We start from the raw sequence: 56689 nt of genomic DNA on the forward strand, positions 1-56689 counted from the left end.
CGCCTTGTACTCCAGCTCCCAGCGGAAGATGATGTCGTTGGGCGAGCGGGCGCAGTGGATGAAGGCAATATCGGTATCGGGATCGCGGTCGCCGAGATCGCGCGTCATCGACATCATCGGCGTGATCCCCGAGCCCGCCGAGATGAACAGGTATTTCTCCGCCGGCTTGGTGACATAGGAGAAGTCCCCAAGCGGGCCGATCGCCTTCAGCTTCATGCCCGGATGCAGGTTCTCGAACATCCAGCGCGTGCCGATGCTGTCCTTCTGCGCCTTCACCGTCACGGCGATGGTAAAGGGACGGGTCGGGCTGGAGGAGATCGTGTAGGTCCTGAGGATCGGCTCGGGACCAACAGGAAGTTCCAGCGTGATATACTGGCCCGGCATATAGCGGAACCAGATATTCTCCTGCTCCGCCTTGAAGGTGAAGGTCATCACGTCGGGCGCTTCCGGCGTCCAGGCCACGCATTCGAGCATATGCTCGCGGCCATTCCACGGCACCATCTCGTCGATATGCTTGAAGGGCTGCGGCTTGATCATGTCAGGCAACGATCGACAGCGGCGCGGCGGTGTCGGAAAGCCGCGAAATCGAAGTGTTCGCGTACCATTCGACGAACTGCATCACGCCGCCCTCATCCTCTTCGCAATAGGGGCCGGGCTCATAGGCGGGCGAGCGGATGCCGCGCGCGTTCTCTTCCACGATCTGGCGGTCCTGGTCGTTGGTGAAGGTCCAGACATGGGTGAGTTCCTCGAGATCGTAATCGATGCCCTCGACCGCGTCCTTCGGCACCATCCAGGTGGTGGTGACCTCGGTTTCCTCCGGCCCGAGCGGCAGCACGCGGAAGGAAATCGCGTGATCGCCCAGGAAATGGTTCCAGGTGGTGGGGTAATGAAACAGAAGCAGCGTGCCGATGCTGGCTGCAGCCGTTTTTGGCCCCATCGGCTTCCTGACCGCGCGCTGGCCCGACATGGTGTAGCTTTCCGCGCCGGCGATCAACGGCATGCGGGCAATGCGAAACTGGCCATCGGGATTGAGGAAGAACCTTGCCTCCAGCCCCGCCGCCTCGCAATGCGCCCAATGCGCCTGGATTTCCGGATCATCCATCATCCCCTGCACGCCGGAGACGGAGGCGGCCTCGGGATAGGTGCGGCAAAGCTCCGGGTGATTGGCGGCGCAGTGATAGCACTCGCGATTGTTTTCCCAGACGAGCTTCCAGTTGCCCTTCTCGACGATCGAGCTCTTGAAGGCGACCTTGGTCTCGCGGATGTTATGCGGCGCGATATAGGGCGTGATCTTCTCCCTCAGCGGCGCGATATCGGGCGCGTCATCGGCGAGGCAGATGAAGATATAGCCCTCGATGCTCTCGCAATGCACCGGCTTCAGCCCGAATTGCGCCTTGTCGAAATCCTCGCCCATGTGGCGGACATATTGCAGCGAGCCGTCGAGATCATAGGTCCACTGGTGATAGGGACAGACGAGCTTGGCGGTAGTGCCCTTTTCCGCGGAGCAGACGCGCGAGCCGCGATGGCGGCAGGAATTGTGCAGCGCCCGGATTTGCTTGTCGCGCCCGCGCGTGAGGATCACCGAATAATCGCCGATCTGGATCGTCAGGTAATTGCCCGGACGCGGCAGTTCGCAATCATGGGCGACGAACAGCCAGTCGCGATAATAGAAATTCTCCATGTCGACGCGGAAATAATCCGGGTCGGTATAAAACGGCCGGGCGAGCGTGAAACCGTCGCGGCGGTTCTTCAGCTCTTCCAGCATCTTCTGGCGTATCGTCATGGCGGCCTCCGGGGCGAAGACGGGCAATAATTTTCATTTAATCACCCGCGCCCTTCGGCATGCATTCCATTCACGACATGACTTTCGGAAAAGACGACACGCGTCTTTTGCCCGTCACCCGCGCGCCAGCGCCGTGACTTCGATCTCGATCCGGTATTTCGGGTCGATCAGGCCGCATTCGATCATGGTCGCCGCCGGCGGGTTGTCGCCGAAGGTTTTCGCCAGCAGCGGCCAGCAGACCTCGAAATCCGGCGCATGCGGCAGGTAGTAGGTGACCCGCACGACATCGGCAAAGCTCGAGCCGGCCTCTACGAGCGCCTTTTCGATCGCCGCCAATGCCGAGCGGCACTGGCCCTCCACATCGGCCGGAATATCGGCGCCCTGTGCAGTGGTGCCCGCCACATGCACGAAGCCGCCCGCGACCACGGCGCGGCAATAGCCGATCTTCTTCTCGTAAATTCCGCCCGAGAAAATCCGTCGCATTAGAAAATCCTTTGTTCCGCGTTTGGGTTGTTTTAAACGATGATGGAACAGGAAGGGCGGGAATACCATGGCGCGGATCATCGACATCAGCCGGGAAGAAGAGCTTGCGCTGACGGAGGGCCGACAGTTGCTGGTCGCGGGCGAGCTGGTCGCGATCCCGACCGAAACCGTCTACGGCCTTGCCGGCGACGCCACCGACGCCCAAGCGATCGCGAAAATCTACGCCGCCAAGAACCGGCCATCCTTCAATCCGCTGATCTGCCATATGGCCGACCTTGCGATGGCGGAGCGCTTTGCCGCGTTCTCGCCGCTTGCGCGCGAACTTGCCGAGGCCTTCTGGCCGGGTCCGCTGACGCTGGTGCTGCCGCTGAAGCCGGATGCGGGCATCGCAACCGCAGCCACCGCCGGGCTTTCCACGGTCGCCGTCCGGGTGCCGCGCGGCTTCGCCGGCCGGCTGATCGCCGAAACCGGCCGCCCACTTGCCGCCCCGAGCGCCAACCGCTCCGGCCGGCTGAGCCCGACCACGGCGCATCATGTGGAGGCCGATCTCGGCGACCGGTTGCAACTGATCATCGATGCCGGGCCCGCGATCGTCGGGGTCGAATCAACGATCCTCAAGGTCGATGGCGAGACCATCACCCTTCTGAGGCCGGGCGGCATCCCTGCCGAGGCGGTCGAACGGCTGACGGGACTTTCGGTGACGCGGCCCGCCAGCCCCGGTGCGATCGAAGCTCCCGGCATGATGACCTCGCATTACGCGCCGAACGCCGCCGTCCGCCTCAATGCCACCCATGTCGAACCCGGCGAGGCGCTGATCATGTTCGGCGCGCCCGAGATCGACAATGCCGCGGCCGCCCATGTCACGCTGCAGCTCTCCAAGACCGCAGACACCGCGGAGGCTGCAAGCCGGCTCTATGACGTGATGAAACAGGCCGATCTGAGCGGCGCCAGCGCGATCGCCGTGACGCCCATTCCCCATGATGGCATCGGCGAGGCGATCAACGACCGGCTCGCCCGCGCCGCGGCCCCCCGCCCCAAGGACTACGACTGAATGCCCGGCCCTGAGAAAGACCTGATCGCTCGCTTTACCGATATCGTCGGCGCAAGCCACGCCCTGACCGAGCTCGACGACATCGCGCCCTATCTCACCGAAACCCGCGGGCTCTACCACGGCGCGACGGCGCTTGTGCTGAAGCCGGGCTCGACCGCCGAGGTCGCCGCGATCATGAAGCTTGCGAGCGAAACGAAAACCCCGGTGGTGCCCGCCTCCGGGCGCACCGGCCATGTCGGCGGCGCGGTTCCGCGCGAAGAGGGCTGCGACATCGTGCTCTCACTGGAGCGCATGACCACAATCCGCAAGATCGATGCAGCCGGCAACTTCATGGTGGTCGATGGCGGCGTGATCCTTGCCGAGGCGCAAAAGGCGGCGGCCGACAACGACCGGCTGTTTCCGCTGTCGCTCGGCTCCGAAGGCTCGGCGCGCATCGGCGGCAATCTTGCGACCAATGCCGGCGGCACGGCCGTGCTTGCCTATGGCAATATGCGCAATCTCTGCCTCGGCCTTGAAGTCGTGCTGCCCACCGGCGAGATCTGGAACGGCCTGCGCTCGCTGAAGAAGGACAACACCGGCTACGATTTGCGCGACCTGTTCATCGGCGCGGAAGGCACGCTCGGCATCATCACCGGCGCGGTGCTGAAGCTGTTCCCCCGCCCGAAAGGCCATCAGGTGGCCTTTGCCGGGGTCGCCTCCCCGGAAAAGGCGCTGGCGCTGTTCAATCTCGCCGCAGATCGTTGCGCCTCCGCGCTGACCGGCTTCGAGCTCATGGCCGAGATGGCCTTCGCCTTCACGGTCAAGCATACCGAGGGCGCGCGTAACCCGCTGTCGGCGACTTATCCCTGGTACACGCTGATCGATGTTTCGACCTCTGACAGCCAGGAATCTGCCGACGCCATGATTACGGCATTGCTGGAAGAGGCGTTCGAGCAGGGGCTGATGGAAGACGCCGTGATCGCCAAGTCCGAGGCCGAAATGGCCGAACTCTGGCATATGCGCGAAACCATGTCGGAGGCGCAGAAGCCGGAGGGCGGCTCGATCAAGCACGATGTCTCGGTGCCCGTCTCCGCCGTACCCGCCTTCCTGCACGAGGCGGATGCGGCAGTGATGGCGGCCGTGCCGGGCGCGCGCATCTGCGCCTTCGGTCATCTCGGCGACGGCAATATCCACTACAACATCTCGCAGCCGGAAGGCGCCGACAAGGCCGCCTTCCTAGCTCGCTGGGGCGAGGTCAACGCAATCGTCCACGCGATCGTGCTCGCCCATGGCGGCTCGATTTCCGCCGAGCACGGCATCGGCCGCCTGAAGCGCGACGAACTGGCGCGCATTCGCGAGCCGATCGAGATCGAGCTGATGCAGCGGATCAAGAAGGCCTTCGATCCCGCCGGCATCATGAACCCGGACAAGGTCTTGAAGGCCTGATACGCGCCCGCAGCTTCGAGGCGGCTCAGGCCGCTTCTGCCGCGATCGTAGTTTCCCGGTTTCCGTAAAACAGGCCGAGCCGCGCCCTGCGCCGGTTCAGCCACAGCACCGTGATCGCGATCGCCAACATGCCGAGATCGCTTGTCGGCGCCGCCATCCACAAGCCCGTCTCGCCGAAGATGAACGGCAGGATGAAGATCAGCGGCAGAGTGAACACATAGGTCCGCCCGAGCGTGATCGCCGCCGCCCTGGTGGCCATGCCGAGCGCCTGGAAATAGCCGGCAAGCACCATCAGCGGCGCGACGAGGACGTAAGCCGCCGTCACGATCCGCACGATGTGGACTGCCTCGGCGATCACCGCCGGGTCGGTGACGAACAGCGCGGCGATCGGCCTTGCCCCGACGATAAAGGCAAGCTCGACGGCAAACCCGTAGCCAAGCCCCGTGGCGAGGCCCACCAGAAGCGTCCGGTCCGAGCGGCCGAACAGATGCGCGCCGAAATTATTGCCGACGATCGACTGGCAGGCGAAGTTCAGCCCCAGGAGCGGCAGAAAGGCAAAGGTCAGAAGCCGCGAGGCGATGCCATAGGCGGCGATCGCGATATCGTGGTTGTCGCCGCTCCAGATGCCGATGCCGATAATGTAGCAGCCGGCCGAAAGACTGGTGCCGGCAAGCCCGAGAGAGGGCGGCAGGCCGAGCGCGAGAATGCGCGGCCATGCCTCCATCAGCCGGTGACCGGTGCGGCGCGCGAGCGCAAGCGGGGTGCGGCCGGAAAGCCTGAGCCAGATGACGACGCCCATGGCGACGGTCTGCGCCGCCAGCGTGCCGATCGCCGATCCGGCAACGCCCCAGCCAAGGCCGGCGATCAAGACATAGTTGAAGCCGATATTGGCGAGCGTGACCAGAACGCCGATCCCGGCCATCACCCCCGGCTTGCCCTCGGAGCGCAGGGCATCGCCCTGAATCGAGATCACGAATTGCAGCGGACTGCCGAAAATCACGAATGCCAGATAGGTCTTCGCCATCGAAGCAAGCCCGGCATCACCCTCCGAAAACCAGTCGACGAGCCTGACGCCGAGCGTGAGATAGAATGCCATCAGCAGCACGGCCACAACCAGCGACAGCATCATCGCGGATTGCAGCACCGCCTGCGCGCCGTCATCATCGCCGGCGCCGAGCCGTCGCGCCAGAATGGAGGCCATGCCGGAGGACACCAGCGTCGACAGCGCCGCCACCGCCATGAAGATCGGAAAGACCAGCGTGACGGCCGCGAGCGCGCGGGGACCGACGAGCAGGCCGAGAAAAATCGCGTCGACGATGGTGTAGAGCCCGCTGACAAGCATCAGCAGAACGATGGGCGCGGCGGTTCTCAGAAACAGCGGCCCGACCGGGCCCAGAAGATAAGGATTCGCGCGGGGCGAAGCGACATCAGACATTTTCGTTGCCCTTCAAGGACACTCATGCCGCCGGAACGGCCACGCACGGTACCCGCATTGCCTTATGCTTCGAGTGTCGCTGGAGAAACGAAAAACCGAAGATCGGACTGACTTCACCATCGCCGTTTCGGCGCGCGGGCGGCAGGCGTCAGCAGCCGCGCGCAATTAGCCCGCGTGATGGCCGCAAGTCAAGCGGGCGGACACGCAGACCGGGTTGCCTTTCGTCTCACGCGTCTGCGGGCCGCTACGGTTTGTACGATTTCAGTGAACTTCCGGGAGTCGTTATTCTCAAAACCTCTCAGCCAACAATCTCCCCCCTTGAGGGGGAGATGTCGCGAACGCGACAGAGAGGGGTAAAGGGCGTAAGCCCTAAAAGCCGCAAACACCGTGCTCTCGGAGAGGGTTCACCCCTCTCTGCCCCTGTCGGGGCATCTCCCCCTCAAGGGGGGAGATTGTTTGCCGGGGGGGCGAGGCTTTGGCAGGAACTACGAGTTCCGAGCACCATCGCAGCGTCTGAAATACGTGTCCTGCGAGTCCAGAAAGCCAACAAACCCCTTCCTCACGGCCGGTTGCGGAGCGCCTCGGCCTCGGCGTAGAACTTCTTTTCCCAGTCCTTGTGGTTATCCAGCCCCTCGCGGATGAAGGGCGTGAACACGGCGAGGTTCATCAGCATCCAGTTGACCATTTTGGCCGGGAAACGGGTCGGCTTGACGAAATCGACGAACAGCACCACGCGGGTCTTGTCGGTGTGGTTCCAGGCCTCGTGCTCATAGGCATCGTCGAAGATCAGCACCTTGCCCTCTTCCCAGTGGCAGATCTGGTCCTTGACGCGGATGGCGAGCTGATCGGGCTCGGCCTCGGGCACGATCATGCCGAGATGGAGGCGCAGCACGCCGTTATAGGGGCCGCGATGGGCCGGCAGGTGCTTGCCGGGCTCGAAGATCGAGAACATCACCGTGGTGAGGCCGGGGATCTTCTGCATCGCCTCCCAGGTCTTCGGGCAGGCCTTGATGTTCTGCTCCGATTTCAGCCCGTAGCCGAGCAGGAAGAAGGTCTTCCAGTGATTGTCGTCGGAGATCGTCTTCACATCGGTCGAGATGTCCTGAAAGCTTGGCAGCTCCGACTGGCGCAGCAATATCTTGTCGAGTTCGGCGCGAATTGCGGGCGCTGCCGCCTCGACCTCCTTCGACCACGGGAAGGTGGCATTGTCATAGACCGGCGGATTGCCGTGGATGGCATATTTCAGATTGAGCTTTTCGGCGCAGTTGACGATGCCCATGAAGAAACGGGTCACCGCGCTCGGCCGATCCATTGGCGTGATGCCCTCGGTGCCGAAGGTCTGGCCGTGACCGGCGGTTTCACTCTCTGCTTTTGCCATGATGCCCCTCTTTGATGCTGCGCGTTGGACCTTCCTGCACGCGTTCAGCATAACATTGTAACGAAAAAGGAAAAAGTGCGGCGGCAAGGGCGGATATCCACGCGTTTTTGCTTGCCAAGCGCCCGGTATGCCGAAACATTTGTCTCACCTCTCCTTGCGAGCGATTGATGACACCACGCCAACGCATCATACCGGTCCGGCGCGAATATAACCGCTGGGTCGCCAACCAGACGCTGGAAGACTACGCGCTGCGCTTCACCGCCAAGAGCGCGCGGCGGTTTTCATCGAGCCGGATTTCGCAGACCGCGATCGGCGCGATCTCGTTTCTGGCGCTGGAGGCGATCGGCGGCACGATCACGCTCTCCTACGGCACCACCAACGCGTTTTATGCCGCGATCGTCGCCTCGGTCGTGATGCTGCTCGCCGGCCTGCCGATCGCGCGCTACGCGATCCGCCACGGCGTCGATATCGACCTTCTGACGCGCGGCGCATCCTTTGGCTATATCGGCTCCACGGTCACCTCGCTGATCTACGCCAGCTTCACCTTCATCCTGTTTGCAATCGAAGCCTCGATCATGTCGGGCGCGCTGAAGCTTGCCTTCGGCATACCGCTCTGGATCAGCTACGTCATCTCCGCCGTGGTGGTGATCCCGCTCGTCACCTATGGCGTGCAGATGATCTCGCGGTTCCAGTTGATCACCCAGCCATTCTGGATCGTGCTCAACATCGCGCCGTTCATCTTCATCGCCTTCATGGACTTCGAGAAATTCGAGCTGTGGCGGGCCTTTGGCGGGCTGAACGCGGACGCGTCGGAGCCGGGCATGGCCGCGCCGTTCACGCTTGCCGGCTTTGCGGCGGCGGCCGGCGTGATCTTCGCGCTGATGCCGCAGATCGGCGAGCAGGTCGACTTCCTGCGCTTTCTGCCCGCGACCGGCAAGCCCAGGCTCCACCACCGCATTGCGATCTTCCTCGCCGGTCCCGGCTGGGTGGTGGTCGGCGTGCCGAAGCTGATGGCGGGGTCGTTCCTGGCGGTGCTCGCGCTTTCCACCGGCATGCCGGCGAGCGAGGCCGCCGATCCGGCCCATATGTACCTCACCGCCTTCGGCTACATGATCCCGAACCAGACGGCGGCGCTGATGCTGATGGCCGCCTTCGTGGTTGTCTCCCAGCTCAAGATCAACGTGATGAACGCCTATGCCGGATCGCTTGCCTGGTCGAACTTCTTCTCGCGGCTGACCCACAGCCATCCGGGCCGGGTGGTGTGGCTGGTGTTCAACGTCGCGATCGCGCTTCTACTCATGCAGCTCGGCATCTACCGGCTGCTGGAGGCCGCACTCAGCGTGTTCTCGATCGTCGCCATGGCATGGCTGTCGACGATTTCGGCGGATCTGTTCATCAACAAGCCGCTCGGCCTTTCGCCGCCCGGCATCGAGTTCAAGCGCGCCCACCTCTATGACATCAATCCGGTCGGCCTGGGCGCGATGTTCCTCTCAGGCGCGATCGCCCTTGCCGCCCATTTCGGCCTGTTCGGCACGCTCGCGGTTTCCTTCGCGCCGTTCATCGCGCTTGCCGTCGCGCTGATCGCCTCTCCCGTACTCGCCTATGCCACTGGCGGTCGTTATTATCTCGCCCGCCGCCAGCGCAAGGGCTGGCAGGAAAAGACGGCGATCACCTGCTCGATCTGCGAACACGCCTTCGAGCCGGAGGACATGGCGTGGTGCCCCGCCTATGCCGGGCCGATCTGTTCGCTGTGCTGCTCGCTCGACAGCCGCTGCCACGATCTTTGCAAGCCGAACGCCAAGTTCGAGGCCCAGCTTGGTACCGTCGCCCACAAGCTGCTGCCGGCGCGGATCGTCGCCCAGCTTGCCACACGGCTCGGGCGCTACGGCATCACGCTCGCGCTTTCGACCACCGCCATCGGCGCGATCCTGGCGATGATCGCCTATCAGACCGCGCGGGCGGCGCCGGAAACGCAGGTGGTGGTATACAACACCGCGCTGATCGTATTCTTCGTCTTCGCCCTGATTGCCGGCGTGGTCGCCTGGTTTTTCGTGCTGGCCCAGGACAGCCGCAAGGTGGCCGAGGAAGAATCCTCGCGCCAGACCACACTGCTGCTCAAGGAAATCGCGGCGCACGAGAAAACCGATGCGGCGCTGCAGGCCGCCAAGGAGGCCGCCGAATCCGCCAACCGCGCCAAAAGCCGCTATGTGGTGGGCCTCTCCCACGAGCTCAGAACGCCGCTCAACGCCGTCTCGGGCTATGCCCAGTTGCTGGAGCGCGACCCCGCGATCCCCGAAGCGCGCCAGCCGGCGATCCAGTCGATCCGGAGGTCGGCCGATTATCTCTCCGGCCTGATCGACGGGCTGCTCGATATTTCCCGGATCGAATCCGGTCGGCTTCAGGTCTATTCGAACGAGATCAATCTTGGCGAGTTCCTCGACCAGATCGTCGATATCTTCGAGACCCAGGCCCGCGCCAAGGGCCTCGCCTTCCGTCACGGGCGCGACCGGAATCTGCCCGCCTATGTTCGCACCGACGAAAAGCGCCTGCGCCAGATCCTGGTCAACCTGCTGTCGAACGCGGTGAAGTTCACCGACGCGGGCACGGTGACCTTCGATGCCCGCTATCGCAGCCAGGTTGCCACCTTCACCGTGACCGATACCGGTAGCGGCATCGACGAAAAGCATCTTGGCCGGATCTACGAGCCATTCGAGCGCGGTGGGACGCGCGACAAGCCGGGCCTCGGTCTCGGCCTCACGATCACCAAGCTGCTGGTCAACACGCTTGGCGGCGATATCGATGTCAAAAGCCGCCCCGGCGAGGGCGCGACCTTCTCGGTGCGGCTGATGCTCGCCTCCGTCGACCGTCCGACGCCGCCGCAAGCCGGCGCGGACACCGGCGTCTACGACGGTCCGCGCCGCACGATCATGGTTGTCGACGACAATGAAGATCACCGCGCCATGATGGCCGACATCCTGAACCCGCTCGGCTTCAATGTGATGCTTGCCGAAGACGGCGCGGCCTGTCTCGAACAGACCGCAATCGAACCGCCGGACCTGTTCCTGCTCGATATCCGCATGCCCGGCATGAATGGCTGGCAACTGGCAACGGCGCTGCGCGAACGCGGCTTGACGCGGCCGATCATCATGCTCTCCGCCAATATCGGCGACGACGCGGAGATCGGCCACGGCGATGACAGCCACAACGACACGCTGTCCAAACCCGTTAATCTGAAGCGGCTGAAAGACGTGCTCGGCATTCACCTCGGTCTGACATGGCGGCAGGCAGCGGACGCTGCGCCAGTCAAGGCGGCAAAAACGCCGGAACGGGTCGTCCCGCCGCCGAAAACCGAGCGCGAAGAATTGATCCGTCTGGCGGAGATCGGCTATCACCGGGGCATCAAGGACAGACTCGCAGCACTTGCCGCCACGCACAAGCCGTTTGTCGCGGCGGCGACGGGTTTCGTCGATCGTTTTGATCTCGACGGCTTCCTGCGTTTCATGAGATTGCTGCCGACCGAGGAGGACGGGAATGGCTGAGCCACAGGAAATCGTTCTGCTGGTCGATGACAGCCCGGATGCGCTGAGCTTCCTCACCGAGGCGCTGGAGGCTTCCGGCTACTCGGTGCTGATCGCGACCTCTGGCGCGAGCGCGCTTTCGATCGTCGAGCGGATTTCGCCGGATATCGTACTGATGGATGCGGTCATGCCGGGCATGGACGGGTTCGAGGCCTGCCGGCGGCTGAAGGCCGGACCGGCGGCGGCCACGCCGGTGATCTTCATGACCGGTCTTTCGGAGACCGAGCATATCGTCCATGCGCTGGAATCCGGCGGGGTCGACTACCTCACCAAGCCGATCAATATCGACGAGTTGCGCGCGCGCATCCGCGTCCATCTCGCCAATGCCCGCTCGACCCAGAGCGCGCGGGTGGCGCTGGATGCGACCGGCCGCCACCTGCTGGCCTGCGATGCTGACGGGCTGCTCCGCTGGATGACCCCGCAGGCAAGCCGGCTGATCCATGACGCGGTCGGCGCCGGCGCCGATCTCGGCTTCGTTTCGCGCCAGCTTGCGGGCTGGCTTGCAGGCGGCGAACCGTCCGCCAGCCCCGACGCCATCCTGCCGATCACCGAAAACGGCAAAAAGCTGTTCCAGCTCGCCTTTCTGGAGAAGACCGGGGCCAGCGAATACCTGTTCCGCGTCACCCCTGCAAACCCCGTCAGCGACGACGAGGCGCTGCGCAAGGAATTCCCGCTGACCGCGCGCGAGGCCGAAGTGCTGGCCTGGATCGCCAAGGGCAAGACCAACCGCGATATCGGCGATATCCTCGGCCTTTCCACCCGCACGGTGAACAAGCATCTGGAAACCATCTATGTGAAGCTCGGCGTGGAAAACCGGGCGTCTGCCGCCGTGAAGGCCGCCTATGTGCTGCACGGGATGTGAGCGGTGCTGGCTCGACCGAGATACCGGCACGCCTCTACCGTCCTTACGCAGCCCCTATCGCATCCGCCGCATAGCCCCCAAATCTTCTCGCCCCGGAGGGGAGAGATGTCGCGAAAGCGACAGTGAGGGGGGAGCCTATCACCGCGAACGCCTTTACAGTTTGAAACGCCGCCCCACCCTCACTGCCCCTTCGGGGCATCTCTCCCGCCAGCGGGAGAGAGTACTGGGAGCAAGACCAGCCGCCATCGATTTCACTCAGGCGGGCGAAACGGGCGAACAGCGAGCAATACAGCCCCTATGCATACAAAAAAGGCGCGCAGCTTTCACCGCGCGCCTTCCACCAAAACCGGAAGGTCGTTACTGCCCGAGACCCTCGAACAGCGCCGTCGACAGGTAGCGTTCGGCGAAGGACGGGATGATGGCCACGATGGTCTTGCCCTCGTTTTCCGGACGCGAGCCGACCTCGATCGCCGCCTTCAGCGCAGCGCCCGAGGAAATGCCGACCGGCACGCCCTCGAGACGGGCCACTTCGCGGGCGAGCGCGAAGGCGTCGTCATTTTCGACCTGCACGATCTCGTCATAGACCGAGGTGTCGAGCACGCCCGGCACGAAACCGGCGCCGATGCCCTGGATTTTGTGCGGCGCGGGCGAGCCGCCGGACAGGACCGGCGAGGCTGTAGGTTCGACGGCAACCACATGCACGTCCTTCTTCTTCTGCTTCAGCACCTGGCCGACGCCGGTGATCGTGCCGCCCGTGCCGATGCCGGAGACGAAGATATCGACATCGCCATTGGTGTCGTTCCAGATTTCCTCGGCCGTGGTGTTGCGATGGATTTCCGGATTGGCCGGGTTTTCGAACTGCTGCGGAATCACCGCGTTCTCGGTTTCCGCGGCAATCTCCTCGGCCTTGGCGACAGCGCCCTTCATGCCCTTCGGCGGCTCGGTCAGCACCAGTTCCGCGCCGAGCAGCGCCAGCATCTTGCGACGCTCGATCGACATCGATTCCGGCATGGTGAGGATCAGGCGGTAGCCCTTGGCGGCGGCCGCAAACGCCAGCGCGATGCCGGTATTGCCGGAGGTCGGCTCCACCAGCACGGACTTGCCGGGCGTGATCTTGCCGGCTTTTTCCAGCGCATCGATCATGGCGAAGCCGATACGGTCCTTCACCGAGGCGATTGGATTGAAGAATTCGAGTTTGGCGAGAAGGTTGGCCTTGACGCCATGTTCCTTCGCCAGTTTGTCGAGACGCACGAGCGGCGTGTCGCCGATCGTCTCGAGGATGGATCCGTATACCTTCCCGCGTCCGGGCTTGCCGTTCTGTTCCATGACTGTGCTCCCTTGAATTCGTTACAATCTAGGTAGGGTCGCGGGCGAGGAAATTCGAGGCAAGAACAGGTCACGCTCCGCATCCCCGGGGAATGCGATTCCAATTACCGCCCAACTGCCGCAAATTCATTCCACATCGCGCAACCAACCGGCCCGTCTTCACTGAAAGAACGCACTGTACCACCAGAAACACGCGCCGCCCACGACGATCACCGCCAGCGTGACCAGGGCGAGAAGCCCGCCATAGGTCCTCGTGCCGCTGCCATAGGCCAGCACCACCTTGGTGACGAGGTTGGAGACCGTCGCCGTGAGCACCGCGATCGCGGCGGTATGAACGGGCACGGCGTTGCCGGCGAGATGCGCAGTGGAAAGCGTGATGGCGTCAAGATCGGGAATGCCGGAGACGAGCGCGATGAACACGATGCTGGCCGGCCCCAGGACTTTGACCAGAACCTTCGCGAGAAAACTGATGACGCCCAGCAACGCGCCGAACCGCAGCACCGACTTCAATTCGAACGGGTTGGAAAGCTCGAGATCGGTCCCTTTTTCCGCGTTTCCCCGGCTGCGGCTCAGAAGGAAGCCGGCGACGAGGAAGGCGCATAGCCCCGGCGCAAGCGCCACGGCCAGCGGCTTCATCAGCACCGGCGCCACCACAGAGGCAATCACGAAGCAGCGCACCAACGACAGCCCGCCGGCAATCGACGCCGCGCCCGCGAGCCTTTGCGCCAGCGCCGGCTGGCCAACGGAAATGCGCGCGAAGGACAGCGTCGTCGCCGTGGAGGACACGATACCGCCGGTGGCCCCGGCAAACAGGATGCCGCGTTCCGGCCCGCCAATGCGCATCGCCACATAGCCGGCATAGGAAAGTGCCGCGATCATCACCGTCATCAGCCAGACGGAGAACGGGTTGAACCCGCCCCATGGGTCGATCGCGCGGTTGGGCAGAAGCGGCAGCGCCACGAAGCTCATCGTCAAAAGCACGAGCGCGGAACGCAGCTCCACCCATGTCATGGACTTGAGAAAACCGTGCAACGCATGGCGGGCGGCCAGTAGCACGGTGGTGACGACCCCGCCGGCGGCCGCCAGCCGCATATCGCCGGTGGCAGAAACAATGCCGAGCGCAAACACCACGAGTGCGGCGATCACGCCGGTGACGCTGAAATCATGCCGCGGGGTCGCGGCCAGATATTCGAACACGACAAAGGCAACGGTCAGCCCGGCGGCCAGCATCGCCGGCACCGCCGTGCCGGTCACAACGCCGAGATAACCGGCCAGCCCGCCCAGAAGCCCGACAAGCGCAAAGGTGCGGATGCCGGCGACGCGCTGCCCGTCGGCCAGATCGCGCTCCTGCCAGCCGCGCTCGATCCCGGCCAGGAGCCCGATCGCCAACGCCAGACCGACCCGCTGAAACGCTTCCATCATGTCCATGGACGAACCTCCGTGAGGCGCTGCGCCTGCTTTTCAGGAAAACTACAACACCAGGAGAGATGCGGAAATACGCCTATCTAGGGATGCCCAGAAACCGCGTCTCAAACACCCGTCGACCCAAAACCGCCCGCGCCGCGCTTGGTCTCGGTCAACGCGTCCACGACGGTCACCGGCATCTGCGTGACCGGGGCGATGATGACCTGGGCGATGCGCATGCCGCGTTCGATTGTGAAGGCTTCCTCGCCGAGATTGACGAGCAGCACTTTCACTTCGCCGCGATAATCGCTGTCGATCGTGCCGGGGGTGTTGAGGCAGGTGATGCCGTGCTTGAAGGCAAGGCCGGAGCGCGGGCGGATCTGGGCCTCGTAGCCTTCCGGGATTTCGAAGATGAAGCCGGTGGGCACCAGCGCGCGTTTTCCGGGCTCAAGCGTCATCGGCGCGTCGATGGCGGCGCGGATATCCATGCCGGCGGAACCGGAGGTTTCGTAGGCAGGCGGCTCTATGCCCTCGGCGTGTTCCAGGCGTTTCAGCTTCAGCGTCATTTTCGTTTCCATGTTCATTGCAGCTTCACAGGACCCGTCAGGTTGAACGACCACGTCACCTCTGGCCGATCTCCCCCCTTGAGGGGGAGATGCCCGGCAGGGCAGAGAGGGGTGCAGCGAAAGCCGCTTATTCTGTGTTTGTTGAAAGGGTTCACCCCTCTCTGTCGCTTTCGCGACATCTCCCCCTCAAGGGGGGAGATTGTGGGTTGCGAGGCCCCCATCAATCTCGCCTGCATCCTTCGCCATCGGCGCGCGACAGGTCAATTGCATCTTGTAGCCCAAATCGCTACATAGGCCGCCATCAACAGGATATTCGACCGATGCCCGAAACGCTTGCCGAGGCGGTTGCCCGCCGCCGCACCTTCGCGATCATCTCGCATCCCGACGCCGGGAAGACCACGCTGACCGAAAAGCTCTTGCTGTTCGGTGGCGCGATCCAGCTTGCCGGCGAGGTGAAGGCGAAGAAGGACCGCATCCAGACCCGCTCGGACTGGATGAAGATCGAGCGCGAACGCGGCATTTCGGTGGTCACCTCGGTGATGACCTTCGAATATGACAATACCGTCTTCAACCTGCTCGACACCCCCGGCCACGAGGACTTCGCTGACGACACCTATCGCACGCTGACGGCGGTGGATGCCGCGATCATGGTGATCGACGCCGCCAAGGGCATCGAGCCCCGGACGCTGAAACTGTTCGAGGTCTGCCGGCTGCGCGACATCCCGATCATCACCTTCGTCAACAAGATGGACCGCGAGGCCCGCGACACGTTCGAGATTCTCGAGGAAGTGCAGGAAAAGCTGGCGCTCGACACCGTGCCGATGACATGGCCGATCGGCCAGGGCAAGAGCTTCGCCGGCACCTATCACCTGAAAGACAGCGCCGTGCGCTATGGCGACAGCCAGACAGAGCTGATCAAGGTGAACGGCCCGGAAGTGGTGTCCGAAAAGCTGCCCGAACACGAGCGCCAGGACTGGGCGGAAATGGCCGAGCTCGCCATCGACGGCTATCCGGCCTTCGACCGGCAGGCGTTTCTGGAAGGCCACATGACGCCGGTCTATTTCGGCTCGGCGCTTCGGAACAACGGCGTGCGCGACCTGATCCACGCGCTTTCCGATTTCGCGCCCGCGCCGCGCGCGCAGGTGGCTGATGTGCGCACCGTGGAAGCGACCGACCCGAAGATGAGCGCCTTCGTGTTCAAGATCCAGGCCAATATGGACCCGAACCACCGCGACCGCATCGCCTTCGTGCGCGTGTGCTCCGGCACGCTGACGCGCGGCATGAAGGCGCGGCTTGCCCGCACCGGCAAGCAGATGGGGCTGACCGCGCCGCAATTCTTCTTCGCCTCGCAGCGCCAGCTCGCCGATACCGCCTATGCCGGCGATGTCGTCGGCATTCCGAACCACGGCGCGCTGAGAATCGGCGACACGCTGACCGATGGCGAGGCGCTGGTGTTCCAGGGTGTGCCCAACTTCGCTCCGGAAATTCTCCGCCGTGTCCGCCTTGAGGACGCGATGAAGGCGAAGAAGCTGAAGGAAGCGCTGCAGCAGATGGCCGAGGAAGGCGTAGTGCAGCTTTTCACGCCCGAGGACGGCTCACCGGCGATCGTCGGCGTTGTCGGCGCGCTGCAGCTCGACGTCTTGAAGGAGCGGCTGAAGGCGGAATACGGCCTGCCGGTGTCGTTCGAGATGGCGCGTTTTTCCGTCTGCCGCTGGATTTCGGCCGAGAAGAACGCCGATCTGGAAAAATTCATATCCGGCCATCGCGGCGATATCGCCCGCGACCTCGATGGCGATCCGGTGTTCATGGCGCAGGACGGTTTCTCGCTGAATTACGAGAGCGAGCGGGCGCCGGAAATCCGGATGATCGCGATCAAGGAATATCATCAGGCGAAGGCGGCCTGACATGGCGGACAAGGAGACGATCGGGATTTGCGGCATGGGCCGCATGGGCACCGCCATGGCGCGCCGGCTTTCCGCCTACGGTTTTCCGCTGGTGGTGTGGTCGCGCGGCGGTGTTTCGATGGAGCTTGCCTCCGAGACCCATGCGGAAGTTGCGCTGAACCCGGCCACGCTTGCTCGCAAGGCCGATATCATTCTCACCTCGCTGATCGACGATGCGGCGGTGGAAGCGGTGCTCGATGCGCTGCTGACCACCTCGCTGCCCGGCAAGCTGGTGGTCGAAACCTCGACAGTCAGCCCCGCCTTGCTGAAGCGCTATTCGGCGGGCATCAAGGCCAAGGGCGGCAGCGCCATCGACGCGCCGATCTCCGGCGGCCCGGAACTGGTAATTTCCGGCAAGGCCGGGCTTTATGTCGGCGGCGCGGATGCCGATTTCGAACGCTTCATGCCGGTTGCCGACACGCTGTCCGACCGCATTCACCACACCGGCCCCTTGGGCACCGGGGCTGCCGCCAAGATCGTCAACAACATGGTGCTGTGCGGCTATTGGGAAGTGCTGCGCGAGGCGCTGATGACCGGCAAGCGCGCCGGCCTCAGCCTCGACAAGATGCTCGATATCCTGATGACCAGTCCCGGCGGAACGCCTGCACTGAAGGCCCGCGCGCCGCGCATTCGCGGCCATGACAGGAGCGTGGGCTTTCCCGTGCGCGGCGCGGTGAAGGACGCCACGCTTTTCGCCAGCGTCGCCGACAGCTACGATGTCGATACGCCGGCGATTGATGCCGCTCTTGCCAGCTACGAGGCCTGTCTTGAAAAAGGTAGCGGCGATGAAGACCTCTCGGCCATGCTGCGCATGGCGCTGTCGCAGGATTGAAGCCTATTCCGTTGCTTCGCCCGGCAGCGCGGTGACCTCGTCAAGCCAGGGAACCGCCGAGCGACACCAGATCTGCCGTTTCGGCGGCAGCGATTCACGCTGGTCGATCATGCCCCAGCGGATCCCCCAGTCGTCCTCATCGGCGCCTTCGCCGCCGGTAAACAGCGGCGAGCCGCAGTCTTCGCAGAAAAACTGCTCGCGTTTGCGTCCGCTCTCGGCCATTTTCCAATAGCTGCGGGTCACGCCGGACGTGATCTCGACATCGGCACGGGGCACGAGAACGGTGGTGCGATAGGGCGAGCCGCTCAGGCGCTGACAATCGGTGCAATGGCATATCACCACAGCGTCCGGATCGATTTCGGCTTCGAAGCGGACCTTGCCGCAATAGCATCCGCCGGTGATCTTCATGCGAACTCCGTTTCTTGAAGGTTCAGCACCGTCGCACGAAGACAGGCGGCGAGACAACGGCCACGGACTTGAAGATTTTTGAAGCAGGCATCACATCTGCTGAACAGATGATCGGAGAAATTGGCCATGAACATCGGACAGGCTGCGAAACAATCGGGACTTCCGGCGAAGACTATCCGCTATTACGAGGAAATCGGCCTCGTCATCGCGGACCGGGCCGAGAATGGCTATCGCGATTATTCCGCCAATCATGTCCACCGGCTGAATTTCATTCACCGCTCGCGCGATCTCGGCTTTTCCGTCGAGGAATGCCGGCTACTGCTGTCGCTCTATGACGACGACGCCCGCGAAAGCGCCGAAGTAAAGGCGCTGGCAACCGCCAAGATCGCCGAGATCGACGAGAAGCTTGCCCGTCTCGCCGGCCTGAAGGCGACGCTCCAGCACCTCGCCGACCACTGCCATGGCGACCACCGGCCGGACTGTCCGATCCTTGAGGAGCTATCGTCCGGCAGCAATTGCTGCAACTGACGCCTTACCGCGTGGGCACCGGCTCCTCGCCGCGATAATCGTAGAACCCGCGGCCGGATTTGCGGCCGAGCCAACCGGCGTCGACATATTTCACCAGCAGCGGGCATGGACGATACTTGTTGTCGGCCAGACCTTCATGCAGCATCTGCATGCCCGAAAGGCAGGTATCGAGGCCGATGAAATCGGCAAGCTCCAGCGGTCCCATCGGGTGGCGGGCGCCCAGCTTCATCGCGGTGTCGATGTGGTCGACGGTCCCGACGCCTTCATAAAGCACGTAGATCGCCTCGTTGATCATCGGCAGCAGGATACGGTTGACGATGAAGGCCGGAAAATCCTCCGAAACCGTCGGCGTCTTGCCGAGCGCGCGCACGAATTCCCGCGCGGTTTCGAAGGTCGCCTCCTCGGTGGCGATGCCGCGCACCAATTCCACGAGCTCCATCACCGGCACCGGGTTCATGAAATGCACGCCCATGAACCGCTCCGGCCGATCGGTGGCGGCGGCAAGCCGGGTGATCGAAAACGACGAGGTGTTGCTGGCCAGCAGGGTTTCCGGCTTCAGGATCGGGCAGAGTTTCGCGTAAAGCGCCCGCTTCTCCGCCTCGTCCTCGGTGATCGCCTCGATCACGATATCGGCGGAGGCAAGGTCCTGGAGATCGGTGGAGGCGGTGATCAGCTTCAGCGCCTTCTTGCGGTCGTCATCGGAAAGCTTGCCGGAGGTGACCTGTCGCGCCAGATTGCCGTTGATGGTGGCAAGCCCGCGCTCGATCTGCTGTTGTCCGGCGTCGATCAGGTGGACGTCGTAGCCGGCGACTGCGCAGACATGGGCGACGCCGCAGCCCATGGCCCCGGCGCCGATCACGCCGACGCGCTTGATAGTATCGGCCATCTCGCACTCCCTCGTTCCTCGTCTCTCGGTCACAGCAGGCGACCCCGGACTTTGATAAAGCCTCGGGCCCGGTTTTTCCAGTGTCTTGCGGCAGGACGGCAGGCGGTGGCACAAAGCAAGGGAATATCTACCCGCCCCCTGTTGTCCGCCCGAAAAACCCGCTAGAGCCTGACGGACAGGAACGACAGGCGGAAACATGCAGACGCGACGCATCGCAATCTTCGGCGCGACCGGCTCCATCGGTATCAACACGCTCGATGTCATCGCCCAGCTCGGCGGCCGGGACGCCTTCGAGATCACCGCGGTGACCGGCAATGCCAATGTCGCAGCACTCGCCCGGCTGGCAATCGAACACCGCGCCGCTATGGCGGTGACCGCCGATGAAAGCCGCTATGACGAGCTGAAGCAGGCGCTTTCCGGCACCGGCATCGAAGCCGCTTCAGGCGCCAGCGGTCTCGACGAGGCGGCCAGCCGCAACAATGACATCGTGATGGCGGCGATCGTCGGCACGGCCGGCCTCGCCCCGACGCTGAAGGCGGCCGCCGCCGGCGCGGATATCGCGCTTGCCAACAAGGAATGCCTGGTGTCCGCCGGACCGCTGTTCATGGAGGCCGTGAAACGCGGCGGCGGCATGCTGATCCCGGTCGACAGCGAGCATTCCGCGATCTTCCAGGTCTTCGAGGAAAACCAGCGCCGCGCGCTCGACCGGGTGATCATCACCGCATCCGGCGGCCCGTTCCGCCAGATGACGCTCGACGAGATGCGCCATGTCGACGCGGCGACCGCCCGCGCTCACCCCAACTGGTCGATGGGCCTGAAGATCTCGATCGACAGCGCCTCGATGTTCAACAAGGCGCTGGAAATGATCGAGGCGCAGCACCTGTTCGACCTTGCGCCCGAACAGGTGGAGGTGGTGGTCCATCCGCAATCGATCATCCATTCCATGGTCGGTTATGCCGATGGCTCGATCCTGGCCCAGCTTGGCGCGCCCGACATGCGCACCGCCATCGGCTATGCGCTCGCCTATCCCGAGCGCCGCCCGCTTTCGGTGGAAAGGCTGGATTTCGCCAAGCTTGCGCGGCTGGATTTCGAAGCGCCCGACGAGACCCGTTTTCCCGCGCTCCGGCTTGCACGGCTCGCCATGGCGCGCGGCGGCCTCCAGGGCGCGGTGCTGAACGCCGCCAAGGAAGTCGCGCTCGAAGCCTTCATCGAAGGCCGCTGCGGTTTTCTGGAAATGGCCGAAATCACGGAAGGCGTGATGGAGGAGTTGCTCGACCTTGCGGCAGCCGGAACGATCGAAGACGTGTTCGCCGCCGATAGCGAGGCCCGAAGGCGGGCGCTGAAACAGGTCAGGTCTGGCAAACCCACCCTTGCGCCTGCCGGACGGAAAAGCCCCTCTGCGTGAAGCAGGCCGTGCCGCCCTTTAGACTTGCATAAAATCGATGCGGTAGTTTTGCTTCAGCCGGCTCATATCATCATAGTAGACCTCCCGCAGATAATCAGCATCCGCCTGGCTTATACGCGGCTTGGCGAAATTGTGCGGCGAAAATACCGGCTCGGCAGCCGGGTACTCGACGAAGCGTTCGATCTCAAGGAAGTCGCAAATGCGGTCGAGCGTCTCACGGTGATGGGTTTTGATATCGATCTGTCTCAGCAGCAGCACCTGCTTGGCCGAGAACAGCGTAAACAGGCGATCGAGTTGGTCGGCATAAAATCCGCGTTCGACATAGCTGAAAACCCTGTGCACGCCTCGCGGCTGGCTGCGAACGCGTTCCCGGCCTTGCCGAATTGCCTCCCCGAACTCTAATGTTTCCGTTCCTCTCCCAGTCTCCATCATCCAGTGGGAATAAGCACGTTCTATCGGATCGCGCAGCGAGACAATCAGCTTGATTGTGGGGGAATATGCATGGATTCGCGCGAGACATTCGGGCCAGTACGTTAAGATCGGCGTGGCATCACCCCATAACCTCCCGGGGGTATGCGCGGCGTACTCGCTGTGGAGCAAGCCATAATCGATGTCGTTCCAGGAAAGCGTATCATTGTCAAAAAAGTGCATTTCCTTGCGAACGCCGAACCCGATTGCTGGATGTTGGCGAAGAAAATGCCAAAGCGCGGTTGTCCCGCCCTTCTGTACCCCGCAAATCAGAAAGCCAAGTTTCTTTTGCATCCGAAGCTCCTCGCCAGTTGCGCCACTTTCGATCCCGCCGCACGATATCGAGAAAGCGAAGATGGGTCTGTTTGATCGCCAATTTAGCGGTGCGCTGCTTCGCCGTGCAAGAAGGCGGCCTGCTCAGGCGCTGAAAATCGCCCGCCATATCTCTTCGGGGAAGGCGCCGTTGCATCCTTCGACGGCGGTATTTGTCATGATAACCGCCGCCGTGCCGGTTGCCGGGTCCAGAGCCCAGCAATTGCCGTAGACCCCGCCCCAGGTCACGGCCCCTTCCGGCAAGGCCGTTCCGGCTTCCGCCGGGTTGACGACAACCGAACCGACATAGCCGAATGACTTGCCCGGCCGCACGGCGAGCGTTCCGGTCTGCGTGGAAAGCGCCGCCCTGGCGGTCTCCGGCGTCAGCAGACCGTGGGGACTGGCAAGGTCCTGCAACAGTTTCAGGAAATCGCCGGCCGTACCCGCCATCCCGGCGCCGCCGGACTGATAGGCGCGGGGATTGAAGATGCGCGCCGGCTCGAAGGTGAAGGCGATGCCGTCCGCGTCATGCACCGTATGGCGCGTGCCCATGCGCACCGGCTCGGGCGCGCCGTCGCCATAGGGCGTTGCCAGCCGTCGCGGAGCGGTGACGGAAAACCGCGTGTCGTCCATGCCGAGCGGGTCGACGACATGCTGCCGGATAACGGCTTCCAGCTCGACGCCGGCGACAGAGGACAGCATCGCGCCGAGAATGTCGATCGCCACGGAATAGGCCCATGCCGTGCCGGGCGCAAAGGCGAGCGGAAAATGGTTCAGCCTGGAAAAATTCTGCTCGAAGGTAAGATCGGTATCGGTCAGGCCCGTATTCACCGTTTCGCCGGGCGGCAGTTGCCCGGCGCCGCCGGTATAATCCAGTCCGGTCGTGTGGGTGAGGAGATGACGAACCCGGATATCCGCCGGCGCACCATCCGGCCCGGTCGGGCGAAACCATGGCAGATAATCGCTTACTTTGTCATCAAGCGAAAACAACCCCTTCTCCATCATCACCAGAGCCGTCGTCGCGACAATCGGCTTGGTGACGGAGGCAAGGCGGAAAATCGTGTCTGCGGCAACGGGTTGGCCGCTTTCGCGGTCGGCGAGACCGGCGGCGCGGGAAAAGACGAGTTCATCGCCGCGCGCGACCATAATGACGGCGCCCACGATGCGTTTTTCGCCAATGGCCTTGTCGATGGCCGCGTTTACACGTGTTTCAATTGTCATGAGAAAGATCTCCGCTACGGTTTTGCCAGAGCAGAACGCCGGAGGCCGAAAACTTCAAGAAAAAAGCGGGCCGTGTTTCGCCCGCTTCTGAAAAAATCGTCCCGGCGCGGATGTTGCCGCCATCAAGCGACGGCGCGCGCCAGGGCACACTGCGACCACAGCGAATGCAGCGCCGAAACAAGATGGTCCATGTCGGCATCGGTGTGCAGCGGCGTCGGCGTGAAGCGCAGGCGCTCGGTCTTGCGCGGCACGGTCGGATAGTTGATCGGCTGGACATAGACGCCGAAATCATCGAGCAGAATGTCCGAAATCCACTTGCACTTGGAGGCGTCGCCCACCATCACCGGCACGATATGGCTCGGATTGGCCATGTGCGGAATGCCCTGGCGGTCGAGCTTGGCGCGCAGCGTCTCGACCCGTTCGCGGTGGCGGGTTCGCTCGATCTGGCTGACCTTGAGGTGGCGGATCGAGGCGACAGCACCGGCGGCAAGCGCCGGCGGCAGCGCGGTGGTGAAAATGAAGCCCGAGGCAAAGGAGCGGATGAAATCGACGACCGCCTTCGAGCCAGTGATATAGCCGCCCATGACGCCGAAGGCCTTGCCGAGCGTGCCTTCGATGATCGTGATCCGGTCCATAAGCCCCTCGCGTTCGGCGACGCCGCCGCCGCGCGGGCCGTACATGCCGACGGCATGGACCTCGTCGAGATACGTCATCGCGCCATATTTGTCGGCGAGATCGCAGATTTCCTTGATCGGCGCGATGTCGCCATCCATCGAATAGACCGATTCGAAGGCGATCAGCTTCGGTGCAGCCGGATCGGCGGCCTTCAGCTTGGCCTCGAGATCGTTGAGGTCGTTGTGGCGGAAGATCGCCCGCGCCGACTTGCCGTGACGGATGCCCTCGATCATCGAGGCGTGGTTGAGCGCGTCGGAAAAGATGATCAGGCCCGGGATTTTTTCGCCCAGCGTACCGAGCGTCGCCCAGTTGGAGACATAGCCGGAGGTGAAGATCAGGGCTGCTTCCTTGTGGTGGAGATCGGCCAGTTCCTGCTCTAGCTGGACGTGGTAGTAATTGGTGCCGGAAATATTGCGGGTGCCACCGGCCCCTGCCCCGCAAGCCTCGATCGCCTCCTGCATGGCGGCGATCACGGTGGGACACTGGCCCATGCCGAGATAATCGTTGGAACACCAGACGGTGACGTTGGAGGCGGCGCCATCCTTGAACCGGGAGGCGCGCGGGAATTCGCCGCGATGACGCTTCAGTTCGGCGAAAACGCGGTAGCGGCCCTCATCATGCAGTTCCGCCAACTCGTTTTTGAAGAATGCTTCGAAATCCATTACCCTGATGCTCCACCACCGGCCTTGTTGTTTTCCGACAGGATTTGACGAAGAGCGCGCGCCGTCAACCCGTATCGCGGCCTGTTTCCTGATCCTGCGACAATCAGCCCTTAGTTTGAACTATTCCAAACTTTACCTACGCGCAACCGCCTCGGCAAAACTTGATCAGGGTCAATTTGCCGCACAGATTCGGATTTTTCAGAAATATGGAACATATCATTCCCCCGGACATTAAGCATCTACCTAAGGCGTAATAGGCCGGGAGAAGACCTTTTTGCTTTTCGCCGGAACGCTATTCGGGTATGTGTTGGAAGAGCGGCCGCAGGCTGCATGTGAGGGACGGCGGCGATCAGGTCCGGGACAATGGAGCGGTCGGATCGCGGCGGAACCAAAGCGCAAAAGGTGATGAGGAAATCATGAAAAAGATTTTTGCAGGAATTGTGATCGGCGTTGCTTCGCTTGCGGCAACGGCCTGCACGCCCACCCAGGAAGGTGCGGCCATCGGCGCCGGCACCGGCGCCCTGGTCGGCACGGCAATTGACGGCGGCGGCCTCGGCGGCGCGCTCGTCGGCGGCGCAATCGGCGCAGGCGCAGGCGCTCTTGTTGGCCGCGCGGTCGAGAACCAGCCCGGCAAGTGCTACTATCGTGACCGCTACGGCCGCGAATACACCGACGATTGCCCCCCCGGCTATCGCTAAGACATAGGGCCGCCGCCTTTAGAGGAGGCGGCTCGGCCAAGGCGCGTCAATTGCGGCGATTGTCCATGGCAAACCAGACCCGACATACAGCGACCGTAACCAACGGTTAATGCTGTTGCCGGGTTTTCGGTTTTCTTGGGCTATGCATTTGGAAACCTGCTAATATTTTATCGCATATGTACATTTTGCGATCCGGTTCGAGTTGAAGATGGTACCCCGTTCAAAACGGCAAAGTTCAGGAATATCCCGCGCACTCAAACTGCTGCCGGCGATATCCGTTGCGATCTTCGCCGCCAGCGGCGAGGCGCAGGCGTTCAGCCTGTTCGGCATCCATCTCTGGGGCGAGGAGGAGGTTGATATCTCCTCCATCCAGGACCCCGTCCACTATACCGTGACATTCAGCGTGACCGGCGGCGACAGCGAGCTGGAAAGCTTCCTGCGCAGGCGCTCGGCGCTGGTCAGCGACGAGCGCCAGCCGGTCGACGGCGATCTCGGCGTACTGGTGAAGGCGCGCGACGACCTGCAGATTCTCGTCGGCTCGCTGTTCGAGAAGGCCTATTATGGCGGGCTTGTGAATATCACCGTCAACGGTCAGTCGATCGAGGATATCGTCGGCCTGCCCAATTTCGGACGCGAGGACCCGGTCCCCGTCAACGTGTTGATCGAGGCCGGGCCGATGTTTACCTTCGCCCGGATCAATCTCGAGGGTGCGCCGGCAAGCTTCAACCCTGCAAAGCTCGATCTCGTGGCCGGCGAACCTGCCTATTCGACCACGATCCTCGCGGCCGCACGTGAGATCACCACTGAGCTCAAGGACCAGGGCCACCCGTTCGCGACCATCACCCGGCGCGAGGTGATCGCCGATCACGCCAATTCCACCGTTGATGTCGATATTCGCGCCGAAGACGGTCCGGTCGCCGATCTGGGGTCGATCGCGGTGAAAGGGTCGGAGGCCGTCGAACCCGATTTCATCCGGCGCTATTCGCGGCTGAAGCCCGGCGAGCAATATTCGCCCGAGCAACTCACCGCCGCCGCCAACCGGCTGCGCTCGCTGAACACCTTCGATTCTGTGACGATCACCACGGCGAGCGCGCTGGACGACAACGGCCAGCTGCCGACGACGATCACGGTACGCGACGGCAAGTTCCGTTACTTTGGCTTTGGCGCCACCGTATCGTCGATCGACGGTCTCGGGCTCGAAGGCTATTGGGGCCACCGCAACCTGTTCGGCCAGGCCGAGGGCCTGCGGCTGGAGGCCGGCGTTTCCCGGATCGGCGCTTCGGACGATTACGGCGTCAACTCGCTCGATCTCGCCGGCGGCATCACCTTCACCAAGCCCGGCCTGTTCCATCCGTCCGGCATGTTTACCGCAAGCCTGCTGACCGCGACGGAAAACCCGGATGCCTATAACGCCAAATCCGTGGCCGGTAGCGTCAGCTACACCTATGAGCAGAACGAGTACAACACGATCAGCGCCGGCCTGACGCTGGACTATTCGCACATCAAGGACGCCTTCGGCACCGAGGATTATCTGACCTTATCCGCGCCGATCGGCTTCGACCGCGACACGAGGAACGATCCGCTGAATGCGACCGAGGGCATCTACCTGATCACCACGGCAGAGCCTTCCTATGATTTCCTGGGCGGCAATTTCTTCACCTCCTTCGATGCCGTCGGCTCGACCTATTTCTCGGCGGGCGAGGATGACCGTTTCACCCTTGCCGCCCGCGTGGGCGCCGGCACCATTGTCGGCGGCGGCGACCTCAAGGACATTCCCGCGAACGACCGCTTCTATGCCGGCGGCGGCGGCAGCGTGCGCGGCTATGCCTACAAATCGATCTCGCCGCGGCTCGCCAATGGCGAGGAGACCGGCGGCCGCTCCTATGTCGAGGCGACGCTGGAGGCCCGCATCGGCGTGACCGAAAACATCCAGGTCGTGCCGTTCATCGATGCAGCCGATGTCTCTGCCGACCAGTTCCCCGACTTTTCCGATATCCGCGCCGGCGCCGGCATCGGCGTGCGCTATCTGACCGGCTTCGGCCCGATCCGCCTCGATGTCGCCGTTCCTCTTGACCGCTATCCCGGCGGCGACCATTACGGCATCTATGCCGGTATCGGACAGAGTTTCTAGCGCCCTCCTTGCAATTGACGATGCATTCATGCCTTTCATGGCATGATTGGAAAAGCGCGCAAATCGCTCTAAATGCTTAAGGAAAATTGCGCCCGAGGAGTTTCATGGCGGTGTTCTTCAAACGACTGTTTCAGGTGGTGGCAAGCCTGTTGGCTTTGGTGATCGTGATTGTCGCCGCAGCGGTCATCCTGATCGGCTATACCGATGCCGGCGCGAATTTCGCCGTCCGCCAGATCACCAAACGGATCGCCTCCCCGGATTTCGCCGTCCATGTGGGTCGCGTCAGCGCGCCGCTGACCGGCAATTTCACCGTCGACAGCGTCACCATCTCCGACGTCAAGGGGCCCTATGCCACGGTCGAGGGCATCGCGCTCGACTGGTCGCCGATGGCGCTCTTCAGGGGACGCTTTGCCGCAGAAAACCTGTCGGCGCGCACGGTTTCGCTTGCCCGCCTTCCCGTTCCGGGCAAGCCGGCGCCGGAAAAGGCGCAATCGAGCGGCGGTTTTTCGCTGCCGATCGGCATTGATATCCAGAAATTCGATTTCCCGCAGATCGACATCGCCGAGGCCGTTGTGGGCGAAGCCTATCCGCTTTCCGCCTCCGGCCATGTGAGCGCCGTGACCGACCGGATCTCGACCGCGCTCGACATCGAGCATCGCGCCCGCGCCGGCACCTATGTGAAGGCAGATATCGATTATGCGCCGGGCGAGAACCTCCTCGACATCACCGCCGAGGTAAACGAGCCGGAAGGCGGCATGGTCGCGACCCTGCTGAAGCTGCCCGGAACGCCGGCGCTCAACATCGCGATCGATGGCGACGGCCCGCTTTCGGACTGGAAGGGACGGCTGACGGCCGCGCTTTCCGGGGAGAGGCTCGGCGAAATCGACGTCCGCCACCAGCTGAACGAAAAGGACGAGCGCACCGTTACCGTGACCGGCCAGGGCGAATTCGCCGCGCTGACCCCGCCGGAATTCCAGTCGCTTGTCGAAGGGCAGACCGGCATCGATGTCCAGGCGACGCTTTATCCCGGCGGACGGATCGCGATCGGCAGGGGCCAGATCGAGACCGGCAGTTTCGTGCTGAACGCTTCGGGCGCCTATGATCCGAAGGGCGAAAACGATCTTGAGGTCGCGCTTGAGGGCGTCAATGGTGGTTCCGTGCCGTTTTACATGCCAATGGGCGATGACGGCACGCTGTCGCTTTCTCTGGAAAACGCCAGCGTCAGCCTGCACGGGGCGGCGGAAAGCGCGGACCTTTCGGCATCCGTCACGCTCTCCCAGCTTTCGTTGCCGCAGCTTTCGACAAGCGGCGTCTCGTTGGCCGCCAACGGCAAGGGCTTTGATCTTTCCAACCGCACCGGCGCTTTCAACGTCGGCCTTTCGCTTGAAAGCCTGGCATTCAGCGACCCAAGCCTCGACCGGATGATCGAGGCACCGCTTTCGCTGAAGACGCGGGTGACGCTTGCGAAAGGGACCGTGAAGCTCGACGATATCGCGCTCGAAAGCGGCAGCATCGGCGCCACCGCCAATGTCGATTATGATCTCGAAACGCAGGAGGCGACCGGCCACGCCCGACTGTTCGTGCTCGCCGACGCGCTTCCCGACGCGGCCGCCGGCCTGATCGACGACATGACCTGGATCGAGAGCGATTTCTTCGTCTCGACCGCTTCCGGCGCCGTGGCGCTCTCCAATCTCGAGGTTGAAAACGGGCTGCTGACGGCCGGCGGCGATGTCCGCGTCACCGGAGGGACGATCGATGCGACGCTGAAGGCGACGGTCGCCGAACTTGGACGGCTCGCGCCGCAGGTCAAGGGCTCGGCCGTGCTTGACGCCACGATCGGCGGCGAGTTGACCGCGCCCGAGATCGACGCCACGGTGAGAGCCGACAGTCTCGACATCACCGGCGAGACGCTTGAGAATTTCGTCGCCACGATCAAGGGCAAGGCGGACATGACGTCGCCCTCCGGCGCGCTCACCGCCAAGGGCAGCTATGCTGGTGCTCCGCTTTCGCTGTCGGCAAACGTCACCTCCAATGACGGCCAGATCGAGATCGCGGGCATTGATGGCGCGGTCGGCAAGAACACGCTTTCCGGCGATATAACCCTTAACAGCAAGTTCCAGCCCGCCGGCGGCATCAGCTTCGATTTCCCGGATCTGAAGCTGCTCGCCGGCCTTGCCGGTCAGAAGGCCGAAGGCGCGATCTCCGGCCGCATCGCGCTCGACAATGCCAATGACAGGCTCGGCCTGTCGATCGACGCCAGAAGCGACAGCATCACCACCAACGGCATAACGGCAAGAAATCTCGACGCCGACATGACGGTTGCCGATGTCGCGGCGCTGAAGGCGAGCGGCAAGATCACGCTCGGTTCCGTCGCCGTTGCGGGACAGACCGTCACCGACATCACGCTTACCGCCAGCAACGAGGACACCACGACGACGTTCGATCTCGCGGCCCGCTACGACGGACAGCAGGTATCGCTTGAAGCGGCCGTGAACCGCGGGGATACGCTCACGATCGACCTCATGCGCCTCGAAGGCTCGCCGATGGGCCTCGGCCTGCGGCTGGTCGAACCCGGGCGGATCACCATCGCCAATGGCACGACCAATATTGAAAGCCTGAGGCTCGGCATCGGCGGCGGCACCGTGGCCGTGAACGGCAGCGTCGGCGACAGGCTGAACCTGACGGCCAATATCAACGGCGTCTCCGCCGCGATCGCCAACCAGTTCGTTCCCTCGCTCGGCGCCAGCGGCACGATCTCGGGCACGGTAACGGCGGGCGGCACCACCGCGAACCCCACGGCCGATTACAATCTCCGCCTCGACAACGGCAATCTGGCCCAGACGAGCGCACTTGGCGGACAGCCCTTCAACATCACCACCACCGGCCGTTATGACGGCAGCCAGGTGACGACCGACACCACGATCACCAATGCGCAGGGCATTAACGCGCGCGCGACCGGCACGGTCGGACTCACCGGCAACAAGCCGCTGAATCTCTCCATCAACGGCCGCCTGCCGATGCAGATCGCCGCAGCACTTGCCGCCAATTCCGGTTTCGCCATTTCCGGCAATGCGGATGTCAACATGACGGTCGGCGGCACGCTGACGAGCCCGAGCTATTCCGGCGGCGTCGACCTCGCCATCAGCGCGCTGACCGACATCAGGCGCGGCATTTCGCTCAACGATATCGGCGGCCGCATCGCCCTTTCCGGCGACCAGGTGCAGATCGACGGCATCACCGGCAGGCTTGCCGCCGGCGGCACGCTCACCATCAGCGGCAGCGTCGGCCTGACCGGCGGCTTTCCCGCATCGCTCAAGCTCGTTGCCGATAATGCAGTCATCAATGACGGACGACTGCTGACGACCACGGCCAACGGCACGTTGACGCTGGAGGGGCCGATCCTGACCCAGCCGACGCTTGCCGGCCGGCTGACGCTCGCCCGCACGGCGATCGTCATTCCCGACCGGCTGCCGGCCTCGATATCGCAGATCGACATCGTGCATCAGGACGCGTCGAAGGCCGTTCTCAGGCAGGCGGAGGAGCTTTCTCCGCCTCAGGCCAGCGAAGCCCGCTCCACCATGGCGCTCGACCTCACGATCTCGGCCCCCAACGCGATCTTCGTGCGCGGGCGCGGCGTCGACGCCGAGCTTGGCGGCAATGTGCGGATCACCGGCACGACCCAGAACCCGGTCGTCAGCGGCGGCTTCGACCTGATCCGCGGCCGGCTTTCGATCCTCAACCGCAGGCTCGATTTCACGCAAGGGCGGATCACCTTCGGCGGCGCGCTGATCCCGATGATCGACCTCAGGGCCAACACCAATGCCGGCTCCACCGCGATCACCATCGCGCTGGAAGGCGTGGCCAACGACCCGCAGGTGAAGCTGAGCTCGACGCCGGCGCTGCCGGATGACGAGATCCTGGCGCAACTGCTGTTCAACCAGTCCTCCTCCCAGCTCTCCGCGCTCCAGATCGCCCAGCTCGCCGATGCGGTCATTCAGTTGACGGGCGGGACGGAGCAATCGCTGTTCGGCTCGATCCGCGACGTGCTCGGCGTCGACAATCTCGACCTGACGACGGATTCGGCCGGCAATACCGCAGTCAGCGTCGGCAAGTACTTGAACAGCAACACCTATCTCGAGATCGAGCAGAGCCGGGACACTGGCACGCGGGCGAGCGTCAACATCGATATCGGCCGCAACTTTATCCTGAAGGGAGCGGCGGGATCGCGGGGCGAGGCTTCCGGCGGCATATTCTACGAGAAGGAATACTAGTCCCGGTCCACCCTCGGCACGAGGCAAGCGCCAAGTAGCGGTTTCTGTTCCCGCGAGAAGCGCCGCCGGAAGCGCTCGCCAGTTGAAAAGATGGCGATAACATGGCAATCGAATAGCCAGAGCGACGGAAACGTCGGATATCAGGAGGCATGCCCTTGACCAGCGAGCATAGCGCGCCCGAAACCGCGGGGCAGCCCTCCCTTATCGCCTTCGTCAGACGCGAGCGCGTTCTCGGCATCGCCATCGTCACCAGCATCATCGCCTTCCTATTCGAAGACAGGCTTTTTCACGACATGGGCCATCCGGCGAAGCTTGGCTTTCTGCTCGCCTGGTTCTTTTTCGTGATCCTAGCGTCCGCCATCGGCGTCGTGCGCCACGCCGAGGCGATTTCCGAGCGGCTGGGGGAGCCCTTCGGCACGCTGGTTCTGACGCTGTCGATCACCGGCATCGAGGTCTTGAGCATCACCGCGGTGATGCTCAACGGCGAGAACAATCCGGCCCTGGTGCGCGATACGCTGTTTTCCGTTGTGATGATCATCATGGGCGGCATGCTGGGCATTTCGCTGCTGCTCGGCGCACTGCGCCATCGCGAGCTCACCTTCAACCTGCAGGGCGCCAACGCCTATCTGGGCGTGATCATTCCGCTCGCCGTGTTCAGCCTGATCCTGCCGAATTTCACCCGCTCCACCGAAGGCCCGACCCTGAGCGACCTGCAAAAGGTGATGGTCGGCCTGATGGCGGCGGGGCTCTATTTCATTTTCCTGATGATGCAGACGGGACGACATCGCGGCTATTTCGCCCAGCCGACAGATGACGGTAATGTGCACGCCGAAGAGCACCGGAAGCCTTCCGGCCCGCTGTGGCTGAGCGTCGCGCTGCTGTTCTGCTACATCCTGCCGGTGGTTTATCTGGTCGAACAGCTCGCCAAGCCGGTCGACTATATCATCGAATCCCACGGCGCGCCCGGCGTGATCGGCGGCGTGCTGATGGCCATCCTGGTCACCACGCCGGAAGGCATTAGCGGGGTCAGGGCCGCGCTCGACAAGCGGCTGCAATCCTCCGTGAACATTTTCCTCGGCTCCGTGCTCGCCACGATCGGCCTCACCGTGCCGATCATGCTGGTGGTCTCAAGCGCGCTTGGCCTCAACCTGCAACTCGGCCTCGCGCCGACGGAGGCGCTGCTTCTGGTGCTGATCCTCGTCGTCAGCATCGTCACATTCTCCAGCGGACGCACCAATCTTTTGCAGGGCGCGGTGCATTTTCTGCTGTTCGTCGCCTTCCTTCTCCTGATCTACAGGGGATAACCGAAAGGACCGCCCGACAGATGTCAAAAGCACGCCAATGCCTGAAACCCCACCGTTGGGGCCTTCTGTTTTCATTGATGTTTCTGGCGCTGTGCGGAACGGCCGGCCCCTCCCTCAGCCAGCAGACCGGCGAACCGCTGCAGATCAGGGTCGGCTATCGCGTCCTGCCGCCCTTCATCACCAAACATGACGACGGCACCATTACCGGCATGGCGAGCGAACTCTGGCGGGAGATCGAGGAAGGCTTCAACATCCAGCCGACCTATGTCGAATATGAGACCGTCGCCGACCTGCTCGCGGCGACGGCGGCGAGAGAGGTCGATGTCGCGGTCGGCGCGATCTCGATTACCGAGGAACGCGCGGAACTGGTCGATTTCACGCAACCCTGGTTTGACTCTGGTCTGCGCATCATGATCGATAACCGGACCACGTCGTCACTCGTCAATGTCTGGAACGGTCTCGCGGAGGCCGGCTACCTGCGCTACTACGCCTGGCTGCTCGTGTTCATCCTCATCGGCACGGTCGGGTTGACAGTATTCGACCGCCATTTCGACAAGAATTTTCCCAGACGCTGGCGCGAAGGCATAGCTGAAAGCTTCTATGCCGTGATGCTGGTCGTGACCCGGGGCACGCTTCCCGGCCGCGCCAAGCTATTCGGGTGGTATGGCAAGATCTTCTCGGCCTTCTGGCTGATCATCGGCATCGCCGTCGTTGCCTATATCACCTCGTCGGTCACCAGCGTGATGACCAGTATCGCGATCACCGGCAACATCACCGGGCCGGACGATCTGCCAGGCCGCACCGTGGGGGTGTTCCGGGGCTCGACCGCAGAAACCCGGATGCGCCGCAACGGCATCGACTTCATCACCTATACCGGCATGGACGATGCCGTCACGGCGCTGCGCAGCGCCGAGATCGACGCGATCGTCGGCGATGCGCCGGTGCTGGAATATTTCAAGGCCCAGAACCCCGAACTCGGCCTCGATGTCGTCGGTCGCATCTTCGCGCCCGACAAGTTCGGCTTCGCCCTGCCCTATGGTCAGGACACGCTGATCCAGCCGATCACCGTGCGCCTCCTGGCGCTGCAGGAGGATGGCGTAGTGCGCAACCTGGCGCAGCAGTATTTCGGCAATGAGCGGTAAAGCCCTTCAGGCGCCCGCGCGCGGACGTACGATCGATGGATAGCCGAATTTCTGGAAATCATCCTTGTAGATTTCAGCGACCATGGATGTAGCTTCCCTGCCTAGGAAATATTCCTCTTGATCCGATTCACCTTTTTGAACGGACTTGTTGAAATGGCCGATCTGTCTGGCGACATCGGCGCCAAAAACCGCCTGATCGATATGGCGCTTGATGGCCGTCATGCCGGCCTCGAGTTTGAAGATGTAAAATGGGAAGTTCGGCGGAATGAAATGGGTCTGGGGCAGAAAATGATTGTCGTAGGCCCCGATCTTGCATGCGGCATCCGGCAACCGTTCGCGGACAAAGGCGTCGAGAGTCATCTGTGGCGGTATTTTTCTCTCGACATTTTTCTGGAAAGCAAAGGCGCTTCGCAGCCGGTCGGCAGGGTCGCGGACCATCGCAAAACAACCATCGAAGAAATCGGCGCGAAACATGCGCGCTAGCGAATAGCCATCGACATGCTGGGGAGAGGAGACATTCCATCGTTGAGGAGCGGGCAGGGAAAAATAGGCGTTGTCCAGAAAGGCAATCTTGATGCCGCTCTCGAAACAATAGCGCTCGATGGACACACCGCCACATTTGGGAATATGGACAAACAGGAAAACCCGGTCTCGAAACCGCAGAATTGGCATAGGACCTGACCGTAGACAATCAAATCATGTTTGCATTGATGAAAACATCATTGCCGAAAGAATACAACATAAAATTGAATTAATATTTCAATATACCTATCTATTAGAGCATTGAAATTCTGAATATTCGTTTCGGTTGATCCGCTCTCGGATAAAATCGGAAAGATCCTCCGTCTTATGGAGTCAACCGCGGTGTACCGGCACTCCTCTTGAAAGCCCGGCTTCACTGACCCACCTGTTTCGAAAACGGATTCCCCATCCGCCCTCACGGCACAGACCTCGTCCAACACGGGAGACAATAATGGCTGACAAAATCGCCGACAAGGCCGGCACATTTTCCATCGGCGGCAAGCTGAAGGTCAATCGCCTCGGCTATGGCGCCATGCGGATCACCGGCAAGGGCATCTGGGGCGAACCCGATGACCGCGAAGGCGCTCTCGCCACGCTGAAGCGCCTGCCGGAGCTCGGCGTCGACTTCATCGATACCGCCGACAGCTACGGCCCCGACATTTCAGAATGGCTGATCAAGGAAGCGCTCCATCCCTACAACGAGGTGAAAGTCGCGACCAAGGGCGGACTGACCCGCACCAGACCCAATACCTGGATCCCGCTCGGTCGTCCGGAATACCTCCGCCAGCAGGTCCACAAGAGCCTGCGCAACCTCGGCGTAGAGCAGATCGACCTCTGGCAGCTTCACCGCATCGACGACAAGGTGCCCGCCGACGAACAGTTCGGCGCGATCAGGGAGTTTCTCGATGAGGGCCTGATCGCCCATGCGGGGCTATCCGAAGTGTCGGTCGCCGAAATCGAGGCCGCCAACAATATCTTCCCCGTCGCCACCGTCCAGAACCGCTACAACCTGGTCGACCGCACCAGCGAGGCGGTGCTGGATTACTGTGCGGAAAACAATATCGGCTTCATTCCGTGGTTCCCGCTGGCCGCCGGCGACCTTGCCAACAAGGGCTCGCTGCTGGACGAGATCGCCACGAAGCACGACGCCGCCCCGAGCCAGATCGCGCTTGCCTGGGTGCTGAAGCGCAGCCCGGTCATGCTGCCGATCCCCGGCACCTCCAAGGTCAAGCATCTGGAGGAAAATGTCGCGGCGGCCAATATCACGCTGTCGGACGAGGAGTTCGCGGCCCTCGATACCGAGGGCAGGAAGGCCTTCGAAAAGGCGGCTTGATCCGCGACCTCGAAAAGCCACAGCGCCGCCGGCTGCATTTTCGTCTTGCCGGCGGCGGAAATATCGTCAACCCTGACGAAAACGGGGATTTCCTGCCATGAAATACGTCAAGCTCGGCCGCACCGGCCTCGATGTCTCCCGCCTTTGCCTTGGCTGCATGACCTATGGCGCGCCCGACCAGGGCAGCCATCCATGGTCGCTTACCGAGGAGGAAAGCCGGCCCTTCATCCGCAAGGCGGTGGAGGACGGGATCAACTTCTTCGATACCGCCAATGTCTATTCCGCCGGCACCTCGGAAGAAATCGTCGGCCGCGCGCTGAAGGACTTCGCCCGGCGCGAGGAGATCGTTCTGGCCACTAAGGTGATGAACCGCATGCATGAAGGACCTAACGGCGCGGGCCTTTCGCGCAAGGCGATCATGCAGGAAATCGACAATTCGCTGCGCCGGCTCGGCACCGATTATGTCGATCTCTACCAGATCCACCGTTTCGACTACGACGTGCAGATCGAGGAAACGCTGGAAGCGCTCCACGACGTGGTGAAGGCCGGCAAGGCGCGTTATATCGGCGCTTCCTCCATGCATGCCTGGCAGTTCGCCACCATGCTCGCCACCCAGAAGGCGAATGGCTGGACGAAATTCGTGACCATGCAGAACTACGTCAACCTGCTCTACCGCGAGGAAGAGCGCGAAATGCTGCCGTTGTGCGAGGCCGAGGGCATCGGCGTCATTCCGTGGAGCCCGATGGCGCGCGGCCGGCTGACCCGGCCATGGAACACCGCGACCAACCGCACCGAGACCGATGAATTCGGCAAGACGCTGTTTGCCGAGACAGCCGAGGCTGACCGCAAGGTGGTTGAGGCCGTTGAGGCGATCGCCAAGGAACGCGGCGTGCCGATGGCTGAGGTGGCGCTGGCCTGGGTATTGTCGAAGAAAGTCGTATCCGCCCCGATCATCGGCGCCTCCAAGCCGCATCATCTGGACGATGCCGCGGGCGCGCTGGAACTGTCCCTCACCGAGGACGAGATTTCGCGGCTCGAGGCGCCCTATATTCCCCACCGCGTCATGGGCTTCAAATAGCAGCCGGCGCGCTATTTCGATCGGGTCCCCGCACCGGTCAAGCCGGGTCGAAGACCGGTGGCGGAAGTGATTGCGCCCGCCGGTTGAGCCCGGGGGAACTTTCGTGTTAGTAATCCGTTAACCATCAGATGTGTCCCGCCTCTGGCAGGACACTGGCGGGGTGGCTTTGTCCTGGCACGGGGAGGGTGTCATGACATGACGCGCGCGCGGAACGTTTCACCGTTCGTCTGTGCGCCGGAAGGCCCCCGCCACCTCTTCCCTCGTGGGTCCCGGCCTCGGCCGGGGAACAGTCCCGCCCGCCGCTTGCGCGGCATTCCCTCCCGAAGACCGTTCACTGCGGTGGCCACGCCACCGCGCCTTCCAGGCAATTCCGCCTGAGCGCAGTTTATCGGAGGAGATAACATGCAGAAGACAGCTTTCATCCTGGCCTCGCTGATGGCGACCACGGCGCTGCCCGCGACCGGCTTTGCGGCGACGGAACTGACGATGTGGTATCACGGCGCCGGCAACGAGACGGAATCGAGCATTCTGAAAAACATCGTTTCCGACTTCAACGAAAGCCAGGATGACTGGGAAGTGGTGCTCGAAAGCTTTCCCGAGGATTCCTACAATGATTCCGTGACGGCGGCAGCCCTTGCCGGCAATCTGCCGGATATCATTGATGTCGACGGCCCGATCATGCCGAACTGGGCATGGTCCGGCTATATGCAGCCGCTGCCGATTGATGAATCGAAGCTCGAAGGCTTCCTGCCCGGCGCGATCGGCGAATGGGACGGAAAGATCTACTCCGTGGGCCTGTGGGACGCAGCGCTCGCAATGATGACCCGGCAGTCCTATCTCGACAAATACGACATCCGCAAGCCGACGCTGGAAGAGCCTTGGACGGCCGAGGAATTCGACAACATTCTGGTCAAGCTGAAGGAGAGCGGCGATTTCGAATATCCGCTGAACCTTGGCATGGCGGATGCCGGCGAGTGGTACACCTATGCCTTCCTGCCCTTCCTGCAATCCTTCGGCGGCGACCTTGTCGACCGCTCCGACTACCAGAGCGCCGAGGGCGTGCTGAACGGCGAGGCGGCGATTGCGTTCGGCGAATGGTGGCAGTCGCTGTTCGAACGCGGTCTTGCGCCCGGGCCGAGCCAGGACCCGGCAGACCACCAGAACGGCTTCATCAACGGCGATTACGCCATCGACTGGAACGGCAACTGGACGGCGCGCGCCAAGCTTGATGCCTTCGATGACGTTGTGTTCCTGCCCGCGCCCGATTTCGGCGAGGGTCCGAAGATCGGCGCGGCGAGCTGGCAGCTCGGCATTTCGGAATCCTCCGAGCATCCGGAGGGGGCCGCTGCCTTCATCGAATTCGCGATTCAGGACCAGTATCTGGCGGATTTCTCCAACGGCATCGGTCTCGTGCCTGCCACGCAGGCTGCCGCCGACATGTCTGACTTCTATAAGGAAGGCGCGCCGCTTGCCGTGTTCTACGGGCTTTCGGATGCGCAGGGAACACTGCGGCCGGTCACGCCCGGCTATGTGGTTGAAACCAGCGTGTTCCAGAAGGCGATCGCCGATATCGCCAATGGCGCGGATGTCGCCGATACGCTCGACGGCGCTGTCGACGAGATCGACACCGACATCGACCGCAACCAAGGCTACGGCCATGGCGGTTAAGGGGAAGGGGCTGGCTTCGGCTGGCCCCTTTGGCTTGATGGGAAGGCGGCTTGCGCGCCAATCTCCCCCTTCCGCGGGACGAGAAGATTTTGGTGAATTTACGGAGCGGCGGCTGTGCGATGCCTCTCCTCCTCGCCGGGTCATCCTCGGGCTTGACCCGAGGATCCATTCCCACGACGGAGGTTGCCGCCTGGACCCTCGGGTCAAGCCCGAGGGTGACGCGGAGTAAAGGGCGGGCGTTTGTCGTCCGACATACAGCGAATGACGTTTGTGAAATCAAGCACGCCCGCGGCGAAAGACAGGACAGACACATGAGCCGGAAACTGACGGAAAATAACGGGGCGGGGTGGGCTTTTGCGGCGCCCTCGATCCTGCTGATCGGCCTGTTCATCATCCTTCCGTTCTTTCTGGCGATCGCGTTCTCGCTCACCGACCAGCGGCTGATTTCGCCCAATCCGACGCGCTATGTCGGCGCGGAGAATTATCGCGACCTGCTGGGCCTCAATGTCATCAAGTTGGAACCGGAAACCGCCGATGATGGCAGTCTGGCGCGCGATGAAGACGGCAATCTCGAATATCCGCGCGTACGCTCCCTCACCCGATCCGACGACTACCCGCAGTATTTCGGCATGCGCGAATGGTTCCGCGTCCATGCCGGAAATGCCGCCTATGTGGTGGTGGCGCGCGACGTGGTGTTCATGCGCGCGCTGGTCAACACGCTGATCTTCGTGGCGGTCACGGCGCCCGTGCAGGCGGGACTGGCGCTGGGATTGGCGCTTCTGATCAACCAGCGCATACGCGGCGTCAATGTGTTCCGGGCCGTGTTCTTCATGCCGGTGGTGGTGTCGATCGTGGTCGTGTCGCTGCTCTGGCGGTTCATCTATGACGGCAATGACGGGCTCTTGAACGCGCTGTTATCCGGCCTGACCTTCGGCCTGTTCCAGCCGGTGGACTGGCTCGGCAATACCCATACCGCGCTCGGCTCGATCATCGCCATGTCGATCTGGCAGGCGGTCGGCTTCCACATGGTGATCTGGCTTGCCGGTCTGCAGACGATACCGCCGACGCTCTACGAGGCAGCCGCGATCGAGGGGTCGTCGAAATGGCAGACCTTCCGCTACGTCACCTGGCCGGGGCTGCGCAACACCGCCGTTCTGGTGCTGGTGGTGATCACCATGCAGGCCTTCGCCGTGTTCGCCCAGATCGACGTGATGACCAAGGGCGGGCCGCTCGACAGCACGCAGACGCTGGTGTTCCAGGCCGTCGAGCGCGGCTATGGGCGGCAGGATATTTCCGGCGGCTCGACGATCTCGGTGGTGCTGTTCGTGCTGGTGCTCGCGATCTCGCTGGCGCAGCGCTATTTCACCCGGGAGAGGAACTGAGCCATGGCCAACGTCAAGCATGACAATCACGGCCTCAGGCTCGCCATCCGCTATCTCGTCCTGGTGCTGGTGGCGCTGGTGTTCCTGCTGCCGCTGCTGTTCATGGTGATGTCATCGCTGAAGCCGGACAACCAGCTTCTGAACGACACGTCCTCGCTGCGCGCCTTCCTGCCCGTCGGCGATATCAGCCTCGAAAACTACGCCGGCGCGTTCCGCCGCGCGCCGATCGGCTTGTTCGTGTTCAATTCGGTGATGATCACCACGATCACCGTGCTGGCCTCGCTGTTCCTGTGCTCGCTCGGCGCGTTCTCGTTCACCTTCGTCCGGTGGCGCGGCAATGCGGTGGTGCTGTCAATCGTGCTTGCCACTCTGATCATTCCGTTCGAGACGATCGCCATTCCGCTGCTCCTGTTCGTCTCGCGCCTGCCCTGGCTCGGCCTTGACGGCTTTTCCTGGGGCTGGCTCAACACCTACCGCGTCCAGATCATCCCGTGGATCGCCGATGCGCTGACGATCTTCCTGTTCGTGCAGTATTTCAAGGACCTGCCGCGCGAGCTGATCGAGGCCGCGCGCGCGGAAGGAGCGAGTTGGTGGCAGATCTACCGCCGCGTGGTGATGCCGCTTTCCGGCCCGGTGATCGCCACCGCCGCCATTCTGAAAGCGCTGAAAATGTACAATGAACAATATCTCTGGCCGCTGATCGTGGTGCAGGACGAGGCCCACCGGCCGATCATGGTCGGGCTCGGCTACTTCTTCCAGCTCAACGTGCCGTGGGGCGAGGTCATGGCCTATCTGTCGCTGATCACCGTGCCGGTGCTGGCCTTCTATCTGGTGCTGCAACGCGCATTCATCGCATCGATCGCGTCGACCGGCGTGAAGGGCTGAGGGAGAAACAAATGGCAGAACTGTCGCTCAAATCGGTCCGCAAGTCCTATGGCAAGGTCGAGGTCATCAAGGGCGTCGATCTCGATATCAAGGATGGCGAATTCGTCGTGTTCGTCGGGCCTTCCGGTTGCGGGAAATCCACGCTGCTCAGAATGATCGCGGGGCTCGAGGACATTACCGACGGCACGCTCGAAATCGGCGGCCGCCGCGTCAACGACCTGCAGCCGAAGGAGCGCGGCATCGCCATGGTGTTCCAGACCTATGCGATCTTCCCGCACATGTCGGTTCGCGAAAACGTCGCCTTCGGGTTGACGATCGCCGGCGTGCCGAAGAAGGAGAGGGAGGAGGCGGTGCAGCGGGCAGCGAAAATCCTGCAGATGGAGCACCTGCTCGACCGCCGCCCCTCGCAGCTTTCCGGCGGCCAGCGCCAGCGGGTGGCGATCGGCCGCGCGATCGTGCGCAATCCCTCCGTCTTCCTCTTCGATGAGCCGCTCTCCAATCTCGATGCGGCGCTTCGGATGGATATGCGCATGGAGATCGGCAAGCTGCACAACCAGCTCGACGCCACCATGATCTACGTGACCCACGACCAGGTCGAGGCGATGACGCTGGCCGACCGGATCGTGGTGCTGAAGGATGGCGTGGTCCAGCAGGTCGGCACGCCGATGGAGCTTTACCATGAGCCCGCCAACCTGTTCGTCGCCGGCTTCATCGGCTCGCCTTCGATGAACTTCATGGATGTCGATATCATCGAGACCACCGGCGACGGCATCACCGTCAGGTCGGAGGCGCTCGACCCGGTCACCATTCCGAAGACGCGCTTCGACTTCGCCGGCAGGGCCACCGCCCGGCTCGGCCTGCGCCCGCAATATCTCGATGTCGTGGAAAGCGGCACGGCGGGCGGGCTGCACGGCAAGGTCACGCTGGTGGAGCGGCTCGGCACCGAGACCGTGATCAATGTCGAGCTTTCCCGCGGCGGGCGCATCGTCGCCGCGCTCGCCGAAGATCGCCCGCTTGCGACCGGAAGCGAGATCACGCTCGTATTCGATCCGGAAAAGGCGCATCTGTTTCCGGTGGAAAGCGAGGCCCGCGCGACTTCAGCCTGAGCGAAAGCCAGGGCGTCGGGAAAGCGACATTCGCCTTCCCGACGGCTCAGTTCAGCGCGGCGCGAGAGTGCCGATGAGATCGTTGACCATCCCCGCCATTTCCATGCCCGCCGCGAAATTGAACTGATTGATGGCAATGAACACGCCAACATCGCGCGACGGCGCAAACGCCAAATAGCTGAACACGCCATTTGTGCCGCCGGCCTTCTGGATGATCAGCGGACGGTCGCCCTCAGGCATCATGATCACCCAGCCGAGCCCCATGGCGTTCATATGGCCCGATTCATCCATGCCGATGACCGGGTCGAGGCCATCGCGCATCAGCCAGGCCGCATGGCTGATGGCGCGGACTTCGGCGTCATCCTTTCCGAAACGGTCGAGATTCCATTGCAGGTAGCGCACCATGTCGTTGGCCGTGGTGTAAAGGCCCGAAGCCCCCTCGCGGTTCACAATCGGTTCGCCGGGATCGATTTCGTTTCCGTTCCAGTCATAACCGGTCATGGCGTTTTCGCCCGTGGGCCGGTCGTAGCTCGTCGACATGAGACCGATCCGATCAAGAACACCGGCTTTGAGCAGAGCCGCATAGTCCTGCCCGCCAATGTCGGCAAGCGCCATCGCCAGTACGTCGAATCCGACATTGGAATAGGCGATGCCGCTGCCCGGCGCGAACAGCGGCGGATTTTCGGAAAGATTGGCGGCGAAGGATTCATCGCTGTATTTCTCGACGCCATCGACGTCTGCAAGCTCGCGCGGCAAGCCGCTCGAATGGGTGGCGAGATCGATCAGCCGGATTTCCCGGCCGGCCGTCTCGGGCAGCGCATCGACCACGCGCGCATGCGGACCGACGGGATCGGTGAGCGAGACGGCGCCATCCGCGGCAAGCGTTGCCAGAGAAAGGCCGGTAAAGGTCTTGGTCACCGACCCGACGCCGATCCTGGTGTCGCCATCCGGCTCCCGCCCGCTGCCCTTGGCGATCTCGCCGAAGCCGAAGACGGCGCTCTCGCCGCCGCGAACCGCCGCTATCACGAGGCCCGGTACGCCGGTGTCGAGCTGGAAGATCTGGCCCGTAAACTCGACGGCCTCATCCAGTATCGGATCGCTGGCGGCGGCGGGCGTTGCCGCCAGAAGTGCGATTGCTGCAAAGGCATATCTCATTTGAGCTCCAATCTTCTGTTTTCAAAAAGGCGCGCTGTCGCAGAGGATCCATGCCGGAGCCCCTCCCTCATCAGGCATATAAGCTTAAGCTAACACACTTCGCGAAGAAATGCCGGGAAAACCGACCGGGGCGGCCAGCCGCTTATTCGGCAACCTTCAACAAGTACCCGGTATCCCGACGGCTGGAACAACATGCCCGCCTTATCGCTTTAGCACAAAGACAGGCGCGGAGACCGCGCCGGATGTTTCAGGAAAAGGACAGGCTCATGGCCGGCACGAAGGCACCCGTAGGACAGGTTCAGAACAAACAACCCGGTTCGGAAGAGGAGATGCATCCGCAGCCGGATTATAGGCCGCGCTTTGCGGGCTCCGACCGGCTGAAGGACAAGGTCGTGATCATCACCGGCGGCGATTCCGGCATCGGGCGGGCGACATCCATCCTGTTTGCGCGCGAGGGTGCGAAGCTCGCCATCCATTACAAGGATGAAAGCGAGGACGCCGAGATCACGCTGAAACATGTGGAAGAAGAAGGCGGCGAGGCCTTCATTTTCGCCGGTGACATCGGCGATCCGAAAACCTCCGAAGACCTCGTGGCCAAGACCATCGAACGTTTCGGCAAGCTCGACGTGGTGGTCAACAACGCCGCCGAACAGCACGCCCAGGATGACATCGCCGATATTTCCGAGGAGCAGCTCACCCGCACCTTCAAGACCAATATTTTCGGCGCGTTCCACCTGTTGAAGGCCGCGCGGCCGCATCTGAAATCCGGCGCGTCGATCATTCTGGTGACGTCCGTCACCGCCTATCGCGGCCAGTCGCTGCTCATCGACTATTCTTCGACCAAGGGCGCGCTGCTGTCGCTGATCAGGGCGCTTTCGGGCAATCTCGCCTCCGACAACATCCGCGTCAACGGCGTGGCTCCCGGCCCGATCTGGACCCCGCTGATCCCGGCCTCCTTCCCCGAGGAAAAGGTGGAATCATTCGGAAAGAGCGCGCCGCTCGGGCGCCCTGGTCAACCCAATGAGGTGGCCCCCAGCCTGCTGTTCCTCGCCTGCGAGGATTCCTCCTATATCAGCGGCCAGGTGCTCCACCCCAATGGCGGCGAGCTGGTGGGCGGCTAAACCCGCCCGTTACGCCATAGGGCCCTCCAGCCAGGCCGTGAACTGGCTTTCCAGAAGCGCGATACACTCGGCGCGCGAGCCTATCCGCTCGCACGCCCGGTAAATGGCCGCAGTTGTGACAAAGGCCGAAACGCCGGAGGCGAGCGCTGCGACATCCAGATCGGTTCTCAGCGCAAACGGGCCGCCGCCAGCCTCGCGCCAATGCGACAAAAACGAAAACAACCGGTTTTCCAGCGCCTCGAGACTGGCCGAAAAGGGCGCCGAGACGTTGGAAGACGTCGCGCCGGAATAGTCCAGATAGATCTGCAGAACCGCGCGATCCGCGCTCAGCAGATCGACCAGCGCCATGCTCCGTTCGAGGAGTTCTTCAAGCCGGGATTTGCCGTCGGCCCTTTCCAGCTCCCAGTCATCGACAATCGCCTGCAGGCGCTCCGCCACCACATGGGACAACAGACCGTTCTTGTCGGTGAAGTGCGCGAAAAGGGAGCCCTTCGCGACGCCCGACTGACGGGCAATGGCATCCATCGAGACCGCATCGAACGGCCTTCCTTCCGTCAGTTGCCTTGCCGCTTCGAGAATGCGCGCTTTCGTTTCGTGGGTTCGCTTCTGTGGTTTTCTGCTCATGCCAATAAAATGACCGAAGTCATTTTTCTGTTGAATCGCGATGATAGTAGCTCCTATATAAAGTGACCACGGTCATTTTTTAGGAGTCCCCCATGAAAAATCGGTCGGCAGCGCCTGCGCATAAACGCATTGTCATCCTCAACGGTCACCCGGCTCGGCAAAGTCTCTCGAGCATGATTGCCGATCGATATGAAATGAGCGCCCGTCAGTCCGGCCACCACGTTGAACGCTTCGACCTTGCGGCGATGCGGTTTGAGAGCGACTTCGGCCAATCGAGCTACAAGAACGCCCCGAAGCTGGAACCGGATCTCGAACGCTTCTGGCTTGCGCTGGCGCAGTCCGATCATTTTGTCGTCGCGCATCCCTTGTGGTGGGGCGGTATGCCCGCAAAGCTGAAAGGTCTGTTCGATCGCGTGCTACTGCCCGGCAAAGCGTTCGCACCGAAAAAGGGGGCGAGCCTGCCGGACAAGCTGCTGAAGGGCAAAAGCGCACGCGTCTTCATCACATCGGATACGCCGTCCTGGTACCTTCGCCTGTTCCTCGGCGCCGGCATCGTCAAACAGGTCAAGCGTCAGATTCTGGGTTATGTCGGCTTTGCGCCGGTGCATGTTTCGAACCTTGCCGTTGCGCGAAACGCCAGCCCGAAGCAACGCGAAAAATGGCTCGACAAGGTGGGCGCTCTGGCGGGCAAGGCCCGATAGCGAGTCCCGGTTCAGGGAGACAGATGCAGCACAAGCTCGCGGCGGTGGGGGCGGTCGCGGTGTTCGAACAGGTAGATGCCCTGCCACGTGCCGAGCGCGAGCCGCCCGTCGAAAACCGGGATGGAAACCGAAACCTGCGTCAGCGCCGATTTGATATGGGCCGGCATATCGTCCGGGCCTTCGAGGCGGTGGACGAGATAACCCATCGACGGGTCATTTGCCGGCGGCGCAAGCCGCGAGAAATAGGCCCTCAGGTCGCGCTTAACGTCGGGATCGGCGTTTTCCTGGATCAGCAGCGAGCACGAGGTATGCCGCACGAACACCGTCAGCAGAGCCTCGTTCATCGCCTCGTTGCGCACGAACCGCGCGGCTTCCTCGGTGAACTCGTAGAGGCCCTGGCCGCTTGTCTCGATGGTCAGGCTGGTCTGGGGCATGATTTCCTCCGCGTTTTCGCAACGGGCGGCCCCGTCGAAACCCCCGGCCGGCGGGCCGGGGATCAATCGTAAGATCGCGCCTCAAAGCGCCTTTTCAAGCTCCGGCAGAACCGTGAACAGATCGCCGACGATGCCGTAATCGGCAACCTGGAAGATCGGCGCTTCCTCGTCCTTGTTGATCGCGACGATCACCTTCGAATCCTTCATGCCGGCCAGATGCTGGATCGCGCCGGAAATGCCGCAGGCGATGTAGAGATCGGGGGCGACCACCTTGCCGGTCTGGCCGACCTGCCAGTCGTTCGGCGCAAAGCCGGCATCGACGGCGGCGCGCGAGGCGCCGACGGCGGCACCCAGCTTGTCGGCCACCGGCAGGATGACCTCCTGGAATTTCTCCGAGGAGCCAAGCGCGCGACCGCCGGAAATGATGATCTTCGCGGACGTCAGCTCCGGCCGTTCGGAGGCCGAGATCGCGTTTTCAACGAAGCTCGAAAGGCCCGGATCGGCAGCGGCGGAGGCCGTCTCGACCGGCGCGGAGCCGGTCATCTCGGCGGCGGAGAAGCTTGCCGTGCGCACGGTGATCACCTTCTTGGCGTCATGCGACTTCACCGTCTCGATGGCGTTGCCGGCATAGGTGGGGCGCTTGAACGTGTCGGCCGCGATAACCTCGATGATTTCGGACACCTGCATCACGTCAAGAAGGGCCGCCACGCGCGGCATCACATTCTTGCCGATCGCGGTCGCTGCCGCCATGATCACGTCATAGCCGCCGGCAAGGTCGAGGATGGTGGCCGCAAGCGGCTCGGCGAGAGCCTCGGCCAGCGCATCGCTTTCGGCGATAAGCACCTTGGAGACGCCGGCGATCTTCGCCGCATCTTCGGCTGCGGCAGAGCAGCCCTTGCCCGCCACCAGCACGTGGATATCGCCGCCGATCGCGGCAGCGGCGGTGGCAGCCTTCGCGGTCTGGTCGGAAACGGCGTTGCCGTCATGTTCGGCGAGAAGAAGTATCGTCATGTTCTGGGCTCCCCTTACAATACGCCGGCTTCGTTTTTCAGCTTGTCCACCAGTTCGGCGGCGGACGCGACCTTGATCCCGGCCTTGCGCGCGGCGGGTTCCTCGGTCTTCAGCACTTCCAGCCGGCGGGCGCAATCGACGCCGTAATCGGCGGGCGTCTTCTTGTCGAGCGGCTTCTTCTTGGCCTTCATGATGTTGGGCAGCGAGGCATAGCGCGGCTCGTTGAGGCGCAAATCGGTGGTCACGATCGCCGGCAGCTTGATCGAGATCGTCTGCAGACCGCCGTCGATTTCGCGGGTGACCTTCGCATCGCCGTCGCCGAGCTCCAGCTTGGAAGCAAAGGTTGCCTGGCTCCAGCCGAGCAGCGCCGCCAGCATCTGCCCGGTCTGGTTGCTGTCGTCGTCGATCGCCTGCTTGCCGAGGATGATGAGCTGCGGCGCTTCTTCCTCGGCCACCTTCTTCAGCAGCTTGGCGACCGCCAGCGGCTCGACGGTCTCGTCGGTGGCGATCAGGATCGCGCGGTCGGCGCCCATGGCAAGCGCGGTGCGCAGCGTCTCTTCCGCCTTGGCCGGACCGATCGAGACGGCGACGACTTCTTCCGCCTTGCCGGCTTCCTTCAGACGCAAGGCCTCTTCCACCGCGATTTCATCGAAGGGATTCATCGACATCTTGACGTTGGCGAGCTCGACGCCGGTGCCATCGGGCTTGACGCGGATCTTGACGTTGTAATCGACAACCCGCTTGACCGGGACCAGAATTTTCATGTTCAACCTCCAAACTCACGGCCGTTACCGGCCGAACGCGCAAAATCTTATCTCCGGAACCACCGCCGGCCTCATGCAGGGGACCATGCTGCCATTCAGGCATGATCGCTTGCCAATCGGCGACATGGATAGTTTGTTTTCCCGTCTTACGCAAAAAACTTCGCCGCAATTTGACCTCGGCCGCGCAATCAGCGGTTCTTTCCAGGCACCCACAAAACGTCCTGTTCTCCCTGACCATTGGCGTGACGGGCCGCGACGAACAGCAGGTCGGAGAGACGATTGATATATTGCAATGCCGGCTTCGCGACGGCTTCCGTCTCCGCAAGCCGCGTCATCGCCCGTTCCGCGCGCCGGCAGACCGTGCGCGCCATGTGCAGATGCGCGGCCAGCGCGCTGCCGCCCGGCAGGATGAACGAGGTCAGCGGCGAAAGCGCCTCGTTCAGCCGGTCGATCTCGGCCTCAAGCCAGGCCACCTGGGCATCCACGATCCTGAGCGGCTCATAGCCAAGCGCTTCGCCTGTCTCCGGCGTTGCCAGATCGGCGCCGAGATCGAACAGGTCGTTCTGGATGCGTGCGAGCGCCGCGTCATAATCGCCGGCCTCCTGCAGCCGCGCAAGGCCGATCGCGGCGTTGGTCTCGTCAACATCGCCGATCGCCGCCATCCGGACATCCGCCTTCTTGCGGCGCGGCCCGCTCGCAAGTCCGGTGGTGCCGTCATCGCCGGTGCGGGTGTAGATCTTGTTCAGTTTGACCATGATTGTGTCACAGTTCTTTCAGTCCGTCGCTATTGAGCGAAGCCGGTTGCAAAAGGCAAGGCCGTACAACGTATTTGCGGCCTGCCGGGCGAAATCAATGACCGGATTGCATCAACCAGAGCGTGATCATGATCAGGATGATGGCGAGCGCCTGGAACGCGACGCGGGCCTGCATCATCTTGTTGGAATGCTGGGGGCTGCCGCCGAGCATCATGTTGATGAGCCCGCGGGCCAGGAAGAACACCACCAGCAGCATCACGATGACAGTGGCGAAAACGAATACCGTGGACATTTTCTCTCCCGGAGCGGGGCCGCCTCACATCAAGGCGCTCACCCGCTCCATCTCTTTGTCTTGCCGCATTCTCGCCGCGGACAGCGGAATGCTTCGGAAATCGGCGCCATCAGACGACAAAACAGCCGCGCTTGCAAGGGCCGGCTCAGTGCGCCTCGAACGCATCGCTGAGCAGGCGCGCGGCATCAGGACCGAAGGCAACCAGAAAGACCATCTCGATTTCCGGCAGGTGTTGAAGTCCGTTTGAAACCGTCTCGACGGCAATGCGCGCGGCGCGGTCAGCCGGAAAGCCGTAAACGCCGGTGGAAATCGCCGGAAAGGCGATCGTCCGGCAGGCATGCGCCGCGGCCAGTTCCAGCGAATTCCGGTAACAGAGCCGCAGCTTTTCAGCCTCGCCATTGTCGCCCCCATGCCAGACGGGGCCGACCGCGTGGATCACGTAACGGGCCCTCAGATCGTAACCTCCGGTGATCTTGGCTTCGCCCGTTGCGCACCCGCCAAGCGTGCGGCACTCTTCCAGAAGCCCCGGACCCGCCGCGCGGTGGATCGCGCCATCCACCCCGCCGCCGCCAAGCAACGAAGAATTGGCGGCGTTGACGACCGCATCGACGTCGTAGGTCGTGATATCGCCCTGTTCTATGATGATCTTTCCCATATCGCCCTGCCTCAGCTCAACCGTCCCATCAACCGGTAGAACCAGTCTGAGGGCATGATGCGCTTCAGGATCATGCCCTGCTTCGCCGGCGTGGTGACGGGATAATGCGGGCGCGGCCTTTTGGCCGTCAGCGCTTTAAGCAGAACGGCGTGGACGGCATCCGGTTCCAACCGGCTTTTGTTGGGCGGTCCCGAGCCATCAAGGCGGGCAAGCTGTTTCCTGTACTCCGCCGCGTGATGCGAGCCCTCGAGATCGATATTCTCGTGGATATGCTCCAGCGCATTGGCGGTGAAGCGCGAGGCGATCGGCCCCGGCTCGATCAGGCTCACGAAAATGCCGGTGCCCTCCAGCTCCATGCGCAAGGTCAGCGACATCGCCTCCAGCGCATATTTCGAGGCCGAATACGGCCCGCGATAGCGATAGGGCAAAAGGCCTAGAATGGAGGAGCATTGCACGATGCGGCCATGGCCCTGCGCGCGCATGAAGGGGATGACCTGCCGCGTCAACTCGTGCCAGCCGAAGAAATTGGCCTCGAACTGGGCGCGCAGCACATCGGTCGAGACATCCTCCACCGCTCCCGGCTGGCCATAGGCGCCATTGTTGAACAGCGCGTCGATGCGCCCGCCGGTGCGCTCCGCTACCGCCTCCACAAGGGCGGTGATCGACGCCTGATCGGTGTAATCGAGATAGAGCGCCTCCAGCCCGTCGGCTTCAAGGGCTGCGATATCCGCCGGCCTGCGCGCCGTGGCGAACACCCGCCAGCCCTCCTTCGCCAGCGCGCGGGCGCACCAGGCCCCGATGCCGCTGGAACAGCCGGTGACGATTATCGTGGATTGCTCGGCCAATACGCTACTCCGGTACACGAATTCATTGTGCTTCCTATATAAGGAACGCGAGCCGACCGCGAAACGCCTTTGGAGCAAGAATGAGAAAGCCGATCCGCACGACCTTCAAGGTGGCCTATGATGCGCTCTACCACTTCAGCGAGGACGACGGCTGGGCCATGGCAAGCCATGTGGCGCTTTCCACATTGCTTGCACTGTTTCCCTTCCTGATCTTCGGCACTACGCTGGCCGGCTTTCTCGGCGCCGACCAGTTCGCCGACATCGCGATCAACACCATTGTCGGCGCATGGCCGAAGGAGATCGCCGAACCGGTTTCCAACCAGATCCGCCAGGTGCTGACCGTGCCGCGCGGCGGACTGCTGACGGTCTCGGTGCTGGCCGCCGCCTACTTCGCCTCCAATGGCGTGGAGGCTGTCAGGCTTTCGCTGAACCGCGCCTACCGCGTGGAGGAAACCCGGACATGGTGGTGGCTCAGGATCAAGAGCCTCGGATTCGTGCTTCTGGCCTCGATCATCTTCGCCTTCCTCAGCATCATGTTCGTGGTGGTGCCGATCGCGCTGCACTTTGCCGAGCGCTGGTTTCCATGGCTGGAGAACGGGTTGACGACGCTCGCCAATGCGCGCCTCGTCGGCACCTTCCTGCTGTTGATGTTCGGGCTGGTGATCGCGCACCTGTTTCTGGCGGCCGGCCGCCGCCGGCTGGTCGACGTGCTCCCCGGCATTATCCTGACGCTGGTTTTCTGGGCGATCTTCGCCTCCGGCTTCGCCTATTATCTCGGCACCTTCGCGCAGTACAGCGCCACCTATGCCGGGCTCGCGACGCCGATGATCCTGCTGGTGTTTCTCTATTCGATCGGCGTGATCCTGCTTTTAGGCGCGGAGGTGAACGCGGCGCTTTTGAAATACAAGGTGATCAAGCACGCGCCATGGAGCCGCCACCGCTCGCGCCGGGCCAAGCATTCAGATCCCGCAAAGGATACGGATATCAGCCACTGAACGCCCTTCCGCGCGCAACTGCCTGAGCGCGGTATCGCCGTTCGATTTGGAAAGCTTGCGCCCGTCCGGGCCCAGAATCAGCCGGTGGTGATGATAGACTGGGGCTGGAAGACCCAGAAGCTCCTGCAGCAGGCGGTGGATCGCGGTGGCGTGATAGAGATCGAGACCGCGCACCACGTGGGTGATCCCCTGCGCCACATCATCGGTGACCACCGAAAGATGATAGCTCGACGGCGCATCCGAGCGCGACAACACCACATCGCCCCAGACTGCGGGATCGGCCGGGATATCGACAATCCCGCCATCCCTTTCCTCGCGCCAGCAGAGCGGCTTGCCGATGCGCGCCACCGCCGCCTCCATGTCGAGCCGCCAGGCATGGCGCCTGCCCGCGGCGAGCAGCGCCTGGCGTTCTTCCTCGCCCCGCAGCCGGTCGGCGGCCGGATAGAGCGGCGCGCCGTCGGGATCGCGCGGCCAGTCGCTGCCGTCCGCCTCAAAGGCCTCGACCTGCCGGCGCACCTCGCCACGGGTCATGAACGCCGGATAGGCAAGCCCCGCGACAATCAGCCGGTCGAGCATGGCCTGATAATCGGCGAAATGCTCCGACTGGCGGAAGACCGGGGGCTCGAAGGCGATGCCGAGCCAGTCGAGATCCTCAATCAGCGCCGCCTCGAGTTCCGGCGTCGCGCGGGTCTGATCGATATCCTCAATCCTGAGCAGGAGCCTGCCGCCCGCAGCCCGCGCCCGCCGCTGGTTCTCAAACGCCGACAGGGCATGGCCGAGATGCAGATAGCCGTTCAGGCTCGGCGCGAAGCGGAAAACGGGTCGATCCGTAACTGGTTTCATGCGATGAACTATCCGGTTTTTCAACAAAAGGGGTAAGACGGATGGAGCGGCTGCGCAATGGCGACGATCTTGACAAGGCGCGCGCGGCTCTTTGCGAAAACGCTCCCCTGCTTGCCGAACTGGCCAAAACCCTCCCCGAAATCCCGCTCCGCCTGCTGCCTTCGGGTTTTGCAGGGCTTGCGGAAGTGGTGGCCGGGCAGATGATCTCCAAACAGGCGGCCGCTGCGATCTTCGCGCGGCTTCGCGCCGCCTGCGATCCGCTGACGGCCGAGGCCTATCTGGCGCTTTCGCCCGAAACCCATGCCGGCATCGGCCTGACCCGCGCCAAGCAGGCGACGCTCGGCGGCATCGCAACGGCGATTGCCGGCGGCACGCTCGATCTTGCGGTACTTGACGCCCTGCCGGCGGACGAGGCGATCGCGCTTCTGACGGCCTATCGCGGCGTCGGCCTCTGGACGGCGGAAGTCTATCTGATGTTCTGCGCCGGCCATATCGATATCTTCCCGGCCGGCGATCTGGCGCTGCGCATCGCCGCGGCCGACGCGCTCGGCCTCGACGAACGGCCCGATGCGGCGACGCTGAGAGCGCTTGCACGGGGGTGGGAACCCTATCGTTCCGTGGCGGCCCGTATCCTTTGGGCGCATTACGCGCAGATGACAAAAAGGGACGTCCTGCCGGTGGGATAAGGCTTCTGCGGTATTTTGCAGTCGAAACACAAGAGGCGATTAATCAGGCTTCACAATACTGTAACAACGAGCCTAATATACAGGAGACAGATGCCGAATCGATCAGGAGAGCAACTTGACGATTGCAGTCTCGCCTCAGGCCTTGCCGGCGCTCGTTCTGAATGCCGACTACAGGCCGCTGAGTTATTACCCCTTGTCGCTCTGGTCCTGGCAGGACGCGATCAAGGCCGTATTCCTCGACCGTGTCAACATCATCGCCGAGTATGATCAGGCCGTGTCCTCGCCCAGCTTCTCGATGCGGCTGCCGAGCGTGGTGTGCCTCAAGACCTATATCAAGCCCTCGCGCCACCCGGCCTTCACCCGCTTCAACGTGTTCCTGCGGGACCGCTTCCAGTGCCAGTATTGCGGCAGCCGCGAGGAGCTGACCTTCGACCACGTGATCCCGCGCTGTCGCGGCGGCGAAACCACGTGGGAAAACGTCGTGGCGGCCTGCTCGCCCTGCAATCTGAAGAAAGGCTCAAGGCTGCCGAAACAGGCGGGCATGATTCCCTACCACAAACCCTTCCAGCCAACGGTGCAGGACCTGCACAACAACGGCCGCCAGTTCCCCCCGAACTACCTGCATGAAAGCTGGCTGGACTATCTCTACTGGGACAGCGAACTCGAACCGTGACAAGACGCCTATGCGCGCCTGTAAATGCACCCATAAAAGTCACAAAAAGGCGGGTTTTGGTTCCGATGTGAAGCATCGGATTCACCGAGCGGATAGCATATGCTGAGCGTTGCAACTGAAGGAAACTTTGCCGCGGTCGCAGGGCGGAATGCTTATGGTCGCTTCAGCGCGATGACATTCGCTGGTACTGCCTTGGCGGCATCGGTATTCGCGCCCATGTCCTCATCGCGGGCGAGCGTCTTTCGGTCGCCGCGCTCGGCGGCTCCGGACGCAGCTTCACCGAAGTAGCGTGCAGGGGTCGTTCCGAGCATCCGCCTGAACATGGAGATGAATGCGCTGACGCTTTCATAGCCAAGATCGCCGGCAATGTTGGTGACCAGTTCGCCTTGCGCGAGGCGCTGAAGCGCCAGACCGATATGCAATTGCTGCCGCCAGCGAACGAATGACAAGCCGGTCTCGCGCTGAAACAGCCGGCTGAGCGTCCGGTTGCTCGCTCCGACGCGGGCGCCCCACTCATCGATGGTGAATCGCAGACCCGGATTTTCGATCATGGCCTCGGTCAGCCGCCGGAGCCTCCTGTCGTTCGGCATCGGCAAATGGATCGGCTCAAGGGGTGCTGCGGCCAGTTCGTCGAGCAGTACCGATATCAGCCGCGTCTCGCGCCCGTGATCCATTTTCTCCAGCGATGTTTCAAAATCGAAGCGCAGGATCAATTCGCGAAGGAAGGGTTGGACAAACAGAATGCCGCAATCCTGATCAAGCGGAGCGGCCAAACCAGGATCGATATACAGACTGCCGATCCTGATGTGACCATCCATTTTGCCGGCATGGGAGACGCCGCCGGGTATCCACAACGCGCAATGCGGCGGAACGGTCCATATGCCGCCAGCGGCCTGAACCGTCAGCACACCGCTGAGGACGTACATCAACTGCGCTTTGTTATGCCGATGCGGCTCCGTTTCACCGACGAAGGTCGCTTCGGTGATCAGGCTGAACACGGGACGGGCAATTTCATCCACTGTGTCGATGTCGGTTTGAGGCGGAAACTCCATCATATCATTCCGGTTGAGCGCATGCGGCCCACATTATAGCACGCGCATATCGTAACCATCTCCCGAAGGCCGAGAGCGACGCCAACCACCATTGCCGTTCAGCCAGCGTGTTTTTCAAGCAGAGCCAGACCTTTGGCCGTGGCTTGCTCCTCGTCCGGCGCGAACTGAACCGAAAAGCCTATCGCCTTGCTCACCGCCGCAGCGGCAACCCGTGCGGCACTATTCATTGGAGCGTAACCCTCGATCACGACCAACCCAAGGCAATATTTCTTCATGCGATCTTTGATCCGCTTGAAGAACAGCGCCTTCTCCTTGCGCTCTTCGGGCGTTTCATCGTCGTGATCGTGCGCAGCGTGGTCCGCGATCAGGACAAAATGCATCTGCCTGTCCAGCAGGCTCTCGAGCTGCCCGTTTCTGTCATGCACTTCCTCGACCGACGAATTTTCGTCTTCGTGCGCGCGCAAGAAGACAAGAGGGAAACGGGAATCATCCAGCAGCATTGTTCGAACCTTTCTTTGCCCACCTGCTCCGGGCGACGACAGCATTGTTCGCGTCACCAGACCATTCCATGGGCGATATAGGCGTCTTCCCTCATATCACCCGATGCGGTTCATCCGCTTTCGCGGACCTGCCATGAAATGCAGCGATCCGGCCACAATCGCCCAGCACCTGCGCCATCCGGCGCGTCGCCGCCATCGCCGGCGATCGAATGGCCGGTTCGAATGATATCTTGGCGGGATCGTTCGATGCGACGGCTCATCATCCCGTGTATCCCGGTTTCGTTCGCGGCTGAAAGAGCGACCCGGACAACCTGCCTGCCCGTGTGCATCTGCAAGGCGCAACGCTTTCGACATGCGTCACCCCATGTATCAAAGAACGTTTCAAATGCCCCTTCCTATCCATAAATGCGCGGCAACGCTGCTTATCCTGTCCGTTCTTCAAGGCTGCCATGATGCCGATGAACCTGAAACCAATACCGAAACCGCTTCGGTGGTCAGCGTCGTGCATGCGGAAATGCGGCCCTTGGTCTCATCGATCACCGTGACCGGCACACTGGCACCGCGCCAGGTGGCGCTCGTTCATTCGGAAACCCCGGGACTGGTGGTTACCGAATTGCTGGCGGAGGAAGGCCAAACCGTCCGTGCCGGTCAGCTTCTGGCGCGCCTGTCATCGGAACACCAGCGCGCAGAGTTAACGGGCGCGCGCGGAGAACTGCAGCGCGCCGAGCAGGCGCTGGCACGGGCAGAAACCCTTGCCGCCTCCGGTTCGATGGCGCGTAGCGAGATCGAGGCTGTGAAGGCCAGCCATGCAGGGGCGCTGGCACGCGTGCGCGCCCTGAAGATCGAACTGGCACGCGCCGAAATCCGCGCGCCGGTCGCGGGGTTCGTGCAGCGTCGGAACATCGAAATCGGCGAGGCCGCGAACGAGCAGGCCCTGTTCGAGATCGCCGCCGACAATGACATAGAGATGGTCGCCGATCTTAGTGAGGCCGACTGGCGTCACGTCCGGATCGGACAAAGCGCCGTCATCACCCTGGCGGAAGGGCAGACACTTTCGGGCCATATACACCGATTGTCCGGTGCGCTCGACAGCCGCACCCGGCTGGGGCGAGCCTGGATCAACCTGGACAATCCGCCCATCGGGCTCGTCACCGGCCAGGGTGCAACGGCCCGCTTGCGGAGCCGAGGCGCCGATCTCCTCACGGTTCCTCAATCCAGCCTGCTCTACGATCAGCAGGGCCCTCATGTGTTCGTCGTCCGGAATGGTGACGCCGTACGGCAGGACGTGGTCATGGGAGCGCGGAACACCGACTATGCCGAAATCGTCAGCGGGTTGAGTTCCGGCGATGCCGTGGTCGCGCGAGCCGGATCGCTTCTGCGCGATGGCGATCCGGTCCGGATCGCGGAAACGGGCGACGCGCAATGAACTTCA

At 62.7% G+C, this 56689-nt stretch carries 52 protein-coding genes (2 of these 52 cut by a window edge); 26 read left to right on the top strand and 26 right to left on the bottom strand.

The window, feature by feature from the left end:
* The 3 genes from V6767_RS06805 to V6767_RS06815 all read right to left on the bottom strand — a co-directional run.
* Window positions 1-537, bottom strand: the beginning of a protein-coding gene (locus tag V6767_RS06805; protein WP_448466327.1) for a 2Fe-2S iron-sulfur cluster-binding protein. It extends 549 nt beyond the left edge of the window; the window shows 537 of its 1086 coding nt (coding positions 1-537); it begins with the start codon at window positions 535-537; its stop codon lies off the left edge, out of view.
* Window position 538: 1 nt separating this feature from the next.
* Complete coding sequence (locus V6767_RS06810; protein WP_448472762.1) at window positions 539-1783, bottom strand: aromatic ring-hydroxylating oxygenase subunit alpha; 1245 nt, start codon at window positions 1781-1783, stop codon at window positions 539-541.
* Between the two features lie 114 nt (window positions 1784-1897).
* Entirely contained in the window at window positions 1898-2266 is a 369-nt protein-coding gene (locus V6767_RS06815; RefSeq protein WP_448472763.1) for a RidA family protein, read from the bottom strand.
* A 67-nt stretch (window positions 2267-2333) separates the two neighbouring features.
* Between V6767_RS06815 and V6767_RS06820 the strand changes: the two genes are divergently transcribed.
* Window positions 2334-3317: an L-threonylcarbamoyladenylate synthase gene (locus tag V6767_RS06820; RefSeq protein ID WP_448472764.1), complete on the top strand. Its 984-nt coding sequence runs from the start codon at window positions 2334-2336 to the stop codon at window positions 3315-3317.
* Window positions 3318-4742 carry an FAD-binding oxidoreductase gene (locus V6767_RS06825; protein WP_448472765.1) on the top strand — a complete coding sequence of 475 codons (1425 nt, stop codon included), beginning with the start codon at window positions 3318-3320 and terminating at the stop codon, window positions 4740-4742.
* A 25-nt stretch (window positions 4743-4767) separates the two neighbouring features.
* Here the strand turns inward: V6767_RS06825 and V6767_RS06830 are convergent, their stop codons facing one another.
* Window positions 4768-6177, bottom strand: a complete 1410-nt coding sequence (locus V6767_RS06830; protein WP_448472766.1) for an MATE family efflux transporter — start codon at window positions 6175-6177, stop codon at window positions 4768-4770.
* A gap of 559 nt (window positions 6178-6736) precedes the next feature.
* A complete protein-coding gene (locus V6767_RS06835; protein WP_448472767.1) occupies window positions 6737-7555 on the bottom strand; it encodes an aspartyl/asparaginyl beta-hydroxylase domain-containing protein in 819 nt (272 codons plus the stop codon).
* Between the two features lie 167 nt (window positions 7556-7722).
* Between V6767_RS06835 and V6767_RS06840 the strand changes: the two genes are divergently transcribed.
* Both V6767_RS06840 and V6767_RS06845 read left to right on the top strand, forming a co-directional pair.
* The gene (locus tag V6767_RS06840; RefSeq protein ID WP_448472768.1) at window positions 7723-11094 is read left to right on the top strand and encodes a hybrid sensor histidine kinase/response regulator; all 3372 of its coding nucleotides are present in this window, start codon (window positions 7723-7725) and stop codon (window positions 11092-11094) included.
* The gene (locus V6767_RS06845) at window positions 11087-11995 is read left to right on the top strand and encodes a response regulator (RefSeq protein ID WP_448472769.1); all 909 of its coding nucleotides are present in this window, start codon (window positions 11087-11089) and stop codon (window positions 11993-11995) included. Before V6767_RS06840 ends, V6767_RS06845 begins: the two co-directional genes overlap by 8 nt.
* Before the next feature lie 357 nt (window positions 11996-12352).
* Here V6767_RS06845 and cysK read toward each other — a convergent pair whose 3' ends face one another.
* From cysK to dut, 3 genes are all read right to left on the bottom strand, one after another.
* Window positions 12353-13321, bottom strand: coding sequence for a cysteine synthase A (gene cysK, locus V6767_RS06850; RefSeq protein ID WP_448472770.1), 969 nt, complete (start codon window positions 13319-13321; stop codon window positions 12353-12355).
* 159 nt (window positions 13322-13480) lie between these two features.
* Window positions 13481-14749 (bottom strand): MgtC/SapB family protein, encoded by a 1269-nt coding sequence (locus V6767_RS06855; protein WP_448472771.1) that lies wholly within the window; start codon window positions 14747-14749, stop codon window positions 13481-13483.
* Window positions 14750-14850: 101 nt separating this feature from the next.
* Complete coding sequence (gene dut, locus V6767_RS06860; protein WP_448472772.1) at window positions 14851-15309, bottom strand: dUTP diphosphatase; 459 nt, start codon at window positions 15307-15309, stop codon at window positions 14851-14853.
* Between the two features lie 302 nt (window positions 15310-15611).
* Here dut and V6767_RS06865 point away from each other — a divergent pair, with 302 nt between their 5' ends.
* Window positions 15612-17195: a peptide chain release factor 3 gene (locus V6767_RS06865; protein WP_448472773.1), complete on the top strand. Its 1584-nt coding sequence runs from the start codon at window positions 15612-15614 to the stop codon at window positions 17193-17195.
* 1 nt (window position 17196) lies between these two features.
* A complete protein-coding gene (locus V6767_RS06870; RefSeq protein ID WP_448472774.1) occupies window positions 17197-18066 on the top strand; it encodes an NAD(P)-dependent oxidoreductase in 870 nt (289 codons plus the stop codon).
* 3 nt (window positions 18067-18069) lie between these two features.
* Here the strand turns inward: V6767_RS06870 and V6767_RS06875 are convergent, their stop codons facing one another.
* Window positions 18070-18474: a GFA family protein gene (locus V6767_RS06875; protein WP_448472775.1), complete on the bottom strand. Its 405-nt coding sequence runs from the start codon at window positions 18472-18474 to the stop codon at window positions 18070-18072.
* 126 nt (window positions 18475-18600) lie between these two features.
* Between V6767_RS06875 and cueR the strand changes: the two genes are divergently transcribed.
* Window positions 18601-19002 carry a Cu(I)-responsive transcriptional regulator gene (gene cueR, locus V6767_RS06880; RefSeq protein ID WP_448466358.1) on the top strand — a complete coding sequence of 134 codons (402 nt, stop codon included), beginning with the start codon at window positions 18601-18603 and terminating at the stop codon, window positions 19000-19002.
* Window positions 19003-19006: 4 nt separating this feature from the next.
* On the opposite strand, the gene V6767_RS06885 is transcribed toward cueR, so the two are convergent.
* The gene (locus V6767_RS06885) at window positions 19007-19888 is read right to left on the bottom strand and encodes a 3-hydroxybutyryl-CoA dehydrogenase (RefSeq protein WP_448472776.1); all 882 of its coding nucleotides are present in this window, start codon (window positions 19886-19888) and stop codon (window positions 19007-19009) included.
* A 196-nt stretch (window positions 19889-20084) separates the two neighbouring features.
* On the opposite strand from V6767_RS06885, the gene dxr reads away from it, so the two are divergent.
* Window positions 20085-21293, top strand: coding sequence for a 1-deoxy-D-xylulose-5-phosphate reductoisomerase (gene dxr / locus V6767_RS06890; RefSeq protein WP_448472777.1), 1209 nt, complete (start codon window positions 20085-20087; stop codon window positions 21291-21293).
* 18 nt (window positions 21294-21311) lie between these two features.
* Here dxr and V6767_RS06895 read toward each other — a convergent pair whose 3' ends face one another.
* The 3 genes from V6767_RS06895 to hemA form a co-directional block, all read right to left on the bottom strand.
* Window positions 21312-22055, bottom strand: coding sequence for a sulfotransferase domain-containing protein (locus V6767_RS06895; RefSeq protein ID WP_448472778.1), 744 nt, complete (start codon window positions 22053-22055; stop codon window positions 21312-21314).
* 123 nt (window positions 22056-22178) lie between these two features.
* Window positions 22179-23294: a serine hydrolase domain-containing protein gene (locus V6767_RS06900; RefSeq protein ID WP_448472779.1), complete on the bottom strand. Its 1116-nt coding sequence runs from the start codon at window positions 23292-23294 to the stop codon at window positions 22179-22181.
* 122 nt (window positions 23295-23416) lie between these two features.
* A complete protein-coding gene (gene hemA / locus V6767_RS06905) occupies window positions 23417-24631 on the bottom strand; it encodes a 5-aminolevulinate synthase (protein WP_448472780.1) in 1215 nt (404 codons plus the stop codon).
* Between the two features lie 416 nt (window positions 24632-25047).
* On the opposite strand from hemA, the gene V6767_RS06910 reads away from it, so the two are divergent.
* From V6767_RS06910 to V6767_RS06930, 5 genes are all read left to right on the top strand, one after another.
* The gene (locus tag V6767_RS06910; protein WP_230721098.1) at window positions 25048-25329 is read left to right on the top strand and encodes a glycine zipper domain-containing protein; all 282 of its coding nucleotides are present in this window, start codon (window positions 25048-25050) and stop codon (window positions 25327-25329) included.
* A 208-nt stretch (window positions 25330-25537) separates the two neighbouring features.
* A complete protein-coding gene (locus V6767_RS06915) occupies window positions 25538-27460 on the top strand; it encodes an autotransporter assembly complex protein TamA (protein WP_448472781.1) in 1923 nt (640 codons plus the stop codon).
* Between the two features lie 104 nt (window positions 27461-27564).
* Window positions 27565-31731 (top strand): translocation/assembly module TamB domain-containing protein, encoded by a 4167-nt coding sequence (locus tag V6767_RS06920; protein WP_448472782.1) that lies wholly within the window; start codon window positions 27565-27567, stop codon window positions 31729-31731.
* Between the two features lie 149 nt (window positions 31732-31880).
* Complete coding sequence (locus tag V6767_RS06925; RefSeq protein WP_448472783.1) at window positions 31881-33035, top strand: calcium:proton antiporter; 1155 nt, start codon at window positions 31881-31883, stop codon at window positions 33033-33035.
* A 20-nt stretch (window positions 33036-33055) separates the two neighbouring features.
* Window positions 33056-34177: a transporter substrate-binding domain-containing protein gene (locus V6767_RS06930; RefSeq protein ID WP_448472784.1), complete on the top strand. Its 1122-nt coding sequence runs from the start codon at window positions 33056-33058 to the stop codon at window positions 34175-34177.
* A gap of 6 nt (window positions 34178-34183) precedes the next feature.
* Here the strand turns inward: V6767_RS06930 and V6767_RS06935 are convergent, their stop codons facing one another.
* A complete protein-coding gene (locus V6767_RS06935) occupies window positions 34184-34849 on the bottom strand; it encodes a sulfotransferase family 2 domain-containing protein (RefSeq protein WP_448472785.1) in 666 nt (221 codons plus the stop codon).
* Between the two features lie 301 nt (window positions 34850-35150).
* On the opposite strand from V6767_RS06935, the gene V6767_RS06940 reads away from it, so the two are divergent.
* The 6 genes from V6767_RS06940 (at window position 35151) to V6767_RS06965 (ending at window position 42151) form a co-directional block, all read left to right on the top strand.
* Complete coding sequence (locus tag V6767_RS06940) at window positions 35151-36032, top strand: aldo/keto reductase (RefSeq protein WP_448472786.1); 882 nt, start codon at window positions 35151-35153, stop codon at window positions 36030-36032.
* 97 nt (window positions 36033-36129) lie between these two features.
* On the top strand, window positions 36130-37110 hold the full coding sequence (locus V6767_RS06945; protein ID WP_448472787.1) for an aldo/keto reductase: 981 nt from the start codon (window positions 36130-36132) through the stop codon (window positions 37108-37110).
* Window positions 37111-37512: 402 nt separating this feature from the next.
* Window positions 37513-38778, top strand: a complete 1266-nt coding sequence (locus V6767_RS06950) for an ABC transporter substrate-binding protein (RefSeq protein ID WP_448466378.1) — start codon at window positions 37513-37515, stop codon at window positions 38776-38778.
* Window positions 38779-39089: 311 nt separating this feature from the next.
* Window positions 39090-40160: a carbohydrate ABC transporter permease gene (locus tag V6767_RS06955; protein WP_448472788.1), complete on the top strand. Its 1071-nt coding sequence runs from the start codon at window positions 39090-39092 to the stop codon at window positions 40158-40160.
* 3 nt (window positions 40161-40163) lie between these two features.
* Window positions 40164-41045, top strand: a complete 882-nt coding sequence (locus tag V6767_RS06960; RefSeq protein ID WP_448472789.1) for a carbohydrate ABC transporter permease — start codon at window positions 40164-40166, stop codon at window positions 41043-41045.
* 11 nt (window positions 41046-41056) lie between these two features.
* Window positions 41057-42151, top strand: a complete 1095-nt coding sequence (locus tag V6767_RS06965) for an ABC transporter ATP-binding protein (protein WP_448472790.1) — start codon at window positions 41057-41059, stop codon at window positions 42149-42151.
* 51 nt (window positions 42152-42202) lie between these two features.
* Here V6767_RS06965 and ampH read toward each other — a convergent pair whose 3' ends face one another.
* Entirely contained in the window at window positions 42203-43306 is a 1104-nt protein-coding gene (gene ampH, locus V6767_RS06970; RefSeq protein ID WP_448472791.1) for a D-alanyl-D-alanine-carboxypeptidase/endopeptidase AmpH, read from the bottom strand.
* A gap of 266 nt (window positions 43307-43572) precedes the next feature.
* Between ampH and V6767_RS06975 the strand changes: the two genes are divergently transcribed.
* Entirely contained in the window at window positions 43573-44427 is an 855-nt protein-coding gene (locus tag V6767_RS06975) for an SDR family oxidoreductase (protein ID WP_448472792.1), read from the top strand.
* Between the two features lie 9 nt (window positions 44428-44436).
* Here the strand turns inward: V6767_RS06975 and V6767_RS06980 are convergent, their stop codons facing one another.
* Window positions 44437-45051 carry a TetR/AcrR family transcriptional regulator gene (locus tag V6767_RS06980; protein WP_448472793.1) on the bottom strand — a complete coding sequence of 205 codons (615 nt, stop codon included), beginning with the start codon at window positions 45049-45051 and terminating at the stop codon, window positions 44437-44439.
* Window positions 45052-45143: 92 nt separating this feature from the next.
* Between V6767_RS06980 and V6767_RS06985 the strand changes: the two genes are divergently transcribed.
* A complete protein-coding gene (locus V6767_RS06985; RefSeq protein WP_448472794.1) occupies window positions 45144-45752 on the top strand; it encodes an NAD(P)H-dependent oxidoreductase in 609 nt (202 codons plus the stop codon).
* 11 nt (window positions 45753-45763) lie between these two features.
* Here V6767_RS06985 and V6767_RS06990 read toward each other — a convergent pair whose 3' ends face one another.
* From V6767_RS06990 to V6767_RS07020, 7 genes are all read right to left on the bottom strand, one after another.
* Window positions 45764-46186: a secondary thiamine-phosphate synthase enzyme YjbQ gene (locus V6767_RS06990; RefSeq protein WP_448472795.1), complete on the bottom strand. Its 423-nt coding sequence runs from the start codon at window positions 46184-46186 to the stop codon at window positions 45764-45766.
* 81 nt (window positions 46187-46267) lie between these two features.
* Window positions 46268-47197: an electron transfer flavoprotein subunit alpha/FixB family protein gene (locus tag V6767_RS06995; protein WP_448472796.1), complete on the bottom strand. Its 930-nt coding sequence runs from the start codon at window positions 47195-47197 to the stop codon at window positions 46268-46270.
* A 14-nt stretch (window positions 47198-47211) separates the two neighbouring features.
* The gene (locus tag V6767_RS07000) at window positions 47212-47961 is read right to left on the bottom strand and encodes an electron transfer flavoprotein subunit beta/FixA family protein (protein ID WP_448472797.1); all 750 of its coding nucleotides are present in this window, start codon (window positions 47959-47961) and stop codon (window positions 47212-47214) included.
* A gap of 188 nt (window positions 47962-48149) precedes the next feature.
* Window positions 48150-48716 (bottom strand): cob(I)yrinic acid a,c-diamide adenosyltransferase, encoded by a 567-nt coding sequence (locus V6767_RS07005; RefSeq protein WP_448472798.1) that lies wholly within the window; start codon window positions 48714-48716, stop codon window positions 48150-48152.
* 94 nt (window positions 48717-48810) lie between these two features.
* Complete coding sequence (locus V6767_RS07010) at window positions 48811-49008, bottom strand: twin transmembrane helix small protein (RefSeq protein ID WP_018064827.1); 198 nt, start codon at window positions 49006-49008, stop codon at window positions 48811-48813.
* A gap of 145 nt (window positions 49009-49153) precedes the next feature.
* A complete protein-coding gene (locus V6767_RS07015; RefSeq protein ID WP_448472799.1) occupies window positions 49154-49663 on the bottom strand; it encodes an O-acetyl-ADP-ribose deacetylase in 510 nt (169 codons plus the stop codon).
* An 11-nt stretch (window positions 49664-49674) separates the two neighbouring features.
* Window positions 49675-50508 carry an SDR family oxidoreductase gene (locus tag V6767_RS07020; protein WP_448472800.1) on the bottom strand — a complete coding sequence of 278 codons (834 nt, stop codon included), beginning with the start codon at window positions 50506-50508 and terminating at the stop codon, window positions 49675-49677.
* A gap of 80 nt (window positions 50509-50588) precedes the next feature.
* On the opposite strand from V6767_RS07020, the gene V6767_RS07025 reads away from it, so the two are divergent.
* Entirely contained in the window at window positions 50589-51503 is a 915-nt protein-coding gene (locus V6767_RS07025) for a YihY/virulence factor BrkB family protein (RefSeq protein ID WP_230721117.1), read from the top strand.
* Here V6767_RS07025 and gluQRS read toward each other — a convergent pair.
* Window positions 51468-52346, bottom strand: a complete 879-nt coding sequence (gluQRS, locus tag V6767_RS07030; protein WP_448472801.1) for a tRNA glutamyl-Q(34) synthetase GluQRS — start codon at window positions 52344-52346, stop codon at window positions 51468-51470. The two genes, V6767_RS07025 and gluQRS, sit on opposite strands and share 36 nt — an antisense overlap.
* A gap of 41 nt (window positions 52347-52387) precedes the next feature.
* Here gluQRS and V6767_RS07035 point away from each other — a divergent pair, with 41 nt between their 5' ends.
* Together V6767_RS07035 and V6767_RS07040 are read left to right on the top strand one after the other, a co-directional pair.
* Window positions 52388-53032 (top strand): DNA-3-methyladenine glycosylase family protein, encoded by a 645-nt coding sequence (locus V6767_RS07035; protein ID WP_448472802.1) that lies wholly within the window; start codon window positions 52388-52390, stop codon window positions 53030-53032.
* Window positions 53033-53147: 115 nt separating this feature from the next.
* Entirely contained in the window at window positions 53148-53705 is a 558-nt protein-coding gene (locus tag V6767_RS07040) for an HNH endonuclease (RefSeq protein ID WP_448430630.1), read from the top strand.
* A 152-nt stretch (window positions 53706-53857) separates the two neighbouring features.
* Here V6767_RS07040 and V6767_RS07045 read toward each other — a convergent pair whose 3' ends face one another.
* Together V6767_RS07045 and V6767_RS07050 are read right to left on the bottom strand one after the other, a co-directional pair.
* The gene (locus V6767_RS07045; protein WP_448472803.1) at window positions 53858-54757 is read right to left on the bottom strand and encodes an AraC family transcriptional regulator; all 900 of its coding nucleotides are present in this window, start codon (window positions 54755-54757) and stop codon (window positions 53858-53860) included.
* A gap of 98 nt (window positions 54758-54855) precedes the next feature.
* The gene (locus V6767_RS07050; RefSeq protein WP_448472804.1) at window positions 54856-55257 is read right to left on the bottom strand and encodes a hypothetical protein; all 402 of its coding nucleotides are present in this window, start codon (window positions 55255-55257) and stop codon (window positions 54856-54858) included.
* 385 nt (window positions 55258-55642) lie between these two features.
* Here V6767_RS07050 and V6767_RS07055 point away from each other — a divergent pair, with 385 nt between their 5' ends.
* Window positions 55643-56683, top strand: coding sequence for an efflux RND transporter periplasmic adaptor subunit (locus V6767_RS07055; RefSeq protein WP_448472805.1), 1041 nt, complete (start codon window positions 55643-55645; stop codon window positions 56681-56683).
* On the top strand, window positions 56680-56689 hold the 5' end (the start) of the coding sequence (locus tag V6767_RS07060; protein ID WP_448472806.1) for an efflux RND transporter permease subunit. It continues 3071 nt past the right edge of the window; only the first 10 of its 3081 coding nucleotides appear in the window; its start codon is at window positions 56680-56682; its stop codon lies off the right edge, out of view. Before V6767_RS07055 ends, V6767_RS07060 begins: the two co-directional genes overlap by 4 nt.

It is taken from the genome of Martelella sp. FLE1502, from assembly GCF_053484255.1.

What these genes read in the sequence shown, in the direction of transcription:
- V6767_RS06975 (WP_448472792.1), top strand. Translation starts at nt 43,573, where the DNA reads ATGGCCGGCACGAAGGCACCCGTAGGACAGGTTCAGAACAAACAACCC.
- V6767_RS07055 (WP_448472805.1), top strand. Translation starts at nt 55,643, where the DNA reads ATGCCCCTTCCTATCCATAAATGCGCGGCAACGCTGCTTATCCTGTCC.
- V6767_RS06895 (WP_448472778.1), bottom strand. Translation starts at nt 22,055, where the DNA reads ATGCAAAAGAAACTTGGCTTTCTGATTTGCGGGGTACAGAAGGGCGGG.
- V6767_RS07050 (WP_448472804.1), bottom strand. Translation starts at nt 55,257, where the DNA reads ATGCTGCTGGATGATTCCCGTTTCCCTCTTGTCTTCTTGCGCGCGCAC.
- V6767_RS06845 (WP_448472769.1), top strand. Translation starts at nt 11,087, where the DNA reads ATGGCTGAGCCACAGGAAATCGTTCTGCTGGTCGATGACAGCCCGGAT.
- V6767_RS06930 (WP_448472784.1), top strand. Translation starts at nt 33,056, where the DNA reads ATGTCAAAAGCACGCCAATGCCTGAAACCCCACCGTTGGGGCCTTCTG.
- V6767_RS06870 (WP_448472774.1), top strand. Translation starts at nt 17,197, where the DNA reads ATGGCGGACAAGGAGACGATCGGGATTTGCGGCATGGGCCGCATGGGC.
- V6767_RS06915 (WP_448472781.1), top strand. Translation starts at nt 25,538, where the DNA reads ATGGTACCCCGTTCAAAACGGCAAAGTTCAGGAATATCCCGCGCACTC.
- V6767_RS06965 (WP_448472790.1), top strand. Translation starts at nt 41,057, where the DNA reads ATGGCAGAACTGTCGCTCAAATCGGTCCGCAAGTCCTATGGCAAGGTC.
- V6767_RS07045 (WP_448472803.1), bottom strand. Translation starts at nt 54,757, where the DNA reads ATGGAGTTTCCGCCTCAAACCGACATCGACACAGTGGATGAAATTGCC.
- hemA (WP_448472780.1), bottom strand. Translation starts at nt 24,631, where the DNA reads ATGGATTTCGAAGCATTCTTCAAAAACGAGTTGGCGGAACTGCATGAT.
- V6767_RS06885 (WP_448472776.1), bottom strand. Translation starts at nt 19,888, where the DNA reads ATGGCCGATACTATCAAGCGCGTCGGCGTGATCGGCGCCGGGGCCATG.
- gluQRS (WP_448472801.1), bottom strand. Translation starts at nt 52,346, where the DNA reads ATGAAACCAGTTACGGATCGACCCGTTTTCCGCTTCGCGCCGAGCCTG.
- V6767_RS06945 (WP_448472787.1), top strand. Translation starts at nt 36,130, where the DNA reads ATGAAATACGTCAAGCTCGGCCGCACCGGCCTCGATGTCTCCCGCCTT.
- V6767_RS06925 (WP_448472783.1), top strand. Translation starts at nt 31,881, where the DNA reads ATGCCCTTGACCAGCGAGCATAGCGCGCCCGAAACCGCGGGGCAGCCC.
- V6767_RS06995 (WP_448472796.1), bottom strand. Translation starts at nt 47,197, where the DNA reads ATGACGATACTTCTTCTCGCCGAACATGACGGCAACGCCGTTTCCGAC.
- V6767_RS06985 (WP_448472794.1), top strand. Translation starts at nt 45,144, where the DNA reads ATGAAAAATCGGTCGGCAGCGCCTGCGCATAAACGCATTGTCATCCTC.
- V6767_RS07015 (WP_448472799.1), bottom strand. Translation starts at nt 49,663, where the DNA reads ATGGGAAAGATCATCATAGAACAGGGCGATATCACGACCTACGACGTC.
- V6767_RS06955 (WP_448472788.1), top strand. Translation starts at nt 39,090, where the DNA reads ATGAGCCGGAAACTGACGGAAAATAACGGGGCGGGGTGGGCTTTTGCG.
- V6767_RS07000 (WP_448472797.1), bottom strand. Translation starts at nt 47,961, where the DNA reads ATGAAAATTCTGGTCCCGGTCAAGCGGGTTGTCGATTACAACGTCAAG.
- V6767_RS06810 (WP_448472762.1), bottom strand. Translation starts at nt 1,783, where the DNA reads ATGACGATACGCCAGAAGATGCTGGAAGAGCTGAAGAACCGCCGCGAC.
- V6767_RS06910 (WP_230721098.1), top strand. Translation starts at nt 25,048, where the DNA reads ATGAAAAAGATTTTTGCAGGAATTGTGATCGGCGTTGCTTCGCTTGCG.
- V6767_RS06835 (WP_448472767.1), bottom strand. Translation starts at nt 7,555, where the DNA reads ATGGCAAAAGCAGAGAGTGAAACCGCCGGTCACGGCCAGACCTTCGGC.
- V6767_RS06920 (WP_448472782.1), top strand. Translation starts at nt 27,565, where the DNA reads ATGGCGGTGTTCTTCAAACGACTGTTTCAGGTGGTGGCAAGCCTGTTG.
- ampH (WP_448472791.1), bottom strand. Translation starts at nt 43,306, where the DNA reads ATGAGATATGCCTTTGCAGCAATCGCACTTCTGGCGGCAACGCCCGCC.
- V6767_RS06820 (WP_448472764.1), top strand. Translation starts at nt 2,334, where the DNA reads ATGGCGCGGATCATCGACATCAGCCGGGAAGAAGAGCTTGCGCTGACG.
- V6767_RS06815 (WP_448472763.1), bottom strand. Translation starts at nt 2,266, where the DNA reads ATGCGACGGATTTTCTCGGGCGGAATTTACGAGAAGAAGATCGGCTAT.
- V6767_RS06855 (WP_448472771.1), bottom strand. Translation starts at nt 14,749, where the DNA reads ATGGACATGATGGAAGCGTTTCAGCGGGTCGGTCTGGCGTTGGCGATC.
- dut (WP_448472772.1), bottom strand. Translation starts at nt 15,309, where the DNA reads ATGAACATGGAAACGAAAATGACGCTGAAGCTGAAACGCCTGGAACAC.
- V6767_RS06830 (WP_448472766.1), bottom strand. Translation starts at nt 6,177, where the DNA reads ATGTCTGATGTCGCTTCGCCCCGCGCGAATCCTTATCTTCTGGGCCCG.
- V6767_RS06980 (WP_448472793.1), bottom strand. Translation starts at nt 45,051, where the DNA reads ATGAGCAGAAAACCACAGAAGCGAACCCACGAAACGAAAGCGCGCATT.
- V6767_RS06990 (WP_448472795.1), bottom strand. Translation starts at nt 46,186, where the DNA reads ATGCCCCAGACCAGCCTGACCATCGAGACAAGCGGCCAGGGCCTCTAC.
- V6767_RS07035 (WP_448472802.1), top strand. Translation starts at nt 52,388, where the DNA reads ATGGAGCGGCTGCGCAATGGCGACGATCTTGACAAGGCGCGCGCGGCT.
- V6767_RS06825 (WP_448472765.1), top strand. Translation starts at nt 3,318, where the DNA reads ATGCCCGGCCCTGAGAAAGACCTGATCGCTCGCTTTACCGATATCGTC.
- V6767_RS06950 (WP_448466378.1), top strand. Translation starts at nt 37,513, where the DNA reads ATGCAGAAGACAGCTTTCATCCTGGCCTCGCTGATGGCGACCACGGCG.
- V6767_RS07005 (WP_448472798.1), bottom strand. Translation starts at nt 48,716, where the DNA reads ATGGTCAAACTGAACAAGATCTACACCCGCACCGGCGATGACGGCACC.
- dxr (WP_448472777.1), top strand. Translation starts at nt 20,085, where the DNA reads ATGCAGACGCGACGCATCGCAATCTTCGGCGCGACCGGCTCCATCGGT.
- cueR (WP_448466358.1), top strand. Translation starts at nt 18,601, where the DNA reads ATGAACATCGGACAGGCTGCGAAACAATCGGGACTTCCGGCGAAGACT.
- cysK (WP_448472770.1), bottom strand. Translation starts at nt 13,321, where the DNA reads ATGGAACAGAACGGCAAGCCCGGACGCGGGAAGGTATACGGATCCATC.
- V6767_RS06875 (WP_448472775.1), bottom strand. Translation starts at nt 18,474, where the DNA reads ATGAAGATCACCGGCGGATGCTATTGCGGCAAGGTCCGCTTCGAAGCC.
- V6767_RS06960 (WP_448472789.1), top strand. Translation starts at nt 40,164, where the DNA reads ATGGCCAACGTCAAGCATGACAATCACGGCCTCAGGCTCGCCATCCGC.
- V6767_RS06840 (WP_448472768.1), top strand. Translation starts at nt 7,723, where the DNA reads ATGACACCACGCCAACGCATCATACCGGTCCGGCGCGAATATAACCGC.
- V6767_RS07010 (WP_018064827.1), bottom strand. Translation starts at nt 49,008, where the DNA reads ATGTCCACGGTATTCGTTTTCGCCACTGTCATCGTGATGCTGCTGGTG.
- V6767_RS06935 (WP_448472785.1), bottom strand. Translation starts at nt 34,849, where the DNA reads ATGCCAATTCTGCGGTTTCGAGACCGGGTTTTCCTGTTTGTCCATATT.
- V6767_RS06865 (WP_448472773.1), top strand. Translation starts at nt 15,612, where the DNA reads ATGCCCGAAACGCTTGCCGAGGCGGTTGCCCGCCGCCGCACCTTCGCG.
- V6767_RS07025 (WP_230721117.1), top strand. Translation starts at nt 50,589, where the DNA reads ATGAGAAAGCCGATCCGCACGACCTTCAAGGTGGCCTATGATGCGCTC.
- V6767_RS06940 (WP_448472786.1), top strand. Translation starts at nt 35,151, where the DNA reads ATGGCTGACAAAATCGCCGACAAGGCCGGCACATTTTCCATCGGCGGC.
- V6767_RS06900 (WP_448472779.1), bottom strand. Translation starts at nt 23,294, where the DNA reads ATGACAATTGAAACACGTGTAAACGCGGCCATCGACAAGGCCATTGGC.